The 42,120-nt window shown below is 56.2% G+C and carries 41 protein-coding genes; 28 read left to right on the top strand and 13 right to left on the bottom strand.

All coding sequences use genetic code 11. The features are described from left to right. Positions 1-923: 923 nt before the first annotated feature. Entirely contained in the window at positions 924-2,033 is a 1,110-nt protein-coding gene (locus AC2FND_RS09060; RefSeq protein WP_496769262.1) for a ParB/RepB/Spo0J family partition protein, read from the bottom strand. Next, positions 2,030-3,337 (bottom strand): AAA family ATPase, encoded by a 1,308-nt coding sequence (locus AC2FND_RS09055; RefSeq protein ID WP_496769261.1) that lies wholly within the window; start codon positions 3,335-3,337, stop codon positions 2,030-2,032. The genes AC2FND_RS09060 and AC2FND_RS09055 overlap by 4 nt, the downstream gene beginning before the upstream one ends. A 469-nt stretch (positions 3,338-3,806) precedes the next feature. Here AC2FND_RS09055 and AC2FND_RS09050 point away from each other — a divergent pair, with 469 nt between their 5' ends. The 6 genes from AC2FND_RS09050 (at position 3,807) to AC2FND_RS09025 (ending at position 11,562) form a co-directional block, all read left to right on the top strand. Further along, a complete protein-coding gene (locus AC2FND_RS09050; RefSeq protein ID WP_496769259.1) occupies positions 3,807-4,490 on the top strand; it encodes a DnaA N-terminal domain-containing protein in 684 nt (227 codons plus the stop codon). A gap of 121 nt (positions 4,491-4,611) precedes the next feature. Beyond that, complete coding sequence (locus AC2FND_RS09045; RefSeq protein ID WP_496769257.1) at positions 4,612-5,751, top strand: aminotransferase class I/II-fold pyridoxal phosphate-dependent enzyme; 1,140 nt, start codon at positions 4,612-4,614, stop codon at positions 5,749-5,751. Between the two features lie 445 nt (positions 5,752-6,196). Then, complete coding sequence (locus AC2FND_RS09040) at positions 6,197-7,825, top strand: peptide ABC transporter substrate-binding protein (RefSeq protein WP_496769255.1); 1,629 nt, start codon at positions 6,197-6,199, stop codon at positions 7,823-7,825. Between the two features lie 66 nt (positions 7,826-7,891). Next, entirely contained in the window at positions 7,892-8,815 is a 924-nt protein-coding gene (gene oppB / locus AC2FND_RS09035) for an oligopeptide ABC transporter permease OppB (protein WP_496769253.1), read from the top strand. Positions 8,816-8,825: 10 nt separating this feature from the next. After that, entirely contained in the window at positions 8,826-9,755 is a 930-nt protein-coding gene (locus tag AC2FND_RS09030) for an ABC transporter permease subunit (RefSeq protein ID WP_209507494.1), read from the top strand. A gap of 1 nt (position 9,756) precedes the next feature. Then, entirely contained in the window at positions 9,757-11,562 is a 1,806-nt protein-coding gene (locus tag AC2FND_RS09025) for an ABC transporter ATP-binding protein (RefSeq protein ID WP_496769251.1), read from the top strand. 92 nt (positions 11,563-11,654) lie between these two features. On the opposite strand, the gene AC2FND_RS09020 is transcribed toward AC2FND_RS09025, so the two are convergent. The 3 genes from AC2FND_RS09020 to AC2FND_RS09010 are packed head-to-tail and all read right to left on the bottom strand — an operon-like array spanning position 11,655 to position 13,542. Then, entirely contained in the window at positions 11,655-12,716 is a 1,062-nt protein-coding gene (locus AC2FND_RS09020) for a YeeE/YedE family protein (protein WP_496769250.1), read from the bottom strand. Between the two features lie 42 nt (positions 12,717-12,758). Further along, on the bottom strand, positions 12,759-13,115 hold the full coding sequence (locus tag AC2FND_RS09015; RefSeq protein ID WP_480483447.1) for a metalloregulator ArsR/SmtB family transcription factor: 357 nt from the start codon (positions 13,113-13,115) through the stop codon (positions 12,759-12,761). Positions 13,116-13,167: 52 nt separating this feature from the next. Next, complete coding sequence (locus tag AC2FND_RS09010; protein ID WP_209507498.1) at positions 13,168-13,542, bottom strand: thioredoxin domain-containing protein; 375 nt, start codon at positions 13,540-13,542, stop codon at positions 13,168-13,170. 80 nt (positions 13,543-13,622) lie between these two features. Here AC2FND_RS09010 and AC2FND_RS09005 point away from each other — a divergent pair, with 80 nt between their 5' ends. The 14 genes from AC2FND_RS09005 to AC2FND_RS08940 all read left to right on the top strand — a co-directional run bounded on the left by AC2FND_RS09005 (position 13,623) and on the right by AC2FND_RS08940 (position 26,301). Continuing rightward, positions 13,623-14,363, top strand: a complete 741-nt coding sequence (locus AC2FND_RS09005; RefSeq protein WP_496769248.1) for a cytochrome c biogenesis CcdA family protein — start codon at positions 13,623-13,625, stop codon at positions 14,361-14,363. A gap of 14 nt (positions 14,364-14,377) precedes the next feature. Further along, positions 14,378-14,956, top strand: coding sequence for a thioredoxin family protein (locus AC2FND_RS09000; RefSeq protein ID WP_480914214.1), 579 nt, complete (start codon positions 14,378-14,380; stop codon positions 14,954-14,956). A 131-nt stretch (positions 14,957-15,087) separates the two neighbouring features. Further along, the gene (gene soxX, locus AC2FND_RS08995) at positions 15,088-15,564 is read left to right on the top strand and encodes a sulfur oxidation c-type cytochrome SoxX (protein ID WP_209507501.1); all 477 of its coding nucleotides are present in this window, start codon (positions 15,088-15,090) and stop codon (positions 15,562-15,564) included. 46 nt (positions 15,565-15,610) lie between these two features. Then, positions 15,611-16,027 (top strand): thiosulfate oxidation carrier protein SoxY, encoded by a 417-nt coding sequence (soxY, locus tag AC2FND_RS08990; protein ID WP_209507502.1) that lies wholly within the window; start codon positions 15,611-15,613, stop codon positions 16,025-16,027. Between the two features lie 34 nt (positions 16,028-16,061). Then, positions 16,062-16,391 (top strand): thiosulfate oxidation carrier complex protein SoxZ, encoded by a 330-nt coding sequence (gene soxZ, locus AC2FND_RS08985; RefSeq protein WP_209507503.1) that lies wholly within the window; start codon positions 16,062-16,064, stop codon positions 16,389-16,391. Positions 16,392-16,461: 70 nt separating this feature from the next. Then, positions 16,462-17,307, top strand: a complete 846-nt coding sequence (gene soxA, locus AC2FND_RS08980; protein WP_209507504.1) for a sulfur oxidation c-type cytochrome SoxA — start codon at positions 16,462-16,464, stop codon at positions 17,305-17,307. 87 nt (positions 17,308-17,394) lie between these two features. Further along, positions 17,395-19,092 carry a thiosulfohydrolase SoxB gene (gene soxB / locus AC2FND_RS08975; RefSeq protein WP_496769244.1) on the top strand — a complete coding sequence of 566 codons (1,698 nt, stop codon included), beginning with the start codon at positions 17,395-17,397 and terminating at the stop codon, positions 19,090-19,092. A gap of 65 nt (positions 19,093-19,157) precedes the next feature. Further along, positions 19,158-20,429 (top strand): sulfite dehydrogenase, encoded by a 1,272-nt coding sequence (soxC, locus tag AC2FND_RS08970; protein WP_496769242.1) that lies wholly within the window; start codon positions 19,158-19,160, stop codon positions 20,427-20,429. Beyond that, on the top strand, positions 20,413-21,453 hold the full coding sequence (locus AC2FND_RS08965; protein ID WP_209507507.1) for a c-type cytochrome: 1,041 nt from the start codon (positions 20,413-20,415) through the stop codon (positions 21,451-21,453). The genes soxC and AC2FND_RS08965 overlap by 17 nt, the downstream gene beginning before the upstream one ends. A gap of 2 nt (positions 21,454-21,455) precedes the next feature. After that, positions 21,456-22,163: a c-type cytochrome gene (locus tag AC2FND_RS08960; RefSeq protein WP_496769240.1), complete on the top strand. Its 708-nt coding sequence runs from the start codon at positions 21,456-21,458 to the stop codon at positions 22,161-22,163. Positions 22,164-22,187: 24 nt separating this feature from the next. Then, positions 22,188-23,450 carry an FCSD flavin-binding domain-containing protein gene (locus AC2FND_RS08955; protein ID WP_496769238.1) on the top strand — a complete coding sequence of 421 codons (1,263 nt, stop codon included), beginning with the start codon at positions 22,188-22,190 and terminating at the stop codon, positions 23,448-23,450. An 80-nt stretch (positions 23,451-23,530) separates the two neighbouring features. Further along, positions 23,531-23,965, top strand: a complete 435-nt coding sequence (locus AC2FND_RS08950) for a DUF302 domain-containing protein (protein ID WP_480488033.1) — start codon at positions 23,531-23,533, stop codon at positions 23,963-23,965. Position 23,966: 1 nt separating this feature from the next. After that, positions 23,967-25,190 carry a 5-aminolevulinate synthase gene (gene hemA, locus AC2FND_RS08945; RefSeq protein WP_496769235.1) on the top strand — a complete coding sequence of 408 codons (1,224 nt, stop codon included), beginning with the start codon at positions 23,967-23,969 and terminating at the stop codon, positions 25,188-25,190. Between the two features lie 52 nt (positions 25,191-25,242). Then, a complete protein-coding gene (locus AC2FND_RS08940) occupies positions 25,243-26,301 on the top strand; it encodes a YeeE/YedE family protein (RefSeq protein WP_496769233.1) in 1,059 nt (352 codons plus the stop codon). A gap of 1 nt (position 26,302) precedes the next feature. On the opposite strand, the gene AC2FND_RS08935 is transcribed toward AC2FND_RS08940, so the two are convergent. The 3 genes from AC2FND_RS08935 to AC2FND_RS08925 all read right to left on the bottom strand — a co-directional run bounded on the left by AC2FND_RS08935 (position 26,303) and on the right by AC2FND_RS08925 (position 29,319). Beyond that, a complete protein-coding gene (locus AC2FND_RS08935; protein WP_496769230.1) occupies positions 26,303-27,247 on the bottom strand; it encodes an MBL fold metallo-hydrolase in 945 nt (314 codons plus the stop codon). Continuing rightward, positions 27,244-28,173, bottom strand: coding sequence for an MBL fold metallo-hydrolase (locus AC2FND_RS08930; protein WP_496769228.1), 930 nt, complete (start codon positions 28,171-28,173; stop codon positions 27,244-27,246). The genes AC2FND_RS08935 and AC2FND_RS08930 overlap by 4 nt, the downstream gene beginning before the upstream one ends. Before the next feature lie 300 nt (positions 28,174-28,473). Beyond that, on the bottom strand, positions 28,474-29,319 hold the full coding sequence (locus tag AC2FND_RS08925) for a LysR family transcriptional regulator (protein ID WP_496769226.1): 846 nt from the start codon (positions 29,317-29,319) through the stop codon (positions 28,474-28,476). Positions 29,320-29,405: 86 nt separating this feature from the next. Here AC2FND_RS08925 and AC2FND_RS08920 point away from each other — a divergent pair, with 86 nt between their 5' ends. Together AC2FND_RS08920 and AC2FND_RS08915 are read left to right on the top strand one after the other, a co-directional pair. Beyond that, a complete protein-coding gene (locus AC2FND_RS08920; protein WP_480559064.1) occupies positions 29,406-29,873 on the top strand; it encodes a c-type cytochrome in 468 nt (155 codons plus the stop codon). A 14-nt stretch (positions 29,874-29,887) separates the two neighbouring features. Beyond that, the gene (locus tag AC2FND_RS08915; protein WP_496769224.1) at positions 29,888-30,775 is read left to right on the top strand and encodes a c-type cytochrome; all 888 of its coding nucleotides are present in this window, start codon (positions 29,888-29,890) and stop codon (positions 30,773-30,775) included. 58 nt (positions 30,776-30,833) lie between these two features. On the opposite strand, the gene nagA is transcribed toward AC2FND_RS08915, so the two are convergent. Genes nagA through AC2FND_RS08895 form a run of 4 tightly spaced genes read right to left on the bottom strand, consistent with a single transcriptional unit; the run spans position 30,834 to position 34,652 of the window. Next, complete coding sequence (gene nagA / locus AC2FND_RS08910; RefSeq protein ID WP_496769222.1) at positions 30,834-31,967, bottom strand: N-acetylglucosamine-6-phosphate deacetylase; 1,134 nt, start codon at positions 31,965-31,967, stop codon at positions 30,834-30,836. After that, positions 31,964-32,992, bottom strand: coding sequence for an SIS domain-containing protein (locus AC2FND_RS08905; protein WP_480899683.1), 1,029 nt, complete (start codon positions 32,990-32,992; stop codon positions 31,964-31,966). The genes nagA and AC2FND_RS08905 overlap by 4 nt, the downstream gene beginning before the upstream one ends. A gap of 29 nt (positions 32,993-33,021) precedes the next feature. Further along, positions 33,022-33,777, bottom strand: a complete 756-nt coding sequence (locus AC2FND_RS08900; protein ID WP_209507520.1) for a GntR family transcriptional regulator — start codon at positions 33,775-33,777, stop codon at positions 33,022-33,024. After that, the gene (locus AC2FND_RS08895) at positions 33,774-34,652 is read right to left on the bottom strand and encodes a glucosamine kinase nucleotide-binding domain-containing protein (protein ID WP_496769219.1); all 879 of its coding nucleotides are present in this window, start codon (positions 34,650-34,652) and stop codon (positions 33,774-33,776) included. The genes AC2FND_RS08900 and AC2FND_RS08895 overlap by 4 nt, the downstream gene beginning before the upstream one ends. Positions 34,653-34,818: 166 nt before the next feature. Between AC2FND_RS08895 and AC2FND_RS08890 the strand changes: the two genes are divergently transcribed. From AC2FND_RS08890 to AC2FND_RS08865, 6 genes are all read left to right on the top strand, one after another. Next, entirely contained in the window at positions 34,819-35,706 is an 888-nt protein-coding gene (locus AC2FND_RS08890; protein WP_496769217.1) for an N-acetylmuramic acid 6-phosphate etherase, read from the top strand. Positions 35,707-35,730: 24 nt separating this feature from the next. Continuing rightward, positions 35,731-36,984 carry an ABC transporter substrate-binding protein gene (locus AC2FND_RS08885; RefSeq protein WP_496769215.1) on the top strand — a complete coding sequence of 418 codons (1,254 nt, stop codon included), beginning with the start codon at positions 35,731-35,733 and terminating at the stop codon, positions 36,982-36,984. Between the two features lie 66 nt (positions 36,985-37,050). Next, the gene (locus AC2FND_RS08880) at positions 37,051-37,965 is read left to right on the top strand and encodes a carbohydrate ABC transporter permease (protein WP_209597484.1); all 915 of its coding nucleotides are present in this window, start codon (positions 37,051-37,053) and stop codon (positions 37,963-37,965) included. Positions 37,966-37,977: 12 nt separating this feature from the next. Then, complete coding sequence (locus tag AC2FND_RS08875; protein ID WP_267366204.1) at positions 37,978-38,817, top strand: carbohydrate ABC transporter permease; 840 nt, start codon at positions 37,978-37,980, stop codon at positions 38,815-38,817. After that, positions 38,814-39,848 carry a Gfo/Idh/MocA family protein gene (locus tag AC2FND_RS08870; RefSeq protein ID WP_496769212.1) on the top strand — a complete coding sequence of 345 codons (1,035 nt, stop codon included), beginning with the start codon at positions 38,814-38,816 and terminating at the stop codon, positions 39,846-39,848. The genes AC2FND_RS08875 and AC2FND_RS08870 overlap by 4 nt, the downstream gene beginning before the upstream one ends. Continuing rightward, positions 39,845-40,840, top strand: coding sequence for an ABC transporter ATP-binding protein (locus tag AC2FND_RS08865; protein WP_480623676.1), 996 nt, complete (start codon positions 39,845-39,847; stop codon positions 40,838-40,840). Before AC2FND_RS08870 ends, AC2FND_RS08865 begins: the two co-directional genes overlap by 4 nt. Before the next feature lie 85 nt (positions 40,841-40,925). Here the strand turns inward: AC2FND_RS08865 and AC2FND_RS08860 are convergent. Beyond that, positions 40,926-42,120: adenylate/guanylate cyclase domain-containing protein (locus tag AC2FND_RS08860; RefSeq protein ID WP_496769210.1), on the bottom strand; the 1,195-nt coding region annotated here is incomplete at its 5' end.

The raw sequence follows: 42,120 nt of genomic DNA, 5'->3' as shown, positions 1-42,120 counted from the left end.
AGGTACGACACGTCATGTTCCAGGCTGCTCTCGTCGCGAGTCATCACAATCCGCATCTCAAGATCTTCGCAGATCGTTTGCGTGACGCGCGCAAGCCACACAAAGTCATCATCACAGCAGTCGCTAGAAAGCTTGTTACAATCGCGAACGCACTCCTCAAATCTCGGCAAAACTGGTCGGCTCAGACCCCCTGAGAAATACAGTTGCTAGAGCGTTGCAGCTTCTGGATATGTTCGCAAACTCGACCCCATTCAGAGTCGTCAAAGTGGGTCTGAACGATTTGTACCTGAAGGTTTACGGGATGCGGCGTTCGATACATTGTTGATCCTGTTTGATCATGTTGTTCATAAACTTGGACTTGTTCGTTGTAATTTGGCTAAGCAACCAATCCGTCTCAGTGTCTTGTTCACCGCCCCATTATCTGCCGCGGCTGCTTTGCTCTTGCCCACAACCTTGTCCAAAACCTCGTTTGAAGAAGGTGTCTTGGCAATGAAACTGGTTACTGCTGAGCGCCTCTCGCGCTCAGACAGCTAAAGTCAAAGGGTCTTGTAATCCGGGTGGTCTCCGATCGAGATAAATCCATTTTCCACGAACAATTGTCTCGTCCACGCGCCAGGAACTTAGTGAGCGCGTTTTTTCGTTTCCGCTCTTGCTGCGATTATAAGTGAGTACTCTACAACACGCATATTGAAAGATGCGTGGTCCTTCTGCACGAGGTATTCGGCTATGTTCTTTTTCAAATCCAGATGCAACGTGCGCAACGCAGATAGCGACACGCAGCGTAGAATACTGCATCCTTGGAGACATGGCCGACTTTCAGAGCGAACCAAGCTGAAACACCCCAAAGAACTGTGCGCAGGAACCAACGCTGGTTCCTGGACGTTTCTCAAACCAGATAAAAATCCGCAACACACCACTGGATCTTACCCATGGGTAAGATCATCTTCTTCGGGAAGCGCATCGATCAGAGCGGCAATTGCTGCTTCCAGCTTACTGCGATCAACGCGGGTAAAATCCAGATCATACCGCACCTCGATCCTCCCACTAGAGGCAGCGCATTTCGCGATCCCTGCCCTGCCCGAAACTTGAAATGTCGTTTTTGCACGGCGCGGTTTACCTGCGCTGACTGCATCCGACTTTCTTGAAGACGTGGTTTCCGGCTCACCCAAAAAAGACCTGAGAATTGCCACCTCACGCGCGCCATCCCGATCAGGCTCGCTCTTCAGTGTCTCGCTTACCTGCCGAACCAGACCTGGCGTGGCGTCAAATTTTCGCTTCAGCTCAACGCCCACGTTTCGTGGAATGTCGTTCGGGTGGATCAGAACTTTGTCCAGCATCAGCAGCAAACTGGCGAAAGACCGGATATAGCTACGCTTTGTATAGCTGGCTGACTTAAACAGCGTGGAGACCGCTTTGTCGACATCCGGACAGTCATTTGCAGGGTCCTCGGAGTATGCCCGGGCAAGGGCGCCCATTTCCGCAAATGAGATATCCTTTCGGATCAGGTTCTCGTCGACCATACGCCGGTAACTGTTATCCAGATCACCCGCATCAGATATCCCTGCTGGTATTCTGGCGTAGGTTTCGTCACCGGTCTCATCGTACAAGGCACGATAGGCGGACAAGCGGCGCATACCCTGGATCAATTCATACAGCCCGTCTGACCTGCGCTCCAGGCGGATCGGGTTGGACAAACCGATGTCCCGGATCGAATCCTTGAGTTCATCCAGTTCCGGATCAGGACCCGGTTTGCGGTCTCGTGTCAGTTTTTCCGTGACAACGTCTTTAAGCAGCACCCGTTCTGTCACCAGACCTTCGGCTCTCAGCCGCACCAGTTCATGGGCAAGGCGATCGTTTTCTGCGCGGATGGATTGTTCCGTCGATTGCTGATCACGCAAAGCGTCGGCATTTTCCGAAATTGCTGCGGCCATTGGACCGCGCCGTTTTTCAAAAACCTTATCCGGCACCTTTCCAACAGGAATTTCATCCATAGCCGGTATGTCGATATCGAACATTCTCCGCTTGCGGCTCATGCGTCATCCTCCACCTTGTCCCAGGCCGACAACATTACGCCCCGGAATTCCTCATACACATTGTCAAAAGTCGAGCGGGCGCGCCGCCAGGTTTCGCGGGTCATCTCACGGTAATCCATTTCGTAAACCGAACTCAGGAATCGTCCCGACTGCTCCACCGCACGGGTCATTTCCACCGGGTGCTGTGCGACATGCTCGCCAAAGACCTTCTTAAAGGCATCAAACATCGCCAGATGCAGCGCGTTGCCCGGTTCATACCGCGTCAACAGGAACCGCAACTCACAGAAGGCTTTGGGCAACCCAATCTTACCCGTGGGTAAGGTCTTGTCGAACCCATACGCCAGATCTTCCAACGCTTCGGCCAACTGGCCGATGAACGACGTGGTCGAGTCATATTCCCAATATCCGGGCCCAGAAGGGATATAAAGCATGTCAGCGGCAAAGACCGCGTTCATGGACTGGTATCCGATTGCGGGCGGGCAATCGAACAGGATGAGGTCATAGGCGTCATCCGGAATCTGATCCAGATAACGGGACACCGCCGCAAAGAAGGACCATTCAGGATTCAGGTGCCTGTACTGGGCCGACGCAAATTCAACAAAGGCTGCGTTCGCACAGGAAGGTATCGCATCGATCGTCGACCACGAGGTCTTCTTGATGAAATCACCAATTCGCAGGTCACCAAGGCCCATGTCCGTTATCGCGGGCGGCAATTCCCGGCGGGGCAGGGCGGTTCCTGATTCTGCAGCAGCCGGGCGGTTGTTCATACGCTCTGTCTCACGAATGAGATCGCGCGCCATGATCCCCCAAACCGTATAGTCCTCGGTCACGTCTGTCAGGCCCATCGAATGGCTTAATGTTGCCTGAGGGTCGAAATCCACCACGAGGACCCTGTATCCATCCAGGGCGGCCGCATGGGCAAGATGCAGGGCCACGGTCGACTTTCCCGCGCCGCCCTTGAAGTTTGCGACAGCCGCACGAATAGCACGCTTGCCTTCTGGGCGAGGGGGCATCAGGGACTTGCGATTAATCTTGAGCCGTCGCCGCAGCTCATTCACCTCTTCCAGGCTGAACCAGCGCTGACGCCCGTCGGGCTCAACCTCGCCGCCGGGCAGGGATGGGTCGGCTGCAAGCTTTCCGCGAAAGGTCGACTGGTTAACCCGGAAGATCAGTTCGGACACTTCCCAGCTGGAAAACCGGCGGAGCGTTTTCTCCATCTCAGGGCTAAAGGTCTGCTGGCGAATCCACCCCTGCAATTTGAGGGACTGATTGCGCAATGCGTTCAGGTCTTCGTGCGTGTACATGCCTCGGGTCTCGTATTTTGGAACGTAAATTTCTGCTCGTTTTTTATTTACGCTTGATTTGCGCTTTTAGCAAAACAAATTATGATGAGACTACGATCTTACCCACGGGTAAGAAAACAAGGCCTGAAAACACCCTCAGCGATTCGTCGGGCCCAGTCGGTGCAAAAAGTCTAGGACAGCCTTATCAGGCGAGTATTTAGGGGGACGGTTCGGAGCAAATAACCACATATAGGGGGACACAACGACCCAATAAGGGGTCATACAGAATGTCCCCCATCACCATTACTTCACCAAATTTCTTTTCCTTATTTGGGTTTGATCTGCGTAAGATCGCACGACGTTCCAGTCTTTGCTTGACAGAATCGAAGCTTTGGACGCTAATTATCCCAAGATGACGAAAAGCGTTGGCAAACGGCGCAAGATCGGTGGGATACACCCGCCAGAGGCAGACAGAGCGGTGAGAACGGGTATGCAGCTTGCGAAACCGGTCGGGCGAAATGCGCCGGCTTTGAAATATGATATACTGTCTGCACTGACCGTTCATGCGCTGTCAGGCGACAAGCACCGGCAACGAAGTATTCTGCGTATCATTGCGTTGATTACAACCCGCTATAACTGGCGCAACAACGAATTATCCATTGGACGGGAAGAAATTGCGCGCCTGTGGACAGTAAACGAAAGAACCGTAAAGCGCGAAATGGCCAGATTTCGCACATTAGGTTGGGTAACAGTAAAACGGCCCGCTGCGCGGGGTCGTGTTGCCGTTTACGAGATCGATCTGAAGCAAATCCTGATTGACACCGAAGAGGTGTGGCCTGTTATCGGATCGGACTTTCAAGCCCGGATGTCTGACGTGCCAGAACCCGAAACGAATGTCATACCTTTCGCGACCAAACCAAATGCCCCGGAAAGTACCGAAGGGGATGTGTGGTCCCAGGTTCAGGCGATTCTTCACGGGCGTGACCCGGAGTTGTGGGCAAGCTGGTTTCAACATCTGTCCGAAGCTGAAAGGGCAGGGGGGCGTGTTGTTCTTGTCGCACCGTCACGATTCATGGCCGATTATATTTCGCAAAAGTGGTCGGCGCGACTGTTGGCTGCCTACAGCCGTATTGATCCGGGCATCAGGACGGTTCGCGTGGACGCTGCCGAATAACTGTCTTCGCTGTGTAACCAGTGGGATCTCCTGGTTCGATTGACCGGGGAAACAGATACGAGTACCCAACCGAAGCCGGTACGCCGGTATTGACCAGCCCGGCCCACGTAAAGGACGCATCATGGTATCCGAGAATTTTCTTCCCTTTAAGGTCGAACAATTCTTGTCTGACATGGAACATGGCGTGGTTTACAATTTTTCGGAAAGTGGCGTGCACCCCATGTCGTTGAAGGGGTTGGTGGATCTGGCCGAAATCGATCTGGATCAACTACTGGCGACCATGATCGACTATCCGCAAGTCAACGGAAAGCAATCCTTGCGCGAAACCATTGCCGGGTTTTATCCGGGCGCGTCGTCCGATGGAGTCATGGTTACGGTCGGAGCAACGGAAGCCAATACGCTGGTAGCCAATACCGTACTGGGGGCCGGGGAAAACGTTGTGTGTTTTCGCCCGACATACGAGCAGATTTCGGGAAATGCCGTCAATCGTGGGAACGAGGTGCGTTGGGTCAATCTGCTTGAGGCCAACGGTTGGGGCATCGACGCTGAAGCGCTGGACCGCGCTGTCGATGACAAGACGCGTATCATTCATGTGGTCAATCCCAACAACCCGACGGGCCGGGTGTTGAGCGACATCGATCGAGCGCACATCATAGCGGCCGCCAATCGTGTTGGTGCCTGGATCGTCGTCGATGAGGTCTACGCCGGAACCGAGCGGGAAGGGGACATTGAAACACCGTCATTCTGGGGCAGCACAGATCGGGTGCTGGTGGTGAACTCCATGTCAAAGGCCTATGGCTTGCCGGGCTTACGGCTGGGTTGGCTGGTTGGTCCAGAAGACATCATTCAAGAATGCTGGCGACGGCATGAATACGCTTCGATCGCGGCGTCGATGCTGTCAATGGAACTGGCGGATAAGGCACTTGCCGAACCAGCACGGTCCAAGCTGAAAGCCCGTGCGCGGCGTCTGATACGCACCGGGTTCGATGTGCTGACACAGGAATTGGCGCGACACCAAGGTGTGTTTTCTGTTGTACCGCCTCAGGCCTCAGCCATGTCTTTTGTCCGGTTCAACCTTCCTATCGCGTCGGAAGAACTGAGTTTGCGTCTGTTGCGCGAGAAAGATGTGCTGGTCATTCCCGGCTCACGGTTCGGGGTCGAAAACCACTTTCGGTTCAGCTCCGCCCTGCCGGAAGACCACTTGCGAGAGGGGCTGGCAAGGCTCAACGATCTGACCGGTGATATTCTAAACCACGCGTGACGGGTAACGGATCGCAGGATCGTTAAAACGGCGCCGCTGATTCGCGCCGTTTTGGCTTGTCTGAGACCGGAATGCAGACGCCAATCGGGCATGGAGGATGGTTCGGAATCCGCGTGGCTTCACAAAAATGTCACGAAGACTGGTCCAATCCTTAGATAATTGCCGGCACCAAGTCGTTGGAGATATTTCTGCTTATGGTTGCTTGAAAATTCATCAAGGCTTTATCCCCAAGCCAAAAGATGTCACGCTTCGCGGCAGTGAAAGACAACTTTCGCAACTTCTTTACCGACAGAAACCAAGAAAGCTGCGACGCAGTGTTCTTTGCGACTTGGCAAAATCAAAATCGAAATGAACGAAGTCTCAGCGGGCGTCGGTCTAATCCGGCTGCTGTGTGCGTTCCCGATCAAGTGGGGCCGCGCGGCGACGAACATATGGGAGAGAAAACATGAACAGATACATTCGAAACTCAGTGGCGGGGCTTTTGTCTTCGACCATGATCACTGGTGCTGCATTTGCTGCAGGCACGCATCCTGAAACCGGCGAAGCGCTGGCAGACGACCAAACCTTTACCTACCGTATTCTGGACGAGCACAGCTCGGTCGATCCGCAGGTTGTCGAAGACGTTTCCGGTGCTGAGATTGTACGTGACCTGTTTGAGGGGCTGATGAACCAGGATGAGGATGGCAATCTGGTTCCGGGCGTCGCCACAGGCTACACCGTCGATGACAGCAAGAAAGTCTATACCTTCACACTGCGTGACAATGCGAAATGGTCGAATGGCGACCCGGTAACCGCCGGAGATTTCGTTTTCGCCTGGAAACGCGCGGTTGATCCGGCGCTGTCCTCTCCTTACGCGTGGTTCATGGAACTGATGTCGATCGAAAACGCATCAGCGATCATCGCAGGCGAAAAGCCGGTTGATGATCTGGGTGTTAAAGCCATCGATGACACAACCCTGGAAGTCACGCTGAGCGCGCCGCTGCCGTATTTCCCGCAGATGACAACGCATTCGACAACCTTCCCGGCACCTCAGAAGGTGATCGCGGAATTTGGCGATGAATGGACCAAACCCGGAAACATAGTGTCCAATGGCGCGTATGTTCTGACCGAGCACCTGCCACAGGAACGTTCCGTCCGTGAGCGCAACGAGATGTACTGGGACAATGAAAACACCATCATCGACAAGGTTGTGGCACTGGTCATCAATGACGAAAACGTAGCCCTGACCCGCTATCTGGCCGGTGAACTGGACCGGACCGAAGTTCCCGCCGGTCAATTCCCGCGTCTGCAGGAAGAGCATCCTGATGAGGCCATCAGCTTCCCGCGCCTGTGCAACTACTACTACACGTTTAACGTGTCGGACAGCGGCCCTGAAGAATTCAAGGATCCCAAAGTTCGTCAGGCCCTGTCGCTAGCCGTTGACCGGGACATCATCACCAAGAATATCAAGGCCGGTGGCGAGCCGCCCGCGTATACATTCGTGCCAGAAGCAACCGCAGGTTTTACTGTCCCGGTCGTTGAAATGGCATCGATGAGCCAGGCCGAGCGCGATGAGCTGGCCAAGGAACTGCTGGCCGAGGCCGGCTTTGGCGCGGATAACCCTCTGACCTTCTCGATGGTTTACAACACTTCGGAAGCCCACAAGAAAGTTGCCGTAGCGCTGAGCCAGATGTGGAAGCAAAAACTGGGCGCCAATGTGGAACTGGCCAACATGGAATGGAAAGTCTTCCTGGAAGAGCGGGGCAACCAGAACTTTGATCTGGCCCGCGGCGCGTGGTGTGGCGACTATAACGAAGCCTCAACCTTCCTTGACCTGTTGCAGTCGGATTCGGGCTACAACGACGGCAAGTATAACAATGCCCGCGTGGACGAGTTGCTGGCCGAAGCCAAAACTTCGGACGATCCGGCACCGCTGTACACCGAGGTCGAGCGTATTATCGCTCAGGAAACCCCCGTTATCCCGATCTATCACTATGCTGGTGTCTACATGATGGATAGCGATGTCGGAAACTGGCCGGTCAAAAACGTAGAGCAAAACTGGTACTCCAAGAACCTCTACAAAATCGCCGAGTAATCATCTTCTGACCATGACCTGCCCCGAAGTTTTCTTCGGGGCAGCGCCATCTATTGGGGGCATTGAATGCTTGCCTATGTCATTCGGCGGGTCCTGACCGCCATACCGACGATTCTGCTGCTGATCGTCGCCTGCTTCTTCTTGATGCACTATGCGCCCGGTGGGCCCTTTACCTCGGAACGGACATTGCCGCCGCAGGTTCTGGCCAATATCGAGGCGCGGTACGGTCTGGACCAGCCGTTGTGGAAGCAACTCTGGAATTATCTGTACAATATCGTTGTGCATTTCGACTTTGGCCCGTCCTTCAAGTTCAAGGACCGCGATGTGAACGACATCATCGCGCAGGGCTTTCCGATCTCGCTGACCTATGGGTCACTGTCCTTTCTGGTCGCTACTGTGGTGGGTATCGGACTGGGGATTGCCGCCGCAATCCGGCACAACAGCTGGATCGACTACTTTGCGGTTGGGCTGGGGATTGCAGCGCAGGCGCTGCCCAACTTCATCATGGGTCCGATCCTGATCCTGACCTTCACCCTGTGGCTGGGATGGTTGCCCGGCGGCGGGTGGAATGGTGGTCAGTGGCCCTATCTGATCATGCCGGTTATCGCCCTTGCGACATCTTACATGGGATCGATTGCACGGATCACCCGGTCTTCAATGCTGGAGGTTCTGAATTCGAACTTCATCAGAACCGCCCGTGCCAAGGGCCTGCCGACAAGAACCGTGATCTGGCGCCATGCGATGAAGCCGACCTTGCTGCCGGTCGTATCTTATCTGGGGCCGGTGTTTGTCTATGTGCTGACCGGATCCGTCTTTGTTGACATCTATTTCTCGACCGGTGGTCTGGGGCAGGCATATGTCGGCTCGGCCTTGTCACGCGACTATGCTGTGCTGCTTGGGGTTACGATCCTCTATGGCGTTCTGACCGTTCTGGTAAACCTGCTGACCGATCTGGCCTATGCCTGGTTCGATCCGAAGATCCGCTATTGAGGGGCTGGATATGCTAGGAAAATCACAAAAAGCCGCGCATCTGGCCGAAGAAATCACCGATTATACAGCCGTTCAGGGACGTTCTCTCTGGCAGGATGCGCGTATGCGCTTTGTACGAAACAAAGCGGCAATGGCCAGTGTGTTCATTCTGCTGCTTATCGTGTTGTTCACGATCATAGGCCCGTATTTTGCCGTCTGGAGCAATGAAGAGATCGACTGGAATGTCATGGGCGATGTCCGGGGCATGGGAATGCCGTCGATGGAAACGGGTCACTATTTCGGTGTCGACGATCTGGGGCGCGATTTGTACAGCCGCGTCATTCAGGCAACCACGACGTCCTTGCTTGTTGGGTTGATCGGGGCGGCGACCGCTCTGATCGTTGGAACGTGTTATGGCATTACTGCCGGGTACTTTGGCGGGCGGACGGATGGCGCGATGATGCGTTTCGTCGACATCCTTCTGGCTATCCCGACAACTCTGATCATCATCCTTCTGCTGGTTGTTGCCGGGCGATCCTTCTTCACGCTTTTCATCGCACTGGGCGCGGTTGGATGGCTGACCATGTCACGCATTGTGCGCGGGCAGACGCTTGCCCTGAAGAACCGCGAATTCATCGAGGCTGCTCGCGCCGCAGGCGTCAGTGAATTCACGATCATGTACCGCCATATTTTGCCCAATCTGCTGGGTGTCGTGATCGTCTATGCGTCGCTTCTGGTGCCCGAGATGATCCTGACCGAAAGCTTCATCTCATTCCTGGGACTGGGGATCTCCGAACCTTACACGTCGCTGGGAAGGCTGATCGCAGAAGGGGCGGGAACCATGGGCTATGGAACGCTGTGGCAATTGATGTTCCCACTGACATTCTATGTCGCCATTATCATCACGATGTTCTTCATCGGCGATGGTCTGCGTGACGCTTTGGACCCGAAGGACCGCTGATATGAGTCTGTTTTCCGTAAAGAACCTGAGCGTCCGGTTTGACACCCCCGATGGAGTCGTCGAGGCGGTCAAAGACATCAGTTTTGATATCAATCCGGGCGAATGCCTTGGTATCGTCGGTGAAAGTGGATCCGGCAAAAGTCAGACCTTCATGGCCGCAATGGGTTTGCTGCCCCCTGCCGGACATGCCAGCGGGTCAGCCAAGCTGAACGGTCAGGAGATTTTGAACCTGCCGGTGAACAAACTGAACCAGATCCGCGGCGATGATGTCGGCATGATCTTTCAGGATCCTCTGACCGCTTTGACGCCACATCTGAAGATTGGGCAACAAATGCGCGAAGTGCTGCAGGTCCACGAGGGCCTGAAGGGGTCAGCCGCGCGCGCGCGCTGTCTGGAGTGGTTGAACAGGGTGCGCATTCCCGAAGCGGGCCGCCGTCTGGACCAGTTCCCGCACGAATTATCCGGTGGAATGCGGCAGCGTGTGATGATTGCGATGTCGATGCTGTGCAGTCCCAAACTGCTTATTGCGGACGAGCCTACGACGGCGCTGGATGTCACTGTTCAGGCAGACATCCTTGATCTGATGGTTCACCTGCAAAAGGATGAGGGAACCGCGATTGCACTGATCACGCATGACATGGGCGTTGTTGCGCGCATGTGCGACCGGGTTCAGGTCATGCGCATGGGTCAATTCGTCGAAGCCGGCGAAACACGCGCGCTGTTCCGAAATCCGCAACACGAATACACGCGGGCCTTGCTGGAGGCGATGCCCCGGATTGATGCCGGTGACGCGCCGCGCGCTTTGGAAAAGGCCGAAGAACCCCTTCTCAAGGTCGATGACGTCAAGGTTCATTTCCCCATTCATGTCTCTGGCGGGTTGTTCGGGCGCAAGGTTCCGCTGAAAGCTGTCGATGGTGTCAGCTTTGATATTCGCAAGGGCGAAACTCTGGGTGTCGTGGGCGAATCCGGTTGCGGAAAATCGACACTGGCGCGCGCGGTTTTGCAACTGATCGAACCCAGCGCGGGGGGGGTCAGCTGGTTGGGCCATCCGATCGTCGGCTTGAAGCGATCCGAGCTGAACAAGTACCGCAAGGACCTGCAGATCGTGTTCCAAGACCCGTTGGCCAGTCTTGATCCACGCATGACGATTTCAGCGTCGATTGCTGAGCCGCTGAAAACCTACCGCCCCGATCTGACGGACCGGGAACGCAAGCAGATGGTCGCCGCGATGATGGAACGGGTTGGTCTGCAGGCCAACATGATCAACCGTTACCCGCACGAGCTGTCCGGAGGGCAGAACCAGCGCGTCGGCATTGCGCGGGCGATGATCAACAAGCCCAGGCTGATTATCTGCGACGAGGCCGTTTCAGCGCTCGACGTTTCCATTCAGGCCCAGATTGTCGAGCTGCTAAAGGAACTTCAGCAGGAATTTGGCCTGTCGATGATTTTCATCAGCCATGACTTGTCCGTGGTGCGCGCGGTATCGAACCGGATCATGGTCCTGTATCTCGGGCGAATTGTGGAAATGGGTGATGGTGAGGTGATCTGTTCGGAACCGATCCATCCCTATACCAAATCACTGATCTCGGCCGTGCCGATACCAGACCCGGATTTAGAGCGGACGCGGCAGCGCCTCAAACTGCCGGGTGAACTGCCATCGCCGCTGGACCCCAAAGCCGCGTTGCGTTTTTTGCCCAGCCGACTGGTTAACGGTCACAGTGATTATGTTCCAAAGCTGCAGGAAGTCGCTCCAGACCATTTTGTAGCGGAACACGACACACTGGATTCCATCATGGCCAATGGCTGAGAGAAAGGTCTGCTGCAGGTTTTCGGTGCTTGAAACATGCGCCGAAAACCTGCGCAGGGACTGTACGAAGAAACCGTAGCGTGTGGTGGGGCTTAACGCTCGGGAATGAAAGACAATCCTGACACAAGCTGTCGCAGGCCAAGAGCTGCTCCGGCAAAGATCGCCGCAAAAGTTATAGGCGCGCTATAGGCCAGCAGAGAAAAAGCGGAGATGCCTTGCCCGACGCTGCATCCAACCGCAATTATTGCTCCGGGTCCCATTATTGCCGCTCCCAGCATCTGCCGCTTAAGCTCACGTGGATCTTCGCAGGCTTCCCAGCGGAAATGACCTTTTGACCATGATCCGAGGAAAGCCCCAATCAGAACCCCTGAAACCGAACCGACCGCAAACGATAGCGTGTTGCCTGAGGCGGTCATGAGATAGAACACGGTATCACCCAAAGGCGCGGCAAACGTGTGTGTTTGCAAGGTCTCACCGTCAAACCCGTGTGTGGCTACCCAATTGGTGCCAAGCCAGCCTGAAACGACTGCCAATCCGACCGCCGCACCCCAAAAAACCTGCGCAGGTGATTTACGAAAACGGTCATTTGCCAGGGCAAACACTACTATGGCAGAGCCGACAAGCGTTCCTGTAACCCATGCCGGTATCGACGTCAGCCGTTCGGCTAGGTAGCTGACGCTTTGTGGGTTACCGAGATCCATGGCTTCGGGAAAAAGCCAGATCCTGACATAGGCCAGAGGACCGGACATGACCACATATGCGGAAAGGCCCACGATCAGGACAATGACGAATGACCGAAGATCGCCGCCGCCAAGGCGTGCAAGCGCGCCATAGCCGCAGTTTCCGCTGATGGCCATGCCATATCCAAACATCAATCCGCCAATGACCGATCCGATCGGATTCCATGTCTGCGCAATATAGGTCGTGCCGAGCGGGTCAATCCCACCCAACGCCATCCCCAAATGGCTGCCGACAATCGCAACACCAATCGCAACGGCCCACATACGCAGGCGCCGGTCGTCATTTGCATAAAGATAATCTTCTATTGCACCCAAGGTGCAGAACCGCCCGATGCGCGCAGCAAGACCAAGTACAATGCCGCCGACCAGACCGATCAGCGCAACTGTATTTGCGTCTCCCAGAAGTTCGAACATGGCCAGTCTCCTCCCAAAGCTGGCGGTGTTTCTTTCGGGCTTCTACTTGTCCCGACAGAAAAGATTGTAGACGACTTCCAGGATCTGAGTCGACCGGTCGTCCGCCAATCTGTAATAGATCGTTTTGCCTTCGCGCCGTGTCTTGACCAGCCCCTCAAAGCGCAAGCGGGACAATTGTTGGGAAACGGCAGCCTGCCTGGCCGACAGCATTTCCTCCATCTGCGTGACGGATTTTTCTCCAGATGACAAATAGCACAGAATCATCAGCCGCCCCTCATGGCTGATTGCCTTGAGGAAATTGGACGCCGTCTGGGCGTTATCCATCATCCTGTCCAAGTCCTCGTTGCACATGTCCTTGGTGAACACGGGCAGTTTCGACGGTTTGTCCAACACGATCATCTCGCTTTCGTGGCTTCACGTATTCAAAACAGTATATGTAAATCCCGAGGATTTAACCAGAGCTCTCGATCTTAACTCCGGCGTCGCGTAGTAAAACACCCAATAGCCCCCAGAAAAAGTCTTCGCCAGGATAACCTTCGATCCGGCCGATTTCTTGACCGTCCTCCAGCAATACAAAGGTCGGCGTATAGAAAAGGGGCCGATCCAGGGTAATCCCTTCGGGCGTGGTTGCGTGGATATCCGTTCGTTGCAATGGGGCAGCTTTACCTTCGGCTGTCAGCGGGTAGATCCCGGATATTTCGGCGTCCCAGCGGGCGCACCACATGCACCCGTCTTCTTCGGCCATCAGCAATACCATTTCGGCCCGCGACGCAGCAGGCCAGGCCAGCAGTGTGACTACGAATAATGTCTGCAACACGTGACGCATCAAAAGCTCCGATTGACCTGGGTGACACATCTTTACTATTTTGAATGTGTGAATAGTAACCTGTCAGGACGGATTTGACCATGCTCGACATCACGGTTGCAGGGGCTCTGATCGCGGGGCTTTTGTCTTTCCTGTCCCCCTGCATTCTGCCCATTGTCCCGTTCTACCTCAGCTATCTGGCGGGCGTCGGGATGGAGCAGATTTCGGCCGGTTCGGCGATCACCCCGGATGTTCGCCGCCGGGCGACCCTGTCAGCGATTGCTTTTGCTGCAGGGATCATCACGGTCTTCATGGCGCTTGGGGCCACGGCGTCGATCTTTGGTCAGCTGGTTCGCGCGTATTTCGACATTCTGCGATGGATCGCTGCGCTCATCATCATCGCGATGGGCCTGCATTTTCTGGGTTTTTTCCGCATCGGGTTCCTGTATCGACAGTTTCGTGCAGATATCGGCGAGACGACAAATGTAAGCGTGATCGGGGCATATGTTCTGGGGCTGGCTTTTGCCTTTGGCTGGACGCCTTGCGTCGGGCCGGTCCTGGCGGCGATCCTGTTCACAGCGGCCGGAACCGAGACCGCCTGGCGTGGTGCCGTGCTTTTGTTCGTCTATGGGGTTGGCATGACAGCGCCGTTTGTTCTGGCAGCCTTTCTGGTTCGGCCCTTCATGCAATGGATGGCACGTTTCCGGAAACATCTGGGAATGATTGAAAAGGCGATGGGTGTCTTACTGATTCTTTTTGGCATCCTGATCGCAACCAATTCCATAAATCTAATCGCGCAATGGATGCTGGATCACATGCCTTGGCTGGCGGCCATTGGCTAATTCGGGAGAACACCATGAAACGGATAGTATTGTTCTTGATTGCAGGGCTGTTTGCTGGGGCGGTTTCCGCAGCTGAACTGGGGGATGACGGCCTGCATAAAACGCCGTGGATGCGAGACACGTTCAAAGACCTTCGTGAAGACCTTGAAGAGGCGAGGGGGGAAGGCAAGCGGCTGGTTCTGTTCATTGAACAACAGGGCTGCATCTACTGCAAAAAGATGCATGAAGAGGTTTTCCCGCAACCCGACCTGTCTGCGTATATCGAAGAAAACTTCTTTGTCGTTCAGCTGGACTTACACGGAAGTACGATGGCCACCGATTTTGACGGAGAAGAAGCCGAGCAAAGATCACTGATGCGCAAATGGGGGATTCTGTTCACCCCTACATTGGTTTTCTTACCGGAGGACGTGTCAGAGGATGCCACAGCAATCGAAGCGGCCGTTGCGGTCATGCCCGGGGCGTTCTCGAAGGGAACGACCCTCGATCTTTTTACCTGGGTCAATGAAAAACGGTACGAGCTTGATAACGGGGAAGATTTTCAACGGTATCACGCGCGCCGCATTCAAGAGAGAAACAATGTTTCGCAAGATTGACGTGTTGCAATATAAATAAAAAAATTCATTAAGATGAATTTAATGTTGCGATGAACCCTGCCCGTCGACTACGGTACACAGAGGCTTTGGGTCGCAAAGCGCCATCGGCGCGGTAGCAAATGGGAGGGATCATGAAGCTGAGACACTTGACTTTGGCTTGTATCATAACAGGCAGTGCCGCCATCGCGGCAGAAACAGGACCAAAAGACGTACAGTTCGACGATTATGGTGCGATCGAGGCTTCATTGACCGGCGTCGCCGGCGATGCGGCAAACGGTGCGGTCATCGTGGGCGAGAAATCCAAGGGCAACTGTGTGGCCTGTCATCAGGTCACGGCTTTGGCGGATATTCCGTTCCATGGCGAAGTCGGTCCTCTGCTGGATGGGGCCGGGGATCGGTGGTCCGAGGCGGAGCTTCGAGGACTGGTCGCAAATGCCAAGATGACGTTTGACGGAACGGTCATGCCGGCTTTCTACAAGGATGACGGCTATATCCGCCCGGGCGACGCCTATACGGGCAAAGCCCCATCAGGGCCTTTGACGTCAATCCTGACTGCACAGGAAATTGAGGACGTCGTCGCGTTCCTCGCAACCCTTAAAGAACAATAATCACGCTTTCAGGCGTGAATTCGTGAGGATCCAAAGGAGATTGAAAATGGAATTTTCTCGTCGCGAGACTCTGGCTCTTGGTCTGGGCGCTGCGGTCCTGACCCTGATGCCGTTCCGCGCAAATGCGGCTGCGGAAGACGCGATAGCCGCGTTTACTGGCGGTGCAGACATGGCCGATGGCGGTGTGACGCTGACGGCGCCGGAAATTGCCGAGAACGGAAATACCGTTCCGATCGAAGTCAGCGCGCCGGGTGCGGCAGCAATTCTGATCGTAGCGGCTGGAAACCCCGAGCCCGGCGTTGCCACGTTCAACTTTGGCCCGCTGGCTGCTGCGCAGGCGGCTTCGACCCGCATTCGTCTTGCAGGAACGCAAGATGTCATTGCTGTGGCCAAAATGGCTGATGGTAGCTTTGCCAAAGCTTCGGCAACCGTAAAAGTGACAATTGGCGGCTGCGGCGGCTGATCGCCACGCGCCCTGAAGAACAGGAGAACAACCAATGGCATCCGGTGTAAAACCCCGCGTCAAGGTTCCAAAAACAGCCGCTGCTGGCGAAGCAATCACGATCAAAACGCTGATCAGCCACAATATGGAAAGTGGCCAGCGTAAGGATAAGGAAGGCAACGTCATTCCGCGTTCGATCATCAATCGGTTCACCTGCGAATTTAACGGAGAACTGGTGATAGACGTGACGATGGAGCCGGCGATTTCGACAAACCCGTATTTTCAGTTCGATGCAACCGTGCCTGAAGCCGGGGAATTCGTTTTCACCTGGTATGACGATGACGGGTCCGTTTACGACACAAAAAAACCGATCGAGATCGCCTGACGGCTCGACCGTAACGGCAGATCAGCGCCGGTGGTAAAAACCTGCGCTGATCACCCAAGGGAGGAACGCAATGAATAAAAAAGCACTCACGGCGATCGCGGCAGTTCTGGCTTTCCCGGTTTCAGTGGCAGCTGGACCTGACGAAGACAAGCTGGTGATCAACGAAGAACTGGAAATGGTTTCGGTGACCGAGGCCCCGGCCCATGTCGAGAACTTCGATACGATCTACTCGGGGTGGCATTTCAGGACCGATGAAACGCAGGCGTTGCAGATCGACGATTTCGACAACCCGGCTATGATCTTTGTCGACCAGGCCGCTGATCTTTATGAGGCTGTCGATGGCGCGGCTGGCAAAAGTTGCTCTTCGTGCCACGATGATGTGGAAAGCTTCAAAGGGCTGCAAGCGTCCATGCCGAAGGTCGATGCGGAAACCGGCAAGCTGGTTGTGATGGAAGATCTGATCAACAAGTGCCGTACGGAACGCATGGAAGCAGATGCGTGGAAATGGTCTGGTGCCGATATGCAGGGCATGGTCGCGCTGATTGCCTTTCAGTCACGAGGGCTGCCCATGAATGTCGCCATTGACGGCGATGCTGCCCCATATTGGGAGCAAGGCAAGGAAATGTACTACACCCGATATGGTCAGCTGGAGTTGAGCTGCGCCAACTGTCACGAAGACAATTGGGGCAACATGATCCGGGCCGACCATCTGAGCCAGGGGATGATCAACGGTTTCCCGACTTATCGTCTGAAGCAGGCCAAGCTGATCTCGCGTCACAACCGCTTCCGCGGCTGTATTCGTGATACACGCGCTGAAACCTTTGCCGAAGGTTCCGACGAATTCCGGGCGCTGGAGCTTTATGTAGCATCGCGCGGCAACGGCCTTTCGGTCGAAACGCCGGCCGTGCGTCAGTAACAAAGAACCCGCGCCGGGATTTCCGGGCGCGGGTTTTTCATTTCTGCCACATTCACACATTTATATGTGAAATAGGAAAGCCAACAGATGATATCGCGACGTGATTTTCTACAGGTCTCCATGGCGGCCTCAGCGCTGTACGGGGCAACCGGTTTCGGGAACTGGGCAAGGCTGGCGGCCCAGCAAAGCCTGACCCAGGACCAGTTGCTGGAATTTGAGACCTTCGGAAATATCAGCCTGATTCATATCACGGATATCCACGCGCAGCTCAAACCGATTTACTTCCGCGAGCCCGAGGTCAACCTGGGCATCGGAGACGCGCGCGGGCAAATGCCGCATGTGACGGGGGCCGCATTTCGCAAGGCTTACGGGATCGAAGATGGCAGCCCGTCCGCCTATGCGCTGACCTACAATGACTTTGCTGCATTGGCGAAGACCTATGGCCGCGTCGGAGGGCTTGACCGGGTCTCGACCGTTATCAACGCCATCCGTGCCGACCGGCCAGATGCGCTGTTGCTGGATGGGGGCGACACCTGGCATGGCTCGTATACCTGCTATCAGACAGCGGGTCAGGACATGGTCAACGTGATGAATGCACTCAAGCCCGATGCGATGACATTCCATTGGGAGTTCACGTTGGGCAGCGAGCGGGTCAACGAGATCGTTGAGGGTTTGCCTTTTGCGGCGCTGGGTCAGAATATCTTTGACGCGGAATGGGATGAACCTGCGGAGCTTTTCAAGCCCTACAAGTTCTTTGAACGCGGCGGGGCCAAGGTTGCCGTCATCGGACAGGCTTTCCCCTATATGCCAATTGCCAACCCCAGTTGGATGTTCCCGGAGTACTCGTTCGGGATCCGGGATGAGAACATGCAGGCCATGGTGGACGAGGTGCGCGACGCAGGTGCCGATGTGGTCGTCGTCCTCAGCCATAACGGCTTTGACGTGGACAAAAAAATGGCGAGCCGTGTTCAAGGGATTGACGTAATCCTGAGCGGTCACACCCATGACGCTTTGCCTGAACCGGTTCTGGTCGAAAAGACGCATATCATCGCGTCCGGCTCGAACGGCAAATTCGTCAGCCGCGTTGATCTGGACGTGCGGGATGGCCAGATGATGGGGCTGAAGCACAAGCTGATCCCGATCTTTTCAGACGTCATCGCACCTGATCCGGCACTCACGGCCGTGATCAACGAACAGCGTGCACCATATGATGCGGCACTAAGCGAAGTGATCGGCAAGACGGACTCGCTGCTTTATCGGCGCGGAAACTTCAATGGCACGTGGGACGATCTGATCTGCGATGCACTGATCAGCGAGCGCGAGGCAGACATTGCCATGTCGCCGGGTGTGCGCTGGGGTCCGTCGATCCTGCCCGGTCAGGAGATCACGCGTGAGGATATCTGGAACGTCACTTCGATGTCCTATCCGAATGCGTATCGTACGGAAATGACGGGTGAATTCATTCACGTGATCCTCGAGGATGTTGGCGACAACCTGTTCAACCCCGATCCCTATTACCAGCAGGGTGGCGACATGGTGCGTGTCGGCGGCCTTGGGTACCGTATCGATGTTACCAAACCGCAAGGGCAGCGGATCAGCGACATGACCCTGCTCAAGACAGGTGAGGCGATTGATCCGGAGAAATCCTATGTTGTGGCCGGTTGGGCCAGCGTCAACGAGGGCACCGAAGGCCCGCCCATCTGGGATGTCGTCGAAAACCACATTCGTAATCAGGGCACCGTCACCGTCGAGCCGAATACATCGGTCGAGGTGATCGGAGCCTGACAGCGCGAACCGAATGTCAAACATTGAATACAAGATTTGCTGATCGAATGACGGAGGCAAACAAAATGAGCGAGAATCCAAGGGCAAAAGCCCCATCGCGTCGCCAGTTTCTAAGCGGTGCTGCCGCGGTTGGCGTAGGTGCGGTCGGTGCCTCGGCGGCGCGCGCCGCAGGCCCTGACCCGCTGATCACTCAGGTTCAGGAATGGGCACAGGCAACGGGCGAAGGCGTGGATGCAACCCCCTACGGCCTGCCAATCCAATTCGAGAGTGATGTCGTGCGGCGCAACGTCGAGTGGTTGACCGCAGACACGATCAGTTCGATCAATTTCACGCCGATCCACGCGCTGGATGGCACGATCACCCCGCAGGGATGCGCGTTCGAGCGGCACCATTCGGGTGCGATCGAGCTGAGCAAGGCGGACTACCGTCTGATGATCAACGGTCTGGTCGAAACTCCGCTGATTTTCACATATGAAGATCTGGAACGTTTCCCGCGCGAGAACCGTATCTATTTCTGCGAATGCGCTGCCAATACCGGTATGGAATGGGCCGGTGCGCAGCTCAACGGCGCGCAGTTCACGCATGGAATGATCCACAACATGGAATACTCCGGTGTGCCGCTGCGCACTCTGCTGGAAGAGGTCGGGGTAAAGCCCGAAGGCAAATGGGTTTACGTCGAAGGCGCGGATGCTTCCTCGAATGGTCGCTCGATCCCGCTGGAAAAGGCGATGGATGACGTACTTGTAGCATTCAAAGCCAATGGTGAGGCTTTGCGCAAAGAACACGGTTATCCCGTTCGTCTTGTCGTTCCCGGCTGGGAAGGCAACATGTGGGTCAAGTGGCTGCGCCGGGTCGAGGTCACCGAGATGGCTATCGAAAGCCGCGAAGAGACATCCAAGTATACGGATACTCTCGAAGACGGAACATCACGCAAGTGGACATGGGTCATGGACGCCAAATCGGTCGTCACATCGCCCAGCCCGCAAGCGCCGATAACCCATGGACCCGGGCCGTTGGTGATCACCGGGTTGGCCTGGTCCGGGCGGGGCTCGATTACCGGCGTCGACGTGTCGATGGATGGTGGCAAGAACTGGGTTCCGGCCCGTCTGGCGGCGCCCGGAACAGACAAGGCGCTGACCCGGTTTTATCTGGACCATAACTGGGACGGTTCAGAGATGCTGTTGCAGGCCCGCGCCAAGGATTCGACCGGTTACGTCCAACCCAGCAAAGCTCAGCTGCGGGATGTGCGAGGCGAGAACTCGATCTACCACAACAATTGTATCCAGACCTGGTGGATCAAGGAAAATGGAGAGGCGGAAAATGTCGAAGTATCGTAAGCTATTGGCCGCCTCGGCCCTTGGGTTGTGCGTGGCGGTTCCAGCCCATGCAGACAAGCTAGGGCTTGGGCGCCCTGCGTTGCCCGAAGAAATCGCGGCATGGAACCACGACATTGCACCTGACGGAACCGGATTGCCCGAAGGTTCCGGCGACGTGTTCACCGGCGAAGAGGTCTTTGCCGAACGGTGCGCGATCTGTCATGGCGATTTTGCTGAAGGTGTGGACAACTGGCCGAAACTGGCGGGCGGCGAGGGCACGCTTGCAGATAAGGACCCGCTGAAAACAGTGGGCTCCTACTGGCCGCACCTTTCGACGGTATGGGACTATGTGAACCGTTCGATGCCGTTTGGAGACGCACAATCGCTGGAGCCTGACGACGTTTACGCGATTGTCGCCTATATCCTGTATTCCAATGACATCGTTGATGATGAGTTCACGCTGTCACACGAAAATTTCCTTGAAGTGGAAATGCCGAATGCCGGGGGTTTCATCGTGGATGACCGCGAAACAGCCGAGGCGCATTTCTGGACGGATGAGCCATGCATGACGGATTGCAAAGAAGGTGTGGAAATCACCATGCGCGCCGCCGTTCTGGATGTAACACCTGACGAAGCCGGGGCTGACAGCGCGGAGCCGGCATCTGTTTCAGAGGAAGCATCCGTCGAGGTCGAAGAAACCGCTGAAGACACAGCGGCACTTGATCCCGAAATGATCGAAAATGGCGAAAAAGTTTTCAAGAAGTGCAAGTCATGCCATCAGGTCGGCGAAGGGGCCAAGCATCGCACGGGTCCGGCATTGAACGGCGTTGTCGGTGCCAATGCGGCGGCTGTCGAAGGCTTTAAGTACTCCAAGGCCATGAAAGCTGCCGCCGAGGATGGCTTGATCTGGACGGATGAAGAGATGGCCGCGTTTCTGGCCAAGCCTAAAGCCTACATGAAGGGGACACGTATGTCCTTTGCCGGGCTCAAGAAACAGGATGATATCGACGCGGTCATCGTTTACCTGAAATCTTTCGGCAGCTGATCATGCGGTGGCGGGGGGCAACAGGTGTCATATTTGCTGCGAGTATTCTGGCAACAGCTGCTGCCGCGACCGAGGACTTGGGCGATGCAGCAGCTGGCAAGCTTGTGTTTGCCCAATGCGAAGGATGCCATCAGGTCGGCGCGGGCGCTGAAAACAGGATCGGTCCGCACCTGAATGGTGTATTTGGCCGCCGGGCTGCCGGGCTTGAGGAGTTCAACTATTCCAAAAGCCTGATCCGTGCGGGTACTTCGGGGCTGGAATGGCACGCCGATACATTGTCGGCTTACATTGAAAACCCCCGCGCCTTCGCATCCGGAACCAGAATGAGCTTTCGCGGGCTCGAGAACCCGGAAGACCGGGCCAATGTAATTGCCTACTTGCGTGTGTTTTCCGACAACCCGCAAGACATCCCCGAAGCCGACCCAACAGCAAAGGGAACGGACCATTCAGTCAATCCCGAAATCCTCGCGATCCAAGGTGATCCCGAATATGGCGAATACCTGAGCAGCGAATGCACGACATGCCACCAGATAGAGGGTGGCGATGATGGGATTCCTTCGATCGTTTACTGGCCCGACCAGGATTTTGTTGTCGCCATGCACGCCTACAAGGACAAGCAGCGGCCCCATCCCGTCATGCAGATGATCGCGGGCCGCCTGAGCAACGATGAGATCGCAGCACTGGCCGCTTACTTCAACAATCCACAGTGACAATGCCTAAGGGGAGGAAACGCGATGACACTCAACAGACGGACATTTCTGGGAACCGCAGGGGTACTTGCCGCCGGGCTGTCGGCCCCGATGGTGCTGGCGCAGGGCAAGCCCCGTGTTGTGGTGATCGGGGGCGGGGCAGGCGGCGCAACCGCGGCCCGCTATATCGCCAAAGACAGCAAGGGTGAGATTGATGTCACCCTGATCGAGCCGTCCAGAACATATTACACCTGTTTTTTCTCGAACCTGTATCTGGGCGGGTTTCAAGAGCTTTCGGACATTGCGCACAGCTATGGCACGCTTGCTGCAAAATACGGTATCAACGTTGTTCACGATTGGGCTGTGGGCGTCGACCGCGACGCCAAAACTGTCTCATTGGCGGGTGGCGGATCCATTCCTTATGACAAATTGATCCTGAGCCCGGGTATCGACTTTGTCGACGGCGCGGTCGAGGGGTGGGATGTAACTGCACAGAACAAGATGCCGCATGCGTATAAGGCGGGCTCTCAAACCGAGCTGTTGAAGGCGCAGGTTCTGGCGATGCCCGAAGGCGGAACCTTTGCGATGGTCGCGCCGCCGAACCCGTACCGTTGCCCGCCCGGACCTTATGAGCGGGTTTCGATGGTTGCGCATGTTCTGAAGGCGAACAATCCGACAGCGAAAATCATCATTGCTGATCCGAAAGCCAAATTCTCCAAGATGTCTTTGTTCCAAGAGGGGTGGGCCGACCACTACGAAGGCATGATCGACTGGATCGGAGAGGATTTTGGCGGCGGCAATGTCTCGGTCAATCCGGATGCCATGACGGTGACCATCGACGGTGAAGAAACCAAGGTCGACGTCTGCAACGTGATCCCGGCCATGAAAGCCGGGCGTATTGCGGAAATGGCCGGTGTAACCGATGGCAACTGGGCACCGGTGAACGCGGCGGACATGTCATCGAAAGCTGATCCTGACATCTATGTTCTTGGTGATGCCAGCCAGCAAGGCGACATGCCGAAATCCGGTTTTTCGGCCAACAGCCAGGCGAAAGTCTGTGCCAACGCCGTTCGTGGTGCATTGACCGGATCAAAGATCTTCCCGGCAAAGTTCTCGAACACGTGCTGGTCGCTCATTGATACGGATGACGGGGTCAAGGTCGGTGCGACTTATGAGGCGACGCCTGAAAAAATTGCCAAGGTGGATGGCTTTATCAGCCAGACCGGCGAGGATTCCGACCTGAGAAAAGCAACCTACCAAGAGTCGCTGGGTTGGTATGCTGGTATCACATCGGACATGTTCGGCTAAGAAACGCCAAGGCTTTGACCGGTGTCAAAGTCTTGGCGGTGAAATCTGAAGAAATGTGGTTCAGGAGGAGGAACATCATCATGAAACACTTTATCGCATCAGCCGCACTTTCAGTTGTATTGGCAAACCCGGTTATTGCTGAGGAGGTCATTGCCGTTCCCTTTGACGGGAGCTTTGATGATGCAACCTTTGCCGTTGAATCAGCAATTGTTGGGCAGGGGCTGGTTATCGATTATGTGAGCCATGTTGGTGACATGCTGAATCGGACGGGGGCGGATGTCGGCAGCGACAAGCAGATTTTCACAGCCGCTGAAATATTTATCTTCTGTTCCGCAAAGCTCTCGCGCGAGATGATGGAGGCCGACCCGATGAATATCGGCTATTGCCCCTACGGGATCTTTGTGGCCGAGGACGAAGGCGGTGTCAAAGTGGGCTACCGAAGCTATCCTGACGGACCGATGGAGAAAGTCGAAGCCCTGTTGGCCGGTATTGTAGAAGAAGCCGTTGGAAACTGACATGGACTACCAACAGTATTTTCGTGACCAGCTGAGGCAATTGCAGGACGAAGGAAATTACCGGGTCTTCGCCGAGCTTGAGCGTCATTGCGGAGTATTTCCAACTGCACACAACCACGCAGAAAACGGACCTGAGAAAGTTACGGTCTGGTGCTCGAACGATTATCTGGGAATGGGTCAGCATCCAAAGGTCCTGGCGGCCATGCACCGGGCGATTGATGGCTGTGGCGCAGGGGCTGGCGGGACCCGGAATATTTCGGGGACCACCCATGAACATGTTCTGCTTGAGCAGGAGCTTGCAGATCTGCATGGCAAGGAAGCAGCGCTGCTTTTTACGTCCGGGTATGTTTCAAATTGGGCTGCATTGGGAACTCTGGCCTCGCGAATTCCCGGTATCACGGTTCTGTCCGACGAATTGAACCACGCATCGATGATCGAGGGTATCCGCCACAGTCGTTGCGCAAAGCGGGTCTGGAAGCATAACGATTTGAAGGACCTTGAACGACATCTCATGGAACTGCCGTTCAACGCGCCAAAACTGATCGCGTTTGAAAGTGTGTATTCGATGGATGGCGATATCGCACCGATTGCCGAAATCTGCGATCTGGCGGATCGGTACGGCGCGATGACCTATCTGGACGAGGTTCATGCAGTAGGGCTTTACGGCCCGCGCGGTGGCGGCATTGCCGAACGCGAAGGGTTGATGGATCGCCTGACGGTCATCGAAGGCACGTTGGGCAAAGCGTTCGGCGTGGTAGGTGGATACATCGCGGCGTCAAAGGAACTTGTCGACTTTGTCCGTTCCTTTGCCAGCGGGTTTATCTTTACCACCGCATTGCCCCCGGCCGTCGCCGCCGGCGCAGCAGCATCCGTTCGGCACCTAAAGCAAAGCAATGCGGAACGGTGTTTGCATCAGCAACGCGTAAGCGAGGTTCGAGGCAGGCTGGACGCTTTGGGCATTCCGCACACGCCCAACCCAAGCCATATTATCCCGGTCGTGGTCGGTGACCCGGTCAAGTGCCGCTTCATCTCGGATGTTCTGATGCGCGACTATGGGATTTATATCCAGCCGATAAACTATCCCACTGTCCCGAAAGGCACCGAACGTCTTCGGATCACACCGTCGCCTGTACATTCGTCAGAAGATGTGACCCGGTTGGTCGAGGCATTGGGTGCGTTGTGGACACAGTGTCAGCTTGCGCGCAAGCCAATGGCTGCACAGTGAGAACTTGACGAAAGGCAAAGACGGGCACGTAAAAAGGTGAGAGTTTTTGTCTATGGAACGCCTCATCGAACTGCTGGGAGATTCGGGCACATTGGCTGTCGCCGGTTTGCTTGTTGGCATCCTGTTCGGAGTTACCGCTCAGAAATCTCATTTCTGTTTGCGGGCATCCACTGTTGAAGTCGCCGAGGGCGAACTTGGGCCCCGTCTGGCCGTCTGGCTGATCGCATTCACGTCGGCGCTGACCCTGGTTCAGGGGTTCGTTTCGATTGAATGGCTGGATTTGTCCGGGGCGCGTTCGATTGCGTCAACAGGCAGCCTGAGCGGGGCGGTGATCGGCGGTCTTATGTTTGGCGTCGGAATGATTTTGGCGCGCGGATGCGCGTCGCGCCTGTTGGTGTTGGCCTCATGCGGCAATCTGCGGGCAATGGTGACGGGGTTGGTTCTGACGTTGGTCGCGCAAGCGGCTTACACAGGTGTGCTCAGCCCCGCGCGCGAGGCGCTGTCCGGTCTTTGGACGATCACTGGTGGCAATGCGCGCGACCTTTCGGCACTACTTGGGTTTTCGCCTATCGCATACACAGTCTTTGCCGCAGGAACATTTGTTCTGGCCGTTGCCTTTGCAGTGCGCCAGCAGGTGACAATGACAAGGATTGTCACGGCAGCCGGAGTTGGTGTCGCCGTGGCGCTTGGCTGGTTGATGACATTTGCGATTGCACAAGCCTCCTTCGAAGTCGTGCCGGTGTCTTCGGTCACGTTCACCGGCCCGGCAACGGATACATTGATGGCGCTGGTGGCCGAGCGGAACGTTGCGCTGTCCTTTGGCATTGGTCTGGTTCCGGGCGTTGCAATTGGCGCCGCTGTTTCTGCCGTTCTTTCCGGCGAGTGGAAGATCGAACAGTTCGGCCCGGATACTCCGATGGAGCGTTACCTTGTCGGGGCGGTCTTGATGGGCTTTGGTGCAATGTTGGCAGGTGGCTGCGCCGTTGGTGCCGGATTGTCCGGGGGATCGGCCTTGTCGCTGACTGCGTGGCTTGCCGTCTTCTCGATGTGGGTTGGGGCCGTCGCCACCCATCGGATGATGATGCGAATGCCCGTTCTTCGACGGTCCTGACTTATTCGAATTCCATCTGTTCGTAGACACGACCGGCGTTTTTTGTAGCCAGTTCTTCGAACGTGTCCAAATGGGCGTAAGGGGATTGGTCGACGTAATAGGCCTCGGCCAGATCGCCGCCAGCATCCATATGTTCCTGTATTTTTGCGCGCAGGTAGATCAGGTAGTCGCGTGTATACCGGCGCACCTGATCCATGTTCGTAGGATGACCGTGCCCGGGGATCACATATGTGGCTTCCAGTGCTTCGAACTCATTGTCCCAGGTCTCAAGCCAATCTGCGGTGTAGGTGTCCTGAAAGATCGGCAGCATACGTTCGTGAAATGCCATGTCACCGGCGATGACAAGGCTTTGATTGGGCAACCAGATCGAAATGTCGCCGGGACTGTGCGCAGGTCCAAGATATTTGGCTTCGATACGAAAATCACCGAGTTCGACGACGTATTCATCGTCAAACGTTTCGGTCGGACCGGCTAAAAACGTTCCTTCTGCCTTGTCCTTGTTATATGCCTGCATCCCTGCAAGGATTTGCGGTCCATATTCTTCGAATTCAGCCGCCGCATCTGAATGAGCGACGATGGGCACCCCAATTTCCGACCAGTAGGCGTTCCCCAGCATGGAGTGCCCCTGACCGTTCTCGTTGAAGACAAGCTTCACGGGCTGATCCGTGAGCGCTTGAATCTCCTTGTGAAGCGCTTCGGCAAGCACATAGGCCGCGCCACCGTTGATGACGACAACGCCCTCCCCGGTCACGATAAAGCTGAGGTTGTTGTTGTGGCCCGAATTCTCATAGGTCGGGGGTGCGGTTGCACCGATGGCGGAAAAGACGCCGGGAATAAATTCGACAGGTTTCGAGTAAAGAACGCTCTGCGGGTACTGGTCTGCAATATCCTCACTGGCCCAGGTTTGCGTGGCCAGGGTACAGGCAATCAACAAAGCGCGCATCATGCAGGCTCTCCAATAAATCGATAGGTCGAACCGGCCTTTTCGACACGGCCAATTCCGCCATTTGGCAAATGGAATCCAATAATCTTCATTTGGGCATGAGAAATCTGATCCAGCAGCGATTTCCGGGCACTTGCCGCGGCGTCAGGGTCCTGATCCGTACCGCTGCGCCAGTCTGGACGCTCGAACGCGACGTGTGGATTGCCGAGCGCATCGCCGACGACCATCACCGCGTCACTGCCTTTGCGAATTTCGAAGGCCATATGTCCGGGCGTGTGCCCGAAACTAGCGCGTGCTGCGATACCGGGAAGGATTTCCTGCCCATCATCAAAGAACGCAACCATGTCTTCGATAGCTTCCATGCGCCGCTTTGCGCCCACCGCGAATGCCGTGCGGTCGGCTCCTATCGTGTCAACGGTTGCGGGATTCCACCAATAGTCCCATTCCTTGCGGCCAAAATGATATCTGGCATTTGGAAAGAGGGGATCTCCGAAGTCGTCCAGTACACCCCAGATGTGATCCGGATGAGCATGGGTGAATATCACCTGCGTGACCTCATCCGGAGATAACCCTACGGCGTCCAGAGTTTCCGGAAGTTTGCCAGCGGTTTGCATGAAATCCGGCCCGGCCCCAACGTCGAACAGTACGGTATTCTGGTCATCGCGGTAGAGCACAATGTTGCACTCGGGCTCGTATCTGGTCAGATCTGTTTGATGGCGGTTCAGAAGTTCTGTCAGCTCTGCCTCGGGCATTGCCCCAAAGACCATTTCGGGCGGCAATGACAGGTAGCCATCCGACAAAGTTGAAATCCTTGCCGATTGACCAAGTGTCATTTCCGCAATCGCAAAGCTGGGTCGCAGGCAGAGTGCCGCCAGACATGCGCCTTGGGACAGGAAGGTCCGCCGGGAGAAATTTGGGTCTCTGCTCATACATAATCATTAAGATGAATGTTTATATTTGTAAATGATGAATGGCGCGGTCGGCACATTCTATCTGGGGCTTTTCACCACCTGCTTTGGAACGTTCGCAGCGAGGTGACGCATACCTGGCCCATCCCAAAGTAACCTTGGCACGTCTTGGCGAAACAGATCCGGAAAGAACTACCTGGAGCGGCGATGAAAACCTGAGCATCGCGGCGCAGGACGTCTTGTTGCAGGTGCAGGGCACCCGCCACGACTTGCCGGAGATTTCAACGCCAAATGACCCACCAATTCACTTAAGTTGTGACGTCATACAGCCAGTGCATGCGGCAGGTGTTCAACCAGTGCCCGTTGCACGACCGCAAATCTTGGCGTGTGTGCGATTTCCTCTAGCGTCGCGACCCAAAGTGGAACCTCGATTCCGGGATCAATGTCGTTCAACCTATGAAGCCGGGGATCAGCGTCGCCTATAAACGCAGGTAAAAAAGCTCTCCCCACACCGGATGCAACCATCTGCTGAAGCACCAGAAAACTGTCTGCTCCGTTTGTCATGTCATCAGCGCGAACATGTTCAGCCAACCATTTGGCCGGGAGTGAACGGCTGAGTGCCCCATCAAGCCGCATCCATTTTTGGTCATGGGTACCGTTACAATAAACCCCAAAGTGCAAAGTTCCTGCGCGCTCTCCAGTCAAGCCTTCACCTAGTTGAACCGAAGGGCGGACAACTATGTCCGCGGTTAACCTGGTCAGATCATGGTGGCTGTTTCCGCTGAGGATCGTCAGTTCGAGGCTGGGATAGAGGGCGGAAATTGAGTTTAGTATCTGTGGCAGGATAAACTGGCAAAGGCTGTCCGTGGACGCGATACGCACATGACCCGTAGGCGAACGATTTGCGCCCACGACGGCGCGTTCAACCGAAAGCACGGCCTCTTCAACGCTTTCCATTGCGGACAGAATTGTTCTGGCTTCAGGAAGAACCGAATACCCTGACGGGTCTTTCCGAAAAACAACACAGCCATATCGGTGTTCGAAGGCGGCAACTCTGCGCAGGACGGTTGCATGTGCAACGCCCAGGGCTGTCGCCGCCGCATTCAATGAGCCGTGTTTGCTGACGGCTAGGGCATATCGAATATCGTCCCAATTGTCGTTGTTCATAAATGAACAAGTGAGGCCGAATAACAAACAATTACAAGAAAAATCGTTCAAGCTATCATATGGCACATTAAACAGGGAGCCACACCATGATGAAGAAGTCTTCGATCTTTGCGGCAGGTCTTTTGTCCTTGGCCGTAGTTGGAACTGCAATTGCTCAGGATAGCGAAAACCCGGCTGTAAAAGCGCGGACTTCGATTATGCAGCTTTACGCTTTCAACCTTGGAACGCTGGGCGCCATGGCCAAGGGAGAGGCAGAATATGATGCCGAAGCGGCTACACGGGCCGCAAATAATATTGTTGTCGTGTCGCAGATCGACCAGTCTGCGATGTGGCCAGCCGGATCGGATAATGTGTCAGACCCGTCTACCCGTGCCTTGCCTGCAATTTGGGAAAACTTCGCAGATGTTGGGGCCAAAGGGCAGGCACTGGCCGACGCCGCTGTTGCGATGCAGGCTGCGGCAGGTCAGGATGTTGAAGCCCTGAAAGGGGCGATGGGTCAGCTTGGCGGAGCTTGCTCTGCCTGTCACAAAGCTTACAGAGCACCGGAAAATTAAAGGAGAATTGATCAGTGCGGCGCATTCTACTTTTCGCCGTTCTGGTCATGCTTATGGTCGGGTTGGCCGGTTTGCTGTTGACCCGGCCGCAAAGGGTTGATCCAGCCCGGTTGGCCGGTCTGACCCCCGACGTGACCAGAGGGGCGTCTGTCTTCTATTCAGCAGGATGCGCCTCATGCCACTCGGCCCCGGATGCCAGCGAGGAAGGAAAGCTTATACTAGCAGGCGGGCGGCGGTTCGAAACGGATTTTGGTACGTTTGTAGCTCCAAACATCTCCAGTGATCCGGACGCCGGAATTGGAACATGGTCCGCGCTGGATCTGGCCAATGCCCTTAAACACGGAACAGGCCCCAAGGGACAGCATTATTACCCGGCCTTCCCCTATACGTCTTATGCCAAGATGACGGTCGAGGATGTTGCGGCGCTTCATGCGTTTTTGAACACCCTGCCTGCGTCTGACGCGGCAAATATCCCGCATGACATTGGGTTCCCTTTCAATATCCGGCGCGGGCTGGGGTTGTGGAAACTTCTGTTTTCAGACTCGGGCTGGGTGGTTGAAGGTGATCTGACCGACCAGCAAATCCGAGGCCGGTATTTGGTGGAAGCTTTGGGGCACTGCGCAGAATGCCATACACCACGAAACGGACTGGGAGGGTTGAAGCGGGGTCTATGGCTGACCGGAGCGCCAAATCCGAATGGAAAGGGGCGCATCCCCGGTTTGACCACCGCCCAGCTTGACTGGTCCGAGGCTGACATCGCTGAATATCTGAAATCCGGTTTCACACCGGATTATGACAGCGCTGGTGGCGAAATGGTCGAAGTCATCGAGAACACCTCGAAACTAAGCGATGAAGACCGATTGGCCATTGCTGCTTACCTGAAATCCGTTCCCGTTCAGTGAATTGACTAATGGTTGCAGAAACTCAGGATTTTGTCAGCGCAGGTCTTATGACGCTGGTTCAAACCAGCACGTCTACGTTGCTCAGATCTCTGGCTATGCGGATCAGCGGGCATTGTTTTCCTATGGTTAAGCGCCCCGCGTCGGATAATCCCATTACTTCGGCGGGTATACGCGTCGCGGATGCCAATGCGACTTCCAGCGGCACTTCGGCTTGCGTGGTCAGAACACGCAGCGCTGTGGTCAAATCTAGATCAGCCCCTGCCAAAGTACCATCGGCCAGTGTCAAACGCCCGTCTTTGCGGGAAATGCGGCGGCCTTCCAGTTCGAACATGCGCTGGTCCGTGCCAGCCGGCGCCATCGCATCGCTGACCAGAAATATCCGGCCTGGGCCCCGCTTGGCGGCCCAGGCTGTGCGCATGGCTTCAGGGTGAACGTGAATACCGTCGGCGATTAGCCCGGCGTTTAATCGACCCGCGGCCAGAACTGCCCCGACAAGCCCGGGAGATCGATTGCCCAGTTGACTCATGGCGTTGAACAGATGCGTGGCACAGGACGCACCGGCCTCGGCATAAGACAGGCAGGTATCATAATCCGCATCACTGTGGCCCAGCGAAACAACGGCACCTGCTGAGACCAGCGCTTTCACCTGCGCAATTGACACGTTTTCTGGCGCAACCGTCAGCATCAATGCGGGTAGCGCTTGTGCTGCCGCGACAAGCGTTGTCAGGTCCTCGTCATCCATGGGGCGGATCAGGGCTGCATCATGGGCACCTTTCCGAGCCACCGAAAGATGTGGTCCCTCAAGATGCAGGCCAGCGATCCCCGCAATACCCGCAGCTACCGCCGCCTTGGCCGCTTCGATGGCGGCGCGGGTCTTGGCTGCGGTATCCGTGATCAGGGTGGGAAGGATCGAGGTTGCCCCAAGCGTCCGGTGCGCCTTGGCGATGCGTGCCAGTGTATCGACAGACGGGGCGGCGTTGAACATCACTCCGCCACCGCCATTCACTTGCAGGTCAACATAGCCGGGGGCCAGAATATCGCCTTGCAGATCGACAAGCTTGCCAGCGCTTGTCTTCACGTCAACGCCAATATCGGTGATGCGGCCAGCCTCCAGCCGCAGCGCGGCACCGTCATGCAAACTGGTGCCGTCATAAACAAGCCCGCCGTGGTAGATGGTCGCCTGGACGCTCATACCGTTTCCGTCACTTTCCGCAGGTGACGTGGCGCATCCGGGTTGATCCCGCGCTGTACTGCGACCTGCTCGACCATTGAATAAAAGGACACGATAGCTGCCACCGGGTCCGTCAGCCAATGATCCGTGCGGACATGAGGCAGCACCTCGGCCTTTGTGACCATTGGGCTGGTGGCAAATACCTGTGCCCCTTTGGCCGCGAGCGTGTCGGCAACCTCGGCCAACAGCGGCTCTGCCGGATCATTGGCGGCAAAGGCAATAACCGGAAATCCGCCTTCCACGATCGAGACAGGGCCGTGCAGCACCTCGGCCGAGGAATAGCTTTCGGCATGGATCTGGCAGGTTTCCTTGAATTTCAGCGCGGCCTCGTTCGAGATCGCTACGCTTGGTCCGCGACCAAGCGTATAAAGCGAGCTTTGAGTGACGGCAGCCGCCGCTCTGCCCCAGTCACACCGCGTGGCGGCATCAAGGTGCTTTGGCAGGCCACGCAGCGCAGCCAGAAGATCTTTGTCGCCTTTCAGCTCCGCCAGCAGCCAAAGTCCGGCAACCAGCGAGGTCACGAAGGTTTTTGTCGCTGCTACACTAAGCTCGGGGCCTGCGTGCAACGGCAAAGCCGCCTCAGCCGCCAGTGCAAGGGGGGAAGATGGGTCATTTGTGATTGCTACGGTGCTGGCCCCGGCCTTTCGGGCATTTTTCGTAAGCTGCACGATATCCGGGCTTTTTCCTGATTGTGAAACAGAAAGGCAAAGCGCCCCGGCCACATGCAGGTCAGCGCCATACACTGACGCGACCGATGGGCCGACGGATGCCATCGGCAAGCCAAGAAGCAATTCGCTTGCGTATTTCAGAAAAGTACAGGCGTGGTCGGAAGAGCCGCGCGCCGCCGAAATCATGAACTTCAGCCCGCCGTTCCGGGCGACGTCCGCGGCTGTGCTCAGGGCATCTCCGCCATTGCTAAGCAATCGCTCGACGGCAACAGGAATCTCTTCGATTTCCTGACGCATCAGGGTCGTTTTCGGGGTCATCGGGGCAGCCTTTCCATCAGAATCGCAGATCATGGAGTAAGTCGCAGCTCAGCCACAAAGTCATAGGCATCGCCGCGATAGTTGGATTTTGTGAATTCGGCGACGCGCCCGCCTTCCAGATGGGAAATCCGCTGGATGCTTAACCCCGCCGCGCCTTCGGCGACACCAAGCAGAGCTGCATCTTCAGCCTCTAGATTAACGGCGGAAATCTTCTGGATGGCGCGAACAGGTCGGCAGCCGTTTTCTTCCAGAAGATCATAGAGTGAGTCGCGCACGGCAAGCGGGTTTGGCAGAATGTCCAATGGCAAAGAGGCACGTTCGACTGCCATGGGACGCCCGCCAGCCTCTCGCAGGCGGCAAATGCGCGCCACCTGTCCGTCAGCGGGCAGCCCGAGCACTGCCGTTTCCTCGGGTGATGGTAGAAAAACGCCCCGTTCCAACCACTTGGAGGTTGATTCCATACCGCGCAGGCGCATGTCCTCACTGAAAGACGTCAGATGCGACAGCGATTGTTCCAATTTCGGCGCGGCGTTCCGTACGAAAGACCCGGAACCCTGCCGCTGTACGATTGCGCCCTGTTTCACCAGTTCTTGAATGGCCTTGCGCACGGTGACCCTGGACAGGCCGGTGATCTCGGCGATCTCGCGCTCGGGCGGTAATGAGGAATTCGGGGGAAGGACTCCAGCGTCGATGCCTTCTTCCAGCCGCTGGCGCAGCCGGACATAGCGCGGCCCGCCGCCGTTCTCGAGCCAGTCGTCAGAAGCCAGAAAAGATGCTGCGTTCATGCCGAATGCTCCACTTGGAAAGCCCGGGCCAACGCGATGGCCCCGTCGATAGGCGCACCTTTGGGCTCTGTTACTGCGCCACGCGCACGATCCGGCAGATACGCCTCATAGTGAGGGCCAATACCCCCGGTCAGGCATAATGGCATGGCCGGGGTCCAGCCCATTGCTTCCAGTGCTTGCAAAAGATGCGCGGCACCTTCGTGCATAAGCGAAACCGCCCGCTCATCCCCTGACCTCGCCGCCGCTGTAACCTGTCGCGCGATCTGGCCGAATTCATGTGGTCGTGCCGCGGCCGCGAAAGCGACAATACCGCTTGTACTGCCAAATGCGTTCAGCAAGCCCTCAGTCAGGTTGGATTTTGGCACCAGCCCGTCCCATGCATCCAGCGTCACCGAAAGCGCTCTGCGCCCAATCCACTGAGCAGAGGCCTCATCCCCCAGAACAGAGCCCCAGCCACCGGCAAAGCGTCGGCCGGCTTGCGATTGCAGGGCCAGAAACGAACCCGTCCCGCAATGGGCGATTGCGCCGTCGGTTGCTTGATGCGCACCCGCCAGCGCAGGGTGACGATCATCCTCGACCAGAATACTGTCTAACGGCAAATCCGCTGCCACCCGCTGGGCGATCTGATCACCTGTAACTCCCGCAAGTCCAAAATACGCCGGTATCGGCTTCAGGGTCTCGGGCTGAACACTGAGCTTGGTCGCAAGCATCTTCAGGCCGTCTTTCAGCCGTACAATCGCGCCATCATAATCGCTGGCGACGTTGGCGGGGCCAACCTCGACCACCTGTCGCTGCTGGCCATCGTCATAGGCGATCCGACAGTTCGTTCCGCCGCCGTCTGCTGCGATGATTGGATTGTTTTTCGACCTAAGCATGATGATACCTATATAATGCCTATGTTGAGCTGTAAATGCCAAAGTAAATCCAATATGGGCGGAAAGATCGAAAATACGTTGAATTATAAGGCCAATAGCGGCTGAAAAAAAATTAGTGGACAAATGGTATTGTATAGGTATGCTTTCTGGCAACGAGGAGAAACACGTGCTGCCACACATCACCGAACAACTCCACCCGGACGCATACGATTTGGGTAACCGACCGCTGGAAGAGGCGGCGCTGGCCCTGTCCAGGGGTCAGCAGGAAGCGGCCGGTGCCCCGCAGGGCGCCCTGCGTGGGATATGCGACGGTGCCGACGCCATGGCCCGCAGTCTGGCATCAGGTGGTTCATTATATTACGCGGCGGCGGGGTCTTCGGGGCTGATGGCTGCGGCTGATGCAATGGAACTGGGCGGCACTTTCGGCATCGACGAAAACCAAGTCCATATCCTGATGGCCGGAGGATTGCCGCAATCCGCGCATATGCCCGGTGGGACCGAGGATGACACCGACGGGTTGGTTGAAGGACTGGCCGGGCTTACGTGCAACGACACGGTCATTGCTGTCTCTGCCAGCGGCACCACCCTCTATACACTTGAGGCCGCGCGACTTGCGCGTGCCGCGGGTGCCAGCACGATCGGGATAGCCAACAACCCGGGCAGCCCGCTGTTGGCGCAATGCGATCACGCGATTCTGCTTGCCACCCCGCCTGAACTGATTTCAGGCTCAACCCGAATGGGCGCCGGTACAGCCCAGAAAATCGCGCTGAACATGCTGTCCAGCCTTATGGCAATCAAGTTGGGTCATGTTCACGAGGGCATGATGGTCAACCTGCGAGCAGACAACGCAAAGCTGCGGGCGCGTGCGACCGGCATCGTCGCCCGGATCGCCGGAGTTGATGCAAGCACCGCCCAAAACGCCTTGGCTGAAGCGCAAGGAGACACCAAATCCGCCATTCTCATCGCCGCTCGCGGCGTTTCACTGGCGGCAGCCAATGCGCGCCTGAAAGAAACGGGCGGAGTTCTGAGCGCGGCACTGACACCTGATAAATAACTGCAAACCAAATGGGAGAGTACAATGAAACGTAATAGCCTGAAACTGGCCTTGCTTGGTGGGACGCTGTTAGCCTCTGCCGCCTATGCCGAGGACGTCACGCTGACTATCGAAAGCTGGCGTAACGATGACCTGACACTGTGGCAGGACCAGATCATCCCGGCCTTTGAAGCAAAGCATCCTGGCATCAAAGTCCAGTTCACGCCGTCTGCCCCGGCAGAATACAACGCGGTTTTGAACTCGAAACTTGATGCGGGGTCTGCCGGTGACCTGATTACCTGCCGCCCCTTCGATGCTTCGCTGGCGCTTTATGAGGCCGGTCACCTGACCGATCTGTCCTCGGTCGAGGCGATGAACAACTTCTCGGACGTTGCAAAGTCTGCCTGGCAGACGGATGACGGTTCGGCCAGCTTCTGCGTGCCGATGGCATCGGTTATTCACGGCTTCATCTACAACAAGGACGCTTTCGCCGAGTTGGGCCTCGAAGTGCCGACCACAGAAGACGAGTTCTTTGCCGCCTTGGACAAGATCAAGGAAGACGGCACTTACATCCCAATGGCGATGGGTACCAACGACCAGTGGGAAGCTGCCACGATGGGTTACAATAACATCGGGCCGAACTACTGGAAGGGTGAAGAAGGTCGTCAGGCGTTGATCGCAGGCGAACAGAAGCTGACCGACGAAGCCTGGACAGCTCCGTACGCAACGCTGGCCCGCTGGGGTGAGTATCTGGGTGATGGCTACGAAGCACAGACCTATCCCGACAGCCAGAACATCTTCACTTTGGGCCGCGCAGCCATCTATCCTGCGGGATCATGGGAGATTTCCGGCTTCAACGCACAAGCCGATTTCGAGATGGGCGCTTTCAAGCCGCCGGTTCAGAACGCAGGCGACACCTGCTATATCTCGGACCATACGGATATCGGCATCGGCATGAACGCGGCCACGAAGAATCCTGAAGCCGCTGAAGCATTCCTGACCTGGGTCGCAAGCCCTGAGTTTGCTGAAATCTTCGGCAACGCTCTACCCGGCTTCTTCCCGCTGTCGAGCACTCCGGTCGAGTTGCAGGACCCGCTGGCCAAGGAAATCGTCGGCTGGCGTGAAGAATGTGAATCGACTATCCGCTCGACCTATCAAATCCTGTCGCGCGGCACACCAAACCTCGAGAACGAGACCTGGGGTGCATCCGTTGCCGCGATCAAAGGTGCCAAGTCGCCCGAAGAGCTGGGTGCAGAACTACAGGCGGGCCTCGCCTCGTGGTACGCACCACATCAGTAAGCTGAACCATACCCGGGCAGCATGAGTTGCCCGGGTACGCCCGGCATTCCATCGAAAGCGCTCCCCATGACCCGCCCCCGCATCCGCTGGCATATCGTCGTGTTTCTGGCACCAGCCGTGCTTGTCTACACAGCGGTGATGATCTTTCCCCTGTTCAACACGCTCCGTCTGGCCCTTTACTCTGAAGTCGACCAGAGCCGCATATTTGTTGGACTGCAGAACTTTCAAACGCTGTTCTTCGATCCGATTTGGTCGGAACAGTTCTGGAATGCGCTGGGCAACAATTTCTGGTTCTTTCTGATCCATATGCTGGTGCAGAACCCCATCGGTATCGCGCTGGCCGCGCTTCTCAGCCATCCGCGCCTGCGATTTGCGGTGCTCTATCGGTCGGCGATCTTCATTCCGACAATCCTCAGTTTTGTGATTGTCGGGTTTGCATGGAAACTGATCTTGTCGCCCATCTGGGGCATCGCGCCTTCGATGCTGGACGCGGTTGGGCTGAAATCCCTCTTTGCCCCGTGGTTGGGGAAGGAGGAATATGCCCTGACCACACTGGCGTTGATTTCGGTCTGGCAGTTCGTTGGCATCCCGATGATGTTGATCTACGCGGCCTTGCTGTCGATCCCCGAGGAAATCCTGGAAGCCGGGGAAGTGGATGGTATCACTGGCACAAGCGCCTTTTGGAAAATCAAGCTGCCGCTGATCCTGCCCTCGATCGGGATCATCTCAATTCTGACATTTGTCGGCAATTTCAACGCCTTCGATCTGATCTATGCTGCACAGGGCGCTCTGGCGGGGCCTGACTTCTCGACCGATATTCTTGGCACCTTCATGTATCGCACATTCTTTGGCTTCCAGCTGCAATTGGGTGATCCGCATATGGGTTCGGCCATCGCTGGTGCGATGTTTGCAATCATCCTGCTGGGTGTCTGTGTCTACCTTTTCGGCATCCAGACCCGGATGCGCCGGTACCAGCTGTAAGGAGCAGATGACATGAACAAGGCCCGCTCCAACCCGCTAAACACCTTCGCGATGCATGGTGCACTGATCTTCTATACGCTGATCGCACTGTTTCCGGTTTTCGTGATCCTGATCAACAGCTTCAAGACCCGCAAGGCGATCTTTCGCGAACCGCTGGCGCTGCCCGATGCCGACAGTTTTTCGATGATCGGATATCAGACAGTGATGAAGCAGGGGGATTTCTTCCTTTATTTCCAGAACTCCCTGATTGTGACGGTTGCATCCCTGACCTTGGTCCTGCTGTTTGGCGCAATGGCGGCTTATGCGCTGAGTGAGTACCGGTTCAAGGGCAACATGCTTATGGGTCTGTACCTGGCGCTTGGAATCATGATCCCGATCCGCATCGGCACTGTGGCCATCCTGGAAATGATGGTGGCGACCGGGCTGGTGAACACCCTGTGGGCGCTGATCCTTGTCTATACGGCGCAGGGCCTGCCCTTGGCGGTGTTCATCCTCAGCGAGTTCATGAAACAGGTGAGTGACGACCTCAAGAATGCGGGCCGCATTGACGGGCTAAGCGAATACACAATCTTCTTTCGGCTTGTGTTGCCGCTGGTGCGTCCGGCAATGGCAACTGTTGCCGTGTTCAACATGATCCCGATCTGGAACGATCTGTGGTTCCCGCTGATCCTGGCCCCTGCGGAAGAGACCAAGACCCTGACGCTGGGCAGCCAGGTCTTCATCGGTCAGTTTGTGACAGACTGGAATGCGGTCTTGTCAGCCCTTTCAATGGCGATCCTGCCGGTGCTGATCCTCTATGTAATCTTCTCGCGACAGCTTATCCGCGGCATCACGTCAGGAGCGGTGAAATGACCCGCGTCCTGATCGCAGGCCTTGGAAATATGGGGCTGAGCCATGCGCTGGCATATCACCACCACCCGGACGCACAGATTGTCGGGCTGGTGAACCGATCCGGCCGCGTGGATCACCCTGATCTGACGCGCTATTCGGTGTATTCAAGTTTTGAGGCCGCTCTGACCGAAACCAAACCCGATCTGGTTGTGATCGCGACCTATTCGGACAGTCACGCGGATTACGCCTGCGCCGCGATGGAGGCGGGTGCGCATGTGTTTGTCGAAAAACCGCTGGCCACAAATGTTCACGATGCGCGGCGTGTGGTCGAAACAGCGGCGCGTCTGAACCGTAAGCTGGTCGTGGGCTATATCCTGCGCCACCACCCATCCTGGATGCGTCTGATTGCCGAGGCTCGCACTCTGGGTGGCCCCTATGTGTTCCGTCTGAACCTGAATCAACAATCCTCAGGGCCTGAGTGGGAGACGCACAAGGCCCTGATGCAGACCACTTCCCCCATCGTGGATTGTGGTGTGCATTATGTCGATGTGATGTGCCAGATCACCGACGCAAAACCCGTTCGCGTCCATGGCATGGGTCTGCGCCTGTCAGAAGAAATCGCACCTGACATGTACAATTACGGCCAGTTTCAGGTCGTGTTCGACGACGGATCGGTCGGGTGGTACGAGGCTGGCTGGGGTCCGATGATGTCCGAAACCGCGTTTTTTGTGAAGGACATCGTCTCGCCCAACGGGTCTGTTTCGATCACCGACGGAAACAAGGGCGCGTCCGCAGACATCGATGGTCACACCAAGGTTGGTGGTCTTCTGGTTCACACGCCGCAGGGCGACCGGACTATCGACATGCCTGATGAACCCGGCCATCAGGAACTGTGCGATGCTGAACAAGCCTATATGCTGCGCGCCATCGCCGAGGATTTCGACCTGACCCGCCATATGTCCGACGCCGTACAATCCCTTGCCATCTGCCTGGCCGCTGATCAAAGCATCCGCACTGGCCAACCCGTTTCTCTTGAGGAGACCCGCCAATGACTGCCCTTTCACTGAAAAACATTCACAAATCCTTTGGCAATGTAGAGGTCCTGAAGGACATCAATCTTGAGGTTGAGGACGGCGAGTTTGTGGTTTTTGTCGGCCCCTCCGGATGCGGCAAGTCCACTCTTCTGCGCGTTATTGCAGGGCTTGAAGACGCCACATCGGGCGAGATCAGAATTGCTGGTGAACAGGTCAATCTGACCCCGCCCTCGAAACGCGGCATCGCCATGGTGTTCCAGAGTTACGCGCTTTATCCGCACCTGAATGTACGCGGCAACCTGACCCTTGCCCTGAAACAGGAACGCCAGGCGAAGGCCGTGATCGACGAGCGCGTCGCCGAGGCGAGCCGGATGCTGGGGTTGGAGCCCTATCTTGACCGCTATCCATCCGAACTGTCGGGGGGGCAGCGCCAGCGTGTTGCAATCGGTCGTGCCATCGTTCGCCAACCCAAGCTGTTTCTGTTCGACGAACCGCTGTCCAATCTTGATGCTGCTTTGCGCATGAACACCCGGATCGAGATCGCAAATCTGCACAGGCAACTCTCGGCCTCGATGATTTATGTCACGCACGATCAGACAGAAGCGATGACATTGGCCGACAAGATAGTGGTGCTGCGCGACGGACGGGTGGAACAGGTCGGCAGCCCGATGGAGCTGTACAACAACCCGGCAAACCGCTTTGTCGCGGGTTTTCTTGGTGCACCGTCCATGAATTTTCTTCCGGCGGACAATCTGACCCCGGGCGATCCGCGCGAACTGGGGCTGCGCCCGGAAGACATCCGCCTGGAAAGCGGTGGGCCGATCGCCGGCACCGTTTCGCATGTTGAGCAATTGGGCGGTGATACCAATGTCATTCTGCAAACCAGCAACGTGCCAATTACAGTCCGTTTGTTTGGCCAGCATGCAATTGCCCCGGGTGACGATGTACAATTCGGGTTTGATCCCAACCGCGCATATTACTTCGGGAATGACGGGCAAAGATTACAGTAACGGTAGTTTTTCTAGCCCGTTCTGTGCCAGTTTGGTCCGGTGTGAGCGTGATCCAAAGAGCGTAAATGCCGGAAAACGAGACTGGTTATCCAAGACTGTGGCGTGTGAACATGAATTGCCCGGATGGTAGGTTCGACCGGAAGTCAGCGGCACGACCGGGCAGCGCCCTGTAGAACTGACGCAAGCCGGGCTCGATGTCTTCAGCCAGATTTTCGCACTGTTGGCACAAGGTCTTGACCAGGCTGTTTGGATGTCGATTTGTGATCGCCAAAATCAGCTCTGCATGTGCAGCCCTGAGATCCTGGAATGCCGCTGTTTGCAACAGGGTCTGATCGCCCACCAAAACAAAGACGGGTTCCGGGTTGGCTTTGCCTTTCAGATCAACATGCCCGGCCTCTAACATGGCCAGATCCCCCTGCGTGATTTCATGGACACCGTTTGAAACGACGATGTCGTAGTCGACCGTTCGACAGCATTGTTCGATCCGCGCTGAGACATTCACGACGTCGCCGATGACCGTATAGTTGAACCGTTTCTGCGATCCGATATTGCCGACGCAGGCCTGCCCGGTGGCAAGCCCCGTTGCCAGCGCGATAGGGGGGCGGTTTCGCATGATGTCGGATGCATTGAACTCTGCCAAAGCGCGCCGCATTTTCAGTGCGGCAAGTGCCGCCCGGCACGGGTGGTCAGCGACAGGCAGAGGCGCGTTCCAGAACGCCATAACGGCGTCGCCGATAAACTTGTCGATGGTTCCCCGTTCAGCCAGTATCTGGTCGCCGATACTGGAAAAAAGCGCATTCAGCAGCGAGACCAGTTCGGTGGCAGATGCGGATTCAGACAGAGGTGTAAAACCCCGGATGTCGGAAAACATCACTGTGATATCCTGCGTCTCGCCTCCCAATTGCAGCTGATGCCCGGTGGCTTCCATCTCATCAAGGATTTCCGGGGCGACGTAATGAGAAAAGACTTTCCGGATTTGGCGCTTTTCCCGTTCGGTGGACAGGAAAAGATACCCTGCCAGCAGCCCGAAATTGGCCATGCCACCGATAAGCGGAAATGTGGCGTCGAACAAAACCGACTGGTTTTGAAAGACCAGCCAACTCAATATCAGAACGGCGGCAGCGGCGACACCGCCTGCAATGAAAGATGCAACCGCACCAAAACTGGACATGACGGCAATCACGACAAGCCCGAGAAAGGCGAAGGCAAGCATTTCCTGCGCTGCGGTCACGTCCGAACGGCTTAGCATTTCGTTGGTCAGGACCTGTTCCAGCACCTGA

The organism is Ruegeria sp. BHSB056, assembly GCF_059613305.1.
Note: the sequence above shows the minus strand (reverse complement) of the source record. Positions and strands in the feature narration are given on the sequence as shown.

What these genes read in the sequence shown, in the direction of transcription:
- AC2FND_RS09060 (WP_496769262.1), bottom strand. Translation starts at nt 2,033, where the DNA reads ATGAGCCGCAAGCGGAGAATGTTCGATATCGACATACCGGCTATGGAT.
- AC2FND_RS09055 (WP_496769261.1), bottom strand. Translation starts at nt 3,337, where the DNA reads ATGTACACGCACGAAGACCTGAACGCATTGCGCAATCAGTCCCTCAAA.
- AC2FND_RS09050 (WP_496769259.1), top strand. Translation starts at nt 3,807, where the DNA reads ATGCAGCTTGCGAAACCGGTCGGGCGAAATGCGCCGGCTTTGAAATAT.
- AC2FND_RS09045 (WP_496769257.1), top strand. Translation starts at nt 4,612, where the DNA reads ATGGTATCCGAGAATTTTCTTCCCTTTAAGGTCGAACAATTCTTGTCT.
- AC2FND_RS09040 (WP_496769255.1), top strand. Translation starts at nt 6,197, where the DNA reads ATGAACAGATACATTCGAAACTCAGTGGCGGGGCTTTTGTCTTCGACC.
- oppB (WP_496769253.1), top strand. Translation starts at nt 7,892, where the DNA reads ATGCTTGCCTATGTCATTCGGCGGGTCCTGACCGCCATACCGACGATT.
- AC2FND_RS09030 (WP_209507494.1), top strand. Translation starts at nt 8,826, where the DNA reads ATGCTAGGAAAATCACAAAAAGCCGCGCATCTGGCCGAAGAAATCACC.
- AC2FND_RS09025 (WP_496769251.1), top strand. Translation starts at nt 9,757, where the DNA reads ATGAGTCTGTTTTCCGTAAAGAACCTGAGCGTCCGGTTTGACACCCCC.
- AC2FND_RS09020 (WP_496769250.1), bottom strand. Translation starts at nt 12,716, where the DNA reads ATGTTCGAACTTCTGGGAGACGCAAATACAGTTGCGCTGATCGGTCTG.
- AC2FND_RS09015 (WP_480483447.1), bottom strand. Translation starts at nt 13,115, where the DNA reads ATGATCGTGTTGGACAAACCGTCGAAACTGCCCGTGTTCACCAAGGAC.
- AC2FND_RS09010 (WP_209507498.1), bottom strand. Translation starts at nt 13,542, where the DNA reads ATGCGTCACGTGTTGCAGACATTATTCGTAGTCACACTGCTGGCCTGG.
- AC2FND_RS09005 (WP_496769248.1), top strand. Translation starts at nt 13,623, where the DNA reads ATGCTCGACATCACGGTTGCAGGGGCTCTGATCGCGGGGCTTTTGTCT.
- AC2FND_RS09000 (WP_480914214.1), top strand. Translation starts at nt 14,378, where the DNA reads ATGAAACGGATAGTATTGTTCTTGATTGCAGGGCTGTTTGCTGGGGCG.
- soxX (WP_209507501.1), top strand. Translation starts at nt 15,088, where the DNA reads ATGAAGCTGAGACACTTGACTTTGGCTTGTATCATAACAGGCAGTGCC.
- soxY (WP_209507502.1), top strand. Translation starts at nt 15,611, where the DNA reads ATGGAATTTTCTCGTCGCGAGACTCTGGCTCTTGGTCTGGGCGCTGCG.
- soxZ (WP_209507503.1), top strand. Translation starts at nt 16,062, where the DNA reads ATGGCATCCGGTGTAAAACCCCGCGTCAAGGTTCCAAAAACAGCCGCT.
- soxA (WP_209507504.1), top strand. Translation starts at nt 16,462, where the DNA reads ATGAATAAAAAAGCACTCACGGCGATCGCGGCAGTTCTGGCTTTCCCG.
- soxB (WP_496769244.1), top strand. Translation starts at nt 17,395, where the DNA reads ATGATATCGCGACGTGATTTTCTACAGGTCTCCATGGCGGCCTCAGCG.
- soxC (WP_496769242.1), top strand. Translation starts at nt 19,158, where the DNA reads ATGAGCGAGAATCCAAGGGCAAAAGCCCCATCGCGTCGCCAGTTTCTA.
- AC2FND_RS08965 (WP_209507507.1), top strand. Translation starts at nt 20,413, where the DNA reads ATGTCGAAGTATCGTAAGCTATTGGCCGCCTCGGCCCTTGGGTTGTGC.
- AC2FND_RS08960 (WP_496769240.1), top strand. Translation starts at nt 21,456, where the DNA reads ATGCGGTGGCGGGGGGCAACAGGTGTCATATTTGCTGCGAGTATTCTG.
- AC2FND_RS08955 (WP_496769238.1), top strand. Translation starts at nt 22,188, where the DNA reads ATGACACTCAACAGACGGACATTTCTGGGAACCGCAGGGGTACTTGCC.
- AC2FND_RS08950 (WP_480488033.1), top strand. Translation starts at nt 23,531, where the DNA reads ATGAAACACTTTATCGCATCAGCCGCACTTTCAGTTGTATTGGCAAAC.
- hemA (WP_496769235.1), top strand. Translation starts at nt 23,967, where the DNA reads ATGGACTACCAACAGTATTTTCGTGACCAGCTGAGGCAATTGCAGGAC.
- AC2FND_RS08940 (WP_496769233.1), top strand. Translation starts at nt 25,243, where the DNA reads ATGGAACGCCTCATCGAACTGCTGGGAGATTCGGGCACATTGGCTGTC.
- AC2FND_RS08935 (WP_496769230.1), bottom strand. Translation starts at nt 27,247, where the DNA reads ATGATGCGCGCTTTGTTGATTGCCTGTACCCTGGCCACGCAAACCTGG.
- AC2FND_RS08930 (WP_496769228.1), bottom strand. Translation starts at nt 28,173, where the DNA reads ATGAGCAGAGACCCAAATTTCTCCCGGCGGACCTTCCTGTCCCAAGGC.
- AC2FND_RS08925 (WP_496769226.1), bottom strand. Translation starts at nt 29,319, where the DNA reads ATGAACAACGACAATTGGGACGATATTCGATATGCCCTAGCCGTCAGC.
- AC2FND_RS08920 (WP_480559064.1), top strand. Translation starts at nt 29,406, where the DNA reads ATGATGAAGAAGTCTTCGATCTTTGCGGCAGGTCTTTTGTCCTTGGCC.
- nagA (WP_496769222.1), bottom strand. Translation starts at nt 31,967, where the DNA reads ATGAGCGTCCAGGCGACCATCTACCACGGCGGGCTTGTTTATGACGGC.
- AC2FND_RS08905 (WP_480899683.1), bottom strand. Translation starts at nt 32,992, where the DNA reads ATGACCCCGAAAACGACCCTGATGCGTCAGGAAATCGAAGAGATTCCT.
- AC2FND_RS08900 (WP_209507520.1), bottom strand. Translation starts at nt 33,777, where the DNA reads ATGAACGCAGCATCTTTTCTGGCTTCTGACGACTGGCTCGAGAACGGC.
- AC2FND_RS08895 (WP_496769219.1), bottom strand. Translation starts at nt 34,652, where the DNA reads ATGCTTAGGTCGAAAAACAATCCAATCATCGCAGCAGACGGCGGCGGA.
- AC2FND_RS08885 (WP_496769215.1), top strand. Translation starts at nt 35,731, where the DNA reads ATGAAACGTAATAGCCTGAAACTGGCCTTGCTTGGTGGGACGCTGTTA.
- AC2FND_RS08880 (WP_209597484.1), top strand. Translation starts at nt 37,051, where the DNA reads ATGACCCGCCCCCGCATCCGCTGGCATATCGTCGTGTTTCTGGCACCA.
- AC2FND_RS08875 (WP_267366204.1), top strand. Translation starts at nt 37,978, where the DNA reads ATGAACAAGGCCCGCTCCAACCCGCTAAACACCTTCGCGATGCATGGT.
- AC2FND_RS08870 (WP_496769212.1), top strand. Translation starts at nt 38,814, where the DNA reads ATGACCCGCGTCCTGATCGCAGGCCTTGGAAATATGGGGCTGAGCCAT.
- AC2FND_RS08865 (WP_480623676.1), top strand. Translation starts at nt 39,845, where the DNA reads ATGACTGCCCTTTCACTGAAAAACATTCACAAATCCTTTGGCAATGTA.